General features: G+C 59.8%; 47 protein-coding genes (1 of these 47 cut by a window edge). 12 read left to right on the top strand and 35 right to left on the bottom strand.

The window, feature by feature from the left end; all coding sequences use genetic code 11:
- The 8 genes from QNJ86_RS11705 to QNJ86_RS11740 all read right to left on the bottom strand — a co-directional run.
- Nucleotides 1-1,049, bottom strand: the 5' portion of a protein-coding gene (locus tag QNJ86_RS11705) for a glycosyltransferase family 2 protein (RefSeq protein ID WP_283832810.1). 250 nt of this gene lie to the left of the window's left edge; the window shows 1,049 of its 1,299 coding nt (coding positions 1-1,049); it begins with the start codon at nt 1,047-1,049; its stop codon lies off the left edge, out of view.
- A 190-nt stretch (nt 1,050-1,239) separates the two neighbouring features.
- Complete coding sequence (locus QNJ86_RS11710) at nt 1,240-1,860, bottom strand: QueT transporter family protein (protein WP_283832811.1); 621 nt, start codon at nt 1,858-1,860, stop codon at nt 1,240-1,242.
- 154 nt (nt 1,861-2,014) lie between these two features.
- Nucleotides 2,015-2,713, bottom strand: a complete 699-nt coding sequence (locus QNJ86_RS11715; protein ID WP_283832812.1) for a ferric reductase-like transmembrane domain-containing protein — start codon at nt 2,711-2,713, stop codon at nt 2,015-2,017.
- Nucleotides 2,710-3,384: a TorD/DmsD family molecular chaperone gene (locus tag QNJ86_RS11720; protein ID WP_283832813.1), complete on the bottom strand. Its 675-nt coding sequence runs from the start codon at nt 3,382-3,384 to the stop codon at nt 2,710-2,712. Before QNJ86_RS11720 ends, QNJ86_RS11715 begins: the two co-directional genes overlap by 4 nt.
- Before the next feature lie 159 nt (nt 3,385-3,543).
- Complete coding sequence (locus tag QNJ86_RS11725) at nt 3,544-4,206, bottom strand: 4Fe-4S dicluster domain-containing protein (RefSeq protein WP_283832814.1); 663 nt, start codon at nt 4,204-4,206, stop codon at nt 3,544-3,546.
- Between the two features lie 14 nt (nt 4,207-4,220).
- Entirely contained in the window at nt 4,221-6,701 is a 2,481-nt protein-coding gene (locus tag QNJ86_RS11730; protein ID WP_283832815.1) for a molybdopterin-containing oxidoreductase family protein, read from the bottom strand.
- A 392-nt stretch (nt 6,702-7,093) separates the two neighbouring features.
- On the bottom strand, nt 7,094-7,807 hold the full coding sequence (locus QNJ86_RS11735) for a response regulator transcription factor (RefSeq protein ID WP_283832816.1): 714 nt from the start codon (nt 7,805-7,807) through the stop codon (nt 7,094-7,096).
- Nucleotides 7,808-7,832: 25 nt separating this feature from the next.
- Nucleotides 7,833-9,491: an ATP-binding protein gene (locus tag QNJ86_RS11740; protein ID WP_283832817.1), complete on the bottom strand. Its 1,659-nt coding sequence runs from the start codon at nt 9,489-9,491 to the stop codon at nt 7,833-7,835.
- A 179-nt stretch (nt 9,492-9,670) separates the two neighbouring features.
- On the opposite strand from QNJ86_RS11740, the gene QNJ86_RS11745 reads away from it, so the two are divergent.
- Complete coding sequence (locus QNJ86_RS11745; protein WP_283832818.1) at nt 9,671-9,862, top strand: hypothetical protein; 192 nt, start codon at nt 9,671-9,673, stop codon at nt 9,860-9,862.
- Nucleotides 9,863-10,270: 408 nt separating this feature from the next.
- On the opposite strand, the gene rsgA is transcribed toward QNJ86_RS11745, so the two are convergent.
- From rsgA to QNJ86_RS11765, 4 genes are read right to left on the bottom strand one after another with little or no spacing between them, the layout of a single operon-like run.
- Entirely contained in the window at nt 10,271-11,272 is a 1,002-nt protein-coding gene (rsgA, locus tag QNJ86_RS11750) for a ribosome small subunit-dependent GTPase A (protein ID WP_283832819.1), read from the bottom strand.
- A gap of 16 nt (nt 11,273-11,288) precedes the next feature.
- Nucleotides 11,289-11,924, bottom strand: coding sequence for a hydrolase (locus QNJ86_RS11755; protein WP_283832820.1), 636 nt, complete (start codon nt 11,922-11,924; stop codon nt 11,289-11,291).
- Nucleotides 11,921-13,459, bottom strand: a complete 1,539-nt coding sequence (locus QNJ86_RS11760; protein WP_283832821.1) for a TrkH family potassium uptake protein — start codon at nt 13,457-13,459, stop codon at nt 11,921-11,923. Before QNJ86_RS11760 ends, QNJ86_RS11755 begins: the two co-directional genes overlap by 4 nt.
- A 46-nt stretch (nt 13,460-13,505) precedes the next feature.
- Complete coding sequence (locus QNJ86_RS11765) at nt 13,506-13,643, bottom strand: hypothetical protein (protein WP_283832822.1); 138 nt, start codon at nt 13,641-13,643, stop codon at nt 13,506-13,508.
- Between the two features lie 404 nt (nt 13,644-14,047).
- Between QNJ86_RS11765 and QNJ86_RS11770 the strand changes: the two genes are divergently transcribed.
- The 3 genes from QNJ86_RS11770 (at nt 14,048) to QNJ86_RS11780 (ending at nt 17,375) form a co-directional block, all read left to right on the top strand.
- Nucleotides 14,048-15,427 (top strand): purine-cytosine permease family protein, encoded by a 1,380-nt coding sequence (locus QNJ86_RS11770; RefSeq protein WP_283832823.1) that lies wholly within the window; start codon nt 14,048-14,050, stop codon nt 15,425-15,427.
- Between the two features lie 225 nt (nt 15,428-15,652).
- Nucleotides 15,653-16,849: an AAA family ATPase gene (locus QNJ86_RS11775; protein ID WP_283832824.1), complete on the top strand. Its 1,197-nt coding sequence runs from the start codon at nt 15,653-15,655 to the stop codon at nt 16,847-16,849.
- Nucleotides 16,836-17,375: a hypothetical protein gene (locus tag QNJ86_RS11780; RefSeq protein ID WP_283832825.1), complete on the top strand. Its 540-nt coding sequence runs from the start codon at nt 16,836-16,838 to the stop codon at nt 17,373-17,375. The genes QNJ86_RS11775 and QNJ86_RS11780 overlap by 14 nt, the downstream gene beginning before the upstream one ends.
- A gap of 453 nt (nt 17,376-17,828) precedes the next feature.
- Here QNJ86_RS11780 and QNJ86_RS11785 read toward each other — a convergent pair whose 3' ends face one another.
- Genes QNJ86_RS11785 through QNJ86_RS11795 form a run of 3 tightly spaced genes read right to left on the bottom strand, consistent with a single transcriptional unit; the run spans nt 17,829 to nt 21,368 of the window.
- Nucleotides 17,829-18,653 (bottom strand): nitrilase-related carbon-nitrogen hydrolase, encoded by an 825-nt coding sequence (locus QNJ86_RS11785; RefSeq protein WP_283832826.1) that lies wholly within the window; start codon nt 18,651-18,653, stop codon nt 17,829-17,831.
- Between the two features lie 13 nt (nt 18,654-18,666).
- On the bottom strand, nt 18,667-20,253 hold the full coding sequence (locus QNJ86_RS11790) for a hydantoinase/oxoprolinase family protein (RefSeq protein ID WP_283832827.1): 1,587 nt from the start codon (nt 20,251-20,253) through the stop codon (nt 18,667-18,669).
- Nucleotides 20,253-21,368 (bottom strand): S-methyl thiohydantoin desulfurase family protein, encoded by a 1,116-nt coding sequence (locus QNJ86_RS11795; protein ID WP_283832828.1) that lies wholly within the window; start codon nt 21,366-21,368, stop codon nt 20,253-20,255. The genes QNJ86_RS11790 and QNJ86_RS11795 overlap by 1 nt, the downstream gene beginning before the upstream one ends.
- A gap of 129 nt (nt 21,369-21,497) precedes the next feature.
- Here QNJ86_RS11795 and QNJ86_RS11800 point away from each other — a divergent pair, with 129 nt between their 5' ends.
- Both QNJ86_RS11800 and QNJ86_RS11805 read left to right on the top strand, forming a co-directional pair.
- Entirely contained in the window at nt 21,498-22,478 is a 981-nt protein-coding gene (locus QNJ86_RS11800) for a DUF1177 domain-containing protein (protein ID WP_283832829.1), read from the top strand.
- Nucleotides 22,479-22,523: 45 nt separating this feature from the next.
- A complete protein-coding gene (locus QNJ86_RS11805) occupies nt 22,524-23,477 on the top strand; it encodes an aminopeptidase (protein ID WP_283832830.1) in 954 nt (317 codons plus the stop codon).
- A gap of 95 nt (nt 23,478-23,572) precedes the next feature.
- Here the strand turns inward: QNJ86_RS11805 and clpB are convergent, their stop codons facing one another.
- The 9 genes from clpB to QNJ86_RS11850 all read right to left on the bottom strand — a co-directional run bounded on the left by clpB (nt 23,573) and on the right by QNJ86_RS11850 (nt 33,004).
- Entirely contained in the window at nt 23,573-26,227 is a 2,655-nt protein-coding gene (gene clpB, locus QNJ86_RS11810; protein ID WP_283832831.1) for an ATP-dependent chaperone ClpB, read from the bottom strand.
- A gap of 45 nt (nt 26,228-26,272) precedes the next feature.
- Nucleotides 26,273-26,674, bottom strand: a complete 402-nt coding sequence (locus tag QNJ86_RS11815) for a heat shock protein transcriptional repressor HspR (RefSeq protein ID WP_283832832.1) — start codon at nt 26,672-26,674, stop codon at nt 26,273-26,275.
- Nucleotides 26,674-27,627, bottom strand: a complete 954-nt coding sequence (locus QNJ86_RS11820) for a DnaJ C-terminal domain-containing protein (RefSeq protein WP_283832833.1) — start codon at nt 27,625-27,627, stop codon at nt 26,674-26,676. Before QNJ86_RS11820 ends, QNJ86_RS11815 begins: the two co-directional genes overlap by 1 nt.
- Before the next feature lie 69 nt (nt 27,628-27,696).
- Nucleotides 27,697-28,446 carry a nucleotide exchange factor GrpE gene (locus QNJ86_RS11825; protein WP_283832834.1) on the bottom strand — a complete coding sequence of 250 codons (750 nt, stop codon included), beginning with the start codon at nt 28,444-28,446 and terminating at the stop codon, nt 27,697-27,699.
- A 3-nt stretch (nt 28,447-28,449) separates the two neighbouring features.
- Entirely contained in the window at nt 28,450-30,360 is a 1,911-nt protein-coding gene (gene dnaK, locus QNJ86_RS11830; RefSeq protein ID WP_283832835.1) for a molecular chaperone DnaK, read from the bottom strand.
- A 452-nt stretch (nt 30,361-30,812) separates the two neighbouring features.
- Entirely contained in the window at nt 30,813-31,001 is a 189-nt protein-coding gene (locus QNJ86_RS11835; RefSeq protein ID WP_283832836.1) for an ATP-binding protein, read from the bottom strand.
- 197 nt (nt 31,002-31,198) lie between these two features.
- Nucleotides 31,199-32,221 carry a hydrogenase expression/formation protein HypE gene (hypE, locus tag QNJ86_RS11840; RefSeq protein WP_283832837.1) on the bottom strand — a complete coding sequence of 341 codons (1,023 nt, stop codon included), beginning with the start codon at nt 32,219-32,221 and terminating at the stop codon, nt 31,199-31,201.
- A gap of 96 nt (nt 32,222-32,317) precedes the next feature.
- The gene (gene nikR / locus QNJ86_RS11845; RefSeq protein ID WP_283832838.1) at nt 32,318-32,740 is read right to left on the bottom strand and encodes a nickel-responsive transcriptional regulator NikR; all 423 of its coding nucleotides are present in this window, start codon (nt 32,738-32,740) and stop codon (nt 32,318-32,320) included.
- A gap of 9 nt (nt 32,741-32,749) precedes the next feature.
- Complete coding sequence (locus QNJ86_RS11850) at nt 32,750-33,004, bottom strand: dynein gamma chain protein (RefSeq protein ID WP_283832839.1); 255 nt, start codon at nt 33,002-33,004, stop codon at nt 32,750-32,752.
- Between the two features lie 128 nt (nt 33,005-33,132).
- Here QNJ86_RS11850 and QNJ86_RS11855 point away from each other — a divergent pair, with 128 nt between their 5' ends.
- Nucleotides 33,133-33,615: a hypothetical protein gene (locus tag QNJ86_RS11855; protein ID WP_283832840.1), complete on the top strand. Its 483-nt coding sequence runs from the start codon at nt 33,133-33,135 to the stop codon at nt 33,613-33,615.
- A 745-nt stretch (nt 33,616-34,360) separates the two neighbouring features.
- Here the strand turns inward: QNJ86_RS11855 and QNJ86_RS11860 are convergent.
- Nucleotides 34,361-35,785 carry an InlB B-repeat-containing protein gene (locus QNJ86_RS11860; protein WP_283832841.1) on the bottom strand — a complete coding sequence of 475 codons (1,425 nt, stop codon included), beginning with the start codon at nt 35,783-35,785 and terminating at the stop codon, nt 34,361-34,363.
- Nucleotides 35,786-36,208: 423 nt separating this feature from the next.
- On the bottom strand, nt 36,209-39,160 hold the full coding sequence (locus QNJ86_RS11865) for a leucine-rich repeat protein (RefSeq protein ID WP_283832842.1): 2,952 nt from the start codon (nt 39,158-39,160) through the stop codon (nt 36,209-36,211).
- Nucleotides 39,161-39,936: 776 nt separating this feature from the next.
- Between QNJ86_RS11865 and QNJ86_RS11870 the strand changes: the two genes are divergently transcribed.
- Nucleotides 39,937-40,206, top strand: a complete 270-nt coding sequence (locus QNJ86_RS11870; RefSeq protein ID WP_283832843.1) for a type II toxin-antitoxin system Phd/YefM family antitoxin — start codon at nt 39,937-39,939, stop codon at nt 40,204-40,206.
- The gene (locus tag QNJ86_RS11875; RefSeq protein ID WP_283832844.1) at nt 40,199-40,483 is read left to right on the top strand and encodes a type II toxin-antitoxin system RelE/ParE family toxin; all 285 of its coding nucleotides are present in this window, start codon (nt 40,199-40,201) and stop codon (nt 40,481-40,483) included. The genes QNJ86_RS11870 and QNJ86_RS11875 overlap by 8 nt, the downstream gene beginning before the upstream one ends.
- Before the next feature lie 147 nt (nt 40,484-40,630).
- Here the strand turns inward: QNJ86_RS11875 and QNJ86_RS11880 are convergent, their stop codons facing one another.
- From QNJ86_RS11880 to QNJ86_RS11915, 8 genes are all read right to left on the bottom strand, one after another.
- Nucleotides 40,631-41,311: a PspA/IM30 family protein gene (locus tag QNJ86_RS11880; RefSeq protein WP_283832845.1), complete on the bottom strand. Its 681-nt coding sequence runs from the start codon at nt 41,309-41,311 to the stop codon at nt 40,631-40,633.
- 57 nt (nt 41,312-41,368) lie between these two features.
- Nucleotides 41,369-42,643 (bottom strand): hypothetical protein, encoded by a 1,275-nt coding sequence (locus QNJ86_RS11885; protein ID WP_283832846.1) that lies wholly within the window; start codon nt 42,641-42,643, stop codon nt 41,369-41,371.
- Between the two features lie 209 nt (nt 42,644-42,852).
- Nucleotides 42,853-43,842: a D-alanine--D-alanine ligase family protein gene (locus QNJ86_RS11890; protein ID WP_283832847.1), complete on the bottom strand. Its 990-nt coding sequence runs from the start codon at nt 43,840-43,842 to the stop codon at nt 42,853-42,855.
- 236 nt (nt 43,843-44,078) lie between these two features.
- Nucleotides 44,079-45,344, bottom strand: coding sequence for an aminotransferase-like domain-containing protein (locus QNJ86_RS11895; RefSeq protein ID WP_283832848.1), 1,266 nt, complete (start codon nt 45,342-45,344; stop codon nt 44,079-44,081).
- Nucleotides 45,341-45,751, bottom strand: coding sequence for a cyanophycin synthetase family protein (locus tag QNJ86_RS11900; protein WP_283832849.1), 411 nt, complete (start codon nt 45,749-45,751; stop codon nt 45,341-45,343). The genes QNJ86_RS11895 and QNJ86_RS11900 overlap by 4 nt, the downstream gene beginning before the upstream one ends.
- A 175-nt stretch (nt 45,752-45,926) precedes the next feature.
- Nucleotides 45,927-46,751, bottom strand: a complete 825-nt coding sequence (locus tag QNJ86_RS11905; protein WP_283832850.1) for a hypothetical protein — start codon at nt 46,749-46,751, stop codon at nt 45,927-45,929.
- A gap of 31 nt (nt 46,752-46,782) precedes the next feature.
- Nucleotides 46,783-48,072, bottom strand: a complete 1,290-nt coding sequence (serS, locus tag QNJ86_RS11910; RefSeq protein ID WP_283832851.1) for a serine--tRNA ligase — start codon at nt 48,070-48,072, stop codon at nt 46,783-46,785.
- Nucleotides 48,073-48,164: 92 nt separating this feature from the next.
- Nucleotides 48,165-50,942 (bottom strand): hybrid sensor histidine kinase/response regulator, encoded by a 2,778-nt coding sequence (locus QNJ86_RS11915; protein WP_283832852.1) that lies wholly within the window; start codon nt 50,940-50,942, stop codon nt 48,165-48,167.
- A 153-nt stretch (nt 50,943-51,095) separates the two neighbouring features.
- Between QNJ86_RS11915 and QNJ86_RS11920 the strand changes: the two genes are divergently transcribed.
- Both QNJ86_RS11920 and QNJ86_RS11925 read left to right on the top strand, forming a co-directional pair.
- Nucleotides 51,096-51,290 carry a DUF6724 family protein gene (locus tag QNJ86_RS11920; RefSeq protein WP_283832853.1) on the top strand — a complete coding sequence of 65 codons (195 nt, stop codon included), beginning with the start codon at nt 51,096-51,098 and terminating at the stop codon, nt 51,288-51,290.
- 141 nt (nt 51,291-51,431) lie between these two features.
- On the top strand, nt 51,432-52,316 hold the full coding sequence (locus tag QNJ86_RS11925; RefSeq protein WP_283832854.1) for a PfkB family carbohydrate kinase: 885 nt from the start codon (nt 51,432-51,434) through the stop codon (nt 52,314-52,316).
- Nucleotides 52,317-52,408: 92 nt separating this feature from the next.
- Here QNJ86_RS11925 and QNJ86_RS11930 read toward each other — a convergent pair whose 3' ends face one another.
- On the bottom strand, nt 52,409-54,559 hold the full coding sequence (locus QNJ86_RS11930; RefSeq protein ID WP_283832855.1) for a serine/threonine-protein kinase: 2,151 nt from the start codon (nt 54,557-54,559) through the stop codon (nt 52,409-52,411).
- A gap of 171 nt (nt 54,560-54,730) precedes the next feature.
- Here QNJ86_RS11930 and QNJ86_RS11935 point away from each other — a divergent pair, with 171 nt between their 5' ends.
- Nucleotides 54,731-55,366 carry an IMPACT family protein gene (locus tag QNJ86_RS11935; protein ID WP_290996512.1) on the top strand — a complete coding sequence of 212 codons (636 nt, stop codon included), beginning with the start codon at nt 54,731-54,733 and terminating at the stop codon, nt 55,364-55,366.
- Nucleotides 55,367-55,515: the final 149 nt, after the last annotated feature.

A 55,515-nucleotide genomic window follows, 5' to 3' on the forward strand; every position in this document is an offset into this window, starting at 1 on the left:
TTCGCCGCCTTGCGATACGCCTTCTTGTCAGGCCGTGCCAAGCTACGCAGAAACGCCGTCAGGCGAATGCGCTTCGTCACGCCCGGCTCCAAAAACGGCCCCGGATACGGCTCAAGCGACGAGGGTTTCACTTGCAAAAGGTCAATCTGCGTGCGGCTGTACTCCATCTTGCGGTACTCGTAGAGCCACCGGAAGATGTCCTGGCGAAAGCGCGTGCCTTCGCTTTCGGTCTCCGGCGGCAGGTGACGCAGGCTCCACTGGTTGTCAAACCAGATGTCGGAGCCGTACATGCGCAGGTCAAGCATGTAATCGAGGTCTTCGCCGCGCGCGATCCACGGGTCGAACGACAGGCGCTTGAACGCCTCTTTGTGCAACGCCAAGCAGCCGCCACACACGTGGTTTGAACGCGACAGACGCGGGCCGCGCATAGCCTTCGTCATCATCTTATTGAAGGCTTTGCCCTGCTGCCAGAAATGGTTGTACCACTTGTCCTGGCTCTTCGACAAAAACGTGCCCTCGGAGTTGAAGTAGTAGCCCGTCTTCGCCAGAATGGGAATGCCCTTCTTTGTGAGTTTCCCCAGGCCATAAACTGCTTTTTGCAGGAAGTCGGCGTCGTCGACAATCTCGTCGTCATCCAGGAATACCACGGCGTCGAAGCCGAGCGTGTTCGCCACCACCAGGCCCAAATTGCGAATGGCACCATACCCGGAAAGGCCAATTTCCTTCGACAGCTTGCCCAGGCCCAGCTGCTCCATGCGCTGCTGCACGAGCGCAAGTTCCGGCGCGCCCACCACGGCAATGTTGAGCGACGGGTACTGCGCGGCTGCGATCTGCACCTTTTCGGCCGCCTGGTTCTCGATGGACGGCTCGCTGGCCACCAGAATCACAATCTGCCCGATGCCGCGCACCTTTTGGAGCGAGTGCAGAAGGCGCGGCAGCTCGCCGGGTTGCGAGATGGGGGTGGTGTGATCGTACGTGGTAAGAAGACTGCCGCCTTCCTTGCGCCGGCGGGCAGAGATGAAAGTCGGTATGATGATAACCGGGTTCATGCGGTTCCTTCAGTCGGAGGCGGCCCCCTCGGCACGCCTGCTTCAGTTAGTCCAACCGTATATTGTAGCCGCTTTGCGCACATACGCCCGCCCCTTCACGTAAACAGCGAAGGGGCGGGCGTATCGCGAACACTAAAACAATGCGAGGGGTGGCGAAGGCGGCGCTTCCAGCGGTAAACCACAACGCCGCCTAGCGGCTTTCAGCCTGCTTCGAGTCCAGCCCGCCTGCCTGCGAGCGCGTCTTTTCCGCCGGACGCTTCACCACATTAAAGCGCTTGAGTGCCGTAAGCAGCGGCAAACCCAGCACATACATGACCAGCGCCTCGCCAATTCCAGTAGCCACCAGGCCGAACAGGTACATGGGAATGTAGGCGCCATCCAGCGCGATGGTGGTGAACGGAATGGTGTAGAAGCCCAACCCCTGCAACAAAAGCGGCAGATAAGCAGGCACGATAACCGCGTTCGCAATCACGGGCCCCAGCAGCGCCAGCTTCGGCCGCTCGCGCATTTTCCAACACCACAGCGCGCCCAAGAAGGTGGCCAGGCTGCCAAACACCACGTCGAGCAGGCCTAACGCACCGGTGCCGTTCACCGCAAGCGCAATGAGGTTCGCCACGATGCAGCCCACCGTGAGCCCCGGCACGGCCGCTGGCGTGAGCACGGCCAGCACGCACACGGCCTCTGAAATGCGGAATTGCACCGGCCCCCATGCAAACCCCTGCAACAGCAGAAGTGCGATAAGCGTGGCTGCAGCATACACGGCCGCAATCATGCCCGCCTGGGCGACGTACGACGATCTTCCCTTGTCCATGGGATTTCTCCTTGTCTCCGCACGGCCTATCGGCCGCGGGCTTTGGGCAACTAATAAGCCGCAAACGCAGGGCCCAACGATGCGAACGCGGAGCAAAGCCAAAGCAGACGTGAGATCCCACCAGGCAAAGCCGGAGCGAAGTATAGCAGAAGAATTAGCAGCAATCAGCGGAAAGCTTATTGCGCGCGGCGCGCCGATCCTTGAGAGCACGGGCGATCCTCAGCACCGCGTAGGCACCAAACAGCACCGTGTACACCACCACGCTCATCAGCGCCGCTTCGCCGCCGCGCAAGGCCGCGGGCAGCAGCATCAGCATCAAGTGCACGTACACCAGGCCGAAGAAGGGGTACGCCCACCATTGTATGCGCTTCCACGTTTCTTTGGGCATACGCTTCTTCACCACGTTAAACGAGGTCACACCCAGCACCAGCAGCAGCACAAACAGCACGAGCGCTATCACCAAAGCAACGGCAACGTTAACCTGCGCGAAGCCTGCGGAAAGCCGCGTTGCGTACGAGGCGAGGTACACCGCCATGTGCCCCAGCGACAACAGCCAGGCCACGATGGACAACTCGGCTCGAATGGGGCGAAACCGCTGCGCCACAAGGCCATCGCGGCTGAACACGCCAATGTACATGACCACAATAAACAGCGCGGTGGCCAGCGTACACTTATGCACCAGCAGGAACAGCACATCGTTAAGGGGGCCTGGCAGCCGCACAAACGACCCCATCACGAACAGCACATCAAGCACAATGGCAAGCGCATAAAACACCACGGGCCAGCGCTTCAACGGCGTGCGCAGCGCATACACCGCCACCACCGTAATCACGAACACCAGAAGGAATGTCATTCGAGTACCCCCATCGTTGCTGCGCCAAAGGAAGCGAGCGCTTCATAAGGTTCACCTGCAGCCAATTCTTGTGTACGGCGCATAAACGAAGGCAACCATACTTGGGCATGTTCAGTTAAAAAATGCTGAACGCGGCTTTCCCAGATAGTAGCCTCATCAGTGTCCTCGCGATTACTTGCATCAGCGAACTTGGCGAAGAGGAATGACAAGAACTCAAACTCATCAAACACACTGTCACACGGTTCCTTGCGCTCATTCTTCGCAGCAACACCCGCCTCATGCATCTGACGCTCAACGTCAAGTGTCACCGGCGTGCGAAATAGCACGGGAATACCCGATAGCCCGTGCTCCACATGAAGAAATGCACTTTCATAAGGGAAGATAGGCGTGTGACCACCAGGTACAAGATAAAGACGCGAGTACGTGGTGCGCATACGTGAGCACAAATCGGCAGCATCAAATCCCTGCCACCTGCGAAGGTCATTGGCAACCTGACGCGCACCTTCGCTCGCCACGCCCGCATCGCGTAGACATGCCTCAGCGTCGTCCGCAAGCGCGCCACTGGAAAGTCCTTCCGCAAGCTGTTCGTTTGGAAATGCGAATGCATAAGCCAAAAGTTCGCAAGCGTCAGCCTTCCCCACACTACTTTTTAACGCTTCCATCCGCTCCATTCGCTCCCCCTTGCACATGAGAGGCCGCCCAAGCACACGCCGACCGAGTTTGCAAGGAAGGGGCTTGATCCTTGTTGCCATTCACCGCTTCTCGCAGCAAAGACAGCCCCTACCCTACAGCCAATCTTCAGCGCGTGCTGTTATAGCCCCACGTGACAGTTATCGCAAGTAGTACACACTGGGCTTCGTGCCGGCTTCCTCGTTGAGGAACAGCGTCTCGCGGCCAGCTATAGCCTTCGACACGTCCGACTCCGGATCGTCGATATCCCCCCAATAACGAGCGCGACCGGGGCACAGTTGCATGCAGGCGGGAACTTCATCACGATCAATAAGATTCTTACAGAACGTGCACTTCTCCACCGTACCTCCCTTGTGCGGCGGCGCGTCATATTCACCTACCACCACATCAAGATAGTATTCCGGCGAAACGATGAGCGTACGTACACCTTCATAGCGGCACGCTTTAATACACGACTCACATCCTATGCACAACTCACTATCCACGAGGACAATGCCAGTTTCTTCGTCTTTAGTAGTAGCTCCCGTGGGGCACACTTCGAGACACGCCGGCTTCTCGCAGTGCTGGCATTGGAAGGGCAAGAAGGAAAGCACGGGGTCATCATGCGTACCACCTGCGCAGTCGTTCGAAAGAGCTCCTCTTGCAACGGCAAGGCCCAGAGTGTCAAAATTTTTATCCGGCTTGGTATATACCACGTTGTAACTAATGTCTTTAGGCAGATTGTTTGCGACTTTACACGCAGCAGCGCATGCCTGGCAGCCGAAGCAACGGTTTAGATCGATTGCCATTCCATAATGGGTCATCTTGCACCACTCTCCTAGATTTTCTCGATCATAACCGCAACGTCGTTAAACGCCTGGTTTGCGATCATAGGGCTGTAGTCTTTCGAAGATAGGTTCGCGAAGTGGCCATCAATAAAATCGTCTTTTTGCCAGCTACGACCCGATGACACCATCTTGCGAGGCAAACCAGCACTGATCGCTGCTTTCATAACTACATAACCATTATCATTGGACAGACGCACGGTATCACCCTCCACAATGCCCAGCTCAGCTGCGTCGTCAGGATTGATGCGCACGATGGGCTCGCGCTCAAACTCGCGCACGTAACCGCATTCCCACCATTGCGTGTGCGTGTGAGTACGCATATGCTCAGACAACACGCTGTATGGGTATTGCTGACGGTATTCGCGGTCCTCGCCGATAAATTGTGGTGTCTCCCAATACAATCCACGTTCTTTCGAAATATCGAAATCGGTTGTCGACACATTGTTAGGAACAGCTGTCTCCTGATACAACTGGATACGGCCTGTTTCGGTAGCAAGAACATCAGCTTTGCCAAGTTTGTCGCCTTCCGGATAGATACGGACGGCACCCTTGGTTTTAATGTTCTCTAACGTACAGCCCAAGGACTTCCAATAATCTGAATTGAGCACTGTTTCGGCATACTCGTCCTCCGTGCACCAGAACTCACCCAATCCGAGACGATCGAGAATCTCGCCGAATATTTGAAAATCGGATTTCGCTTCACCGAGAGGTTCGATGCATTTGTCCTGCCACAACAGATACGGGTGCGACGAGAACAAAAAACCAATGTCTTGCTGTTCGAACCAGTGAGCAGCAGGAAGTACGATGTCTGCATGCTTGCATGTTTCAGTCATGCACATATCCGCAACCACCACGAATTCGAGAGCGTCCATCCAACGCGCCGTATAATCGTTATTGCACATGGTAACCATTGGGTTTGAGCAATGGATATACGCGCTTTTGACCACGTAATCCTTGCCTTTGAACTTACCCGACGTAAACACTTCCTCGAATACTGTGGTGTCCAAGTGACCTGAAACACCAGGGGCTGCCTTTCCGGAAGAGTCAACCGGATAGCATGCCTCCTTAATGTTGGAGAACATCATCTGAGGCAGATACTCTTCACTTTGACCGATAGCGGCGCCGGGCTTTCCAGCATTGCCAGTCAAAAGTCCGACCAAGTACACAGGCCAGCCGGTGTAATGGGCGTTGCGATAGTGATTCAAACCTTGCATGATTTCTGTCGTCACGGGACCATCTTCATAATAGACGCGTGCAAGTTCGCGAATATCGTCTTCGGAAACACCGCACACAGCAGAAGCGGCCACAGGAGTCCAAGCCGAAATGTAGCCCATAGCATTTTCGTATACCGTTTGGACCGCATGGCCTTCGATGGGAGCTACGTTTTTCAATGCCGGCTTTGTCGCCTCGCTGAACGCAACGGCTTTGCCGGTATCTTCATCCCAAACCGCTGGCAGATCGATAATCTTTGGTTTGCCCGTGAGAGGATCCACATCTCCTTCTGTTGGCTTTACACCAAGGTCGCTCATGCGAAGGAACATTCCATCTTCTTTGATGAGCAGGCCGCAGTTTGTCTTAGTGCGCAGCGTTTCTTCGTCTACCCATCCGTTTTCGAGCAGCACATTGATCACACCTAGTGCAAGGGCGCCGTCTGTACCCGGCTTGACGGGTATCCACCAGTCAGCCTTAGCGGTGTTGGGGTTGTATACCGGATCGATGACGATGAAGCGAGTACCCTGCTCTTTAGCCTCTATCATAAAGTGCAGAGTATGAGGAAGCGAAATGGCAGGATTGTTTCCCCAAAGAATTTGGGTTTTCGCATTTTTGCGGTCGGTCAATTCGTTGCCAAGATCGCTGCCTCCATGCGCGCGTGTTGCACCGTAGCCCGTTCCCACGTCAACATCGAGTCCTGCATCTGTGCATCCGAGAATATTTTCAAAGCGCACCACTGCACCAACCGCGTTACAACTTCCGCTAAAAAGAGCGTAATTGCCCGAACCATAGAAGAGCATGATGGACTGAGGACCAAACTCTTCACGATAACCAGTCCATTTTTCTGCAATGGTATTTAACGCCTCGTCCCAACTGATGCGCTCAAAATCAGTCGAACCCCTCTCGCCAACTCGTTTCATGGGATAGAGCACACGATCTGCGCTATAAATACGACCCACCTGCGTCAAACCACGGGCGCAAATGCGATTATATTCCGGATTCGGCATATCGCGTGCCGAGGTACGCACCACTTGATCATCTCTGACGTGCACATTTAGGAAACAGCCACCACCGCAGTTACCACGGCACACTCCCGCAAAGATTTTTGTTTCCGGAGCCTCCTGTGGTTCTTTCGTTTCCTCGAGGTTGTTAGTTTTAGGGCTGCAGCCTGCGAGGGCTCCTGCGGCTGTGAGGGCTGCGGCGCCTTTGATGAAGCTCCTGCGCGAAAAGCCGTGCGGCTTCGCCGTCTTCTCTGTCATGCGGTTCTCCTCTCATCCTTCCACCGGGGCCTTCAAGGGCGCGCGACCGAACACCGGCGCCCTGAAGGCATAGAACCCGACCGCGGGAGAGCGGGGAGGGAGGGATACACCCCCGCGAATCAAGGTTTCGAAAAGCCTTGTCATCCCCTGACTTTTCGTTGCCCTCACTTTACGAAGCATCAAGAGTTATTACGATAAATCGGAAATAATTTTCGGGTTAAGAAAATCTTAGCGAGATATTAATGAGCGACGCGGTGAGCAGAAGAGGCACTGGCAGCCACGCGGTTTTGGGAATCCTCGCACGCAAGCGCTGACCGCCGTAGAACAACAACGCAAACCACACGCCCGCGCAAGCCGCGCCACCGACACGCAAGTTCCCCCCTGTGCGCCCTCTATCCTTCAACCTTATCGGTCATCTTGTACCCCACGCGCTGGACGGTGAGCAGGTACTTTGGCTCGCTGGGGTTCTCTTCAATCTTCTCGCGAATCTTGCGCACGAACACGGTGATGCTGTTCGTCTTTACGTCAGCCTCGCCTTCGCCCCAGATGTACTCCTGAATTTGGCTACGGGTGAACACCTTGCCTGGGTTCGACGCCAGAAACGCCACAATCTCGAACTCCTTAGTGGTGAGCGGCACGGGCTTGCCCTTCACAAACACCTGGTATTCGTCGAAGTGCACTTCCAGCTCGCCGATGCGCGCCACCCCCTCGCGGTTGCAGCAGCGCGCGAACTCCAGCGTGTCCTTATGGCGGCGGATGTTCGCCTCAATTCGCAGCAGGAGTTCCGTAGCGTTAAAAGGCTTGGTCACGTAGTCGTCGCCGCCCGCCTTGAAGCCAATGCTCTTGTCCACAATATCGGTCTTCGCTGATAGGAAGATGATGGGAATGCGCCGCCCCGCCTCGCGAATGCGCCGGCACAAATCGAAGCCGTTGATACCCGGCAGCATCACGTCAAGCAGTAGCAGATCAGGCTTCTCATCAGCCAAAAGCGCCAGCCCCGTCTCGCCGTCCTTCGCGCCGCAGAACGCGTAGCCGCTTTGCACGAGCAGCTTCTCGATGGCCGCGTGCAAATTGTCCTCGTCGTCAATTAGCATTACTTTATACATGCCCTTCGCCTTTCCCTTGGATGCCTCAGCCGACGATGGCGTCAGGCGGAATGTGAATCGTGAAGGTGCTGCCGCAGCCCAGCGCGCTTTCCACCGACACGGAATAGCCCTGCACCGTGGCGTATTCACGCACGAGCGCCAAGCCCAAGCCGCTGCCGTTGTACTTGCGCGTGGACGTGCTGTCCACCTGGAAGAATCGTTCGAAAATGCGCTCCTGGTCTTCGGGCGCAATACCAATGCCGTTGTCGCGCATGCGCAGACGCACGCTGCCATTAGCGCGATTCACGTCCGCCCGCAACTCCACCGTGCCGCCGTCAGGCGTGAACTTGATGGCATTGCTGGCCAGATTCTCCAGCATGCGCTGCGTCTTCTCGAAGTCGCCGTTCACCAGCGGCACGTCGGAGGCCACGCGCGCCGTGAACGACACGCTATACTTCTTGGCGAGTGGCGTCATGGTTTCGCGCACTGCGGCCACGATATCGCCCAGATCCATGGGCTCGCACGAGGTGCGAATGCTGCCCGCATCCGAGCGCGCGATATCCAGCATGTCGTTGATCATGGCAAGCAGAATATGACTGTTCTTCTCAATTTCTTCCCAGGAATGGCGTTCGCTGGCGCGTTCGGGCGGGCAAGCCTCGCGCGAGATCTGCGCAAACGTGATGATTGATGTCAGCGGCGTGCGCAGTTCGTGGTTCACCATGGCCAGCAAGTCAGACTTGAACTGGGTTTCCTTCGCCAGTTCGCTGTTCAAGCGCTCAAGGGTGTCGCGCTGTTGCTCAAGCGTGGCATTCGCGCGCCTCAGGTCGTCGGTGCGGCTTTCCACCTGATCTTCCAGATGCTCGTACACGGCATTCAGCTCTTGGGCCATGCTGTTGAACTGCACAATAACCCGCCCAATTTCCTTCGCCGCGCGACTATCATCAAGCGACACCTTCAGGCTTCCCTGTTCCATCTGCGCGAACGCCAGCTTCATGCGTTCGAGCGGCCGAAACACAAACCAGGTGGTCACGCCATACACCACCCCGCCAATGAGCAGCGTAATCATGAGGAAGTACGCCACGTCGCGCACCACGTTGGCGCGCATGGCCTCTTGCTGCTGGTCAAGCGGTATGACAATACTAATGGCTCCGCCCACCGAGTCCAGCGTCCACCCTTCCTTCGCCTTGCCAGTGATGTCTATTTCGCCGGCCGGCTCGCCGTGGCATTCGAGGCAACTCTTGTCCACCTCAAGCGCCTGCGCGTAGCGGAACCGCTCGGTGCCCTGGAAGTCGGCCACGCCATAATGTTCTCGCACGCGCGCATCGGCGTTGAACGATTCGAGCGCCGCCGCTTCGAACGCGTCCGGCTCGTCCTGAACGTTGCGCGGATTGAAGTTGGTGTAGCGAATGGTGTAGTCGCTGCCCTTTGAGAACAGCGCGCCCACGCTTTTACCCACGCGCGAGCAGTGCAGCCCCTTGAATTCATACACACCGTCTGACGTGGTGTTTATAACGTACTGCGAGTTATCCATGAACTTCCACACGGCATCCATTTCGCGCGCGAACGTGCGCGCTTCTTCCAGCATAGACGCCTCGGTTTGTTCTTGCTGCGAGTGCATATCCAGCAGCACAAACATAAGAAACGAAACAGCGAACACGGCAGAAAGCGCAACCAAATAAATGGTCTTCAAGCTAATGTTTTTCACAATGGCCCCCTAGCGGCCGTGGCGCACAAGCGCCACCCCTCCCCGCTTGGCGGGAGACGTTAACACAAAAGCCTCCTATACGCAAAAACTTAGCGAATGAGTGGAGTGGAATGCCGATTGGTTTCTTCGAGGGTCTTTGAGGGTACTATACTATGTATACAAATGTGAAAGGATAGTTCATGCAGCAGATGGCAGAGCAGGCGAAACGAGAGCGCGGATTGGCAGCTATCAAGCGCGGACATCATCTTTGCGACGAGACGCTTGCTGAGCTCGGTATAAGTAACCCCGATCCAGAAATTCTTGCCATGCCTTATGACCAGCTTAAAGAACGCGCCTTTGCCGAGAAATACGGAATAGAATTTGAAGCATAGCTGGCAAACCAAAGACTAATCTCCGTAACGACGTTATCAGCGACGGCGCGAAGCGCCTAGTCTCTTTAGGGAAGCGTCGTTCGCGCGAAGCGCGAAAACGCAGGTCACGGTTTGGTTCTCCGCCTTCGGCGGAGAGGGCGCTTCGTGAAGCGCCCCTACGAATGTTACCTTTTTAGTTAGGTTTATCGTACATGAACATACCCTCGTCATAGTGGTAGGGAGGTGGCCATATCGTGGCGTAATCGGTAGCGCGATAGCGCGTCACACTTTTGAGCGCCGCGAGGGCGACAAGTACGTTAACCAGAGGAGAACATGCCCTCGTCATGATGATGAGGATGCGCATAGCCTCTTGGCGTATTAGTTAGCACGTAAGCGCGTCACACTTTTGCGGCAAGGGAGGGCGGCGTCTTAGCGTTTGCGGGGGCGGGGTTTGCCTTTGCGCTGGGGCTTGCCGGCGTTGGAGGCTTTTTCGCCGCGCATGCGACGGGCCTCTTCGCGGCGTTCGGCCACTTCGGCGGTTTCTTGGCGAAGTGCCTGGTAGGAGGCGAATCGCTCGGGGCTCAGCTCGCCGGATTCCACGGCGGCGCGTACGGCGCAACCCGGCTCGTCGGCGTGGCGACAGTCGCGGAAGCGGCAGTGTTCGGCCAGCTCTTCCACGTCGGCGAACGCAGCGCCAATACCCGCGTCGGCATCCCACAGCCCGAGGCCACGTACGCCCGGCATATCCACAATGGAGCCGCCGCCCGGCACGGGCACCATCTCGCGGCTCACCGTGGTATGGCGGCCCTTGCCGTCCTCGCGTACCGGTGTGGTGTCCTGCAGCTCGGCTCCCACCAGCATGTTCACCATGCTAGACTTCCCCACGCCGCTCTTCCCAATGAGCACGGCCGTGGTTCCCGGCGGCACTAACGCGCGCACGGCTTCAATGCTGCTGGGGTCGTTTTCGGTCACGACAATAGTTTGCACGTCGGGGCCCACCAACGCGCGCACGCGGTCGCGCACGGCAACCACGTGTTCTTCATCTTCAGCCAGGTCGGCCTTGGTCAGCACCACCGTTACCGCCGCGCCGGTTTCGTACGCCAAAACCAGTTCGCGCTCAAGACGACGCACGTTCACATCTGCCAGAGGTTGCGCCACAAACACGCGGTCGAAGTTGGCGGCCAGCACCTGCGGCACCGCGCGCTCCGTGGGATCCTTGCGCACAAACGCGCGCGAGCGGGGACAAATGCTCTCAATGATGCCTTTATCGTGACCCTCGGGCGCGTTCACCTCCACGAAGTCGCCGATGACGGCGCGCACGTGCTCGCCTTTCACCAGCGCCGTTGCGTGCTCGCAGCGCACGAGGCGCCCGTCTTCGGTCCGCACAAGCGGATACCCGCGATCAAGCTTGACAACCTGGCCTTTCAGCAAACGACCCCTCCTTGCATTAGCGCTGCCGTTCCCGCAAGAAATAGAACACACCCATCAAAGCCAGCCCCACGGCCACCAACACCGCGCCCGGCACCAACTCGTTGGCGTCGAACACGTCCTCGTGGTGACGACCCTTTTCCACCACGCTCACAATATCGGCGTGCAAGTCGGTGAGGCCCTCGTGCTCGGGACACACCAGGTGGAACGTGCCGCGCACCTGCAGTTTTGCGCCCGTGGTGCCATACTTGCCGTACGTGTCAATTTTGGCCGCCTGCTCGGCCGTCATGAACACCGACACCGTGGAAGTTGAATCCTTCTCCACGGCAGCCAGCGTGATCCAGCGGAAGCGCCCGCTCACGCCCGAGCGGATGTTGTCGCCCACCACTTCACCCACCACCTGCACGGTTTGGTTGTCGTAGTATGCGTCGGCCTCACCCAGCGCATCGATGGACGTGTCATAAATGAACGAACTGTCGGGGCGCTGCTGGGGGTTCACGCGGTTTTCGCCCTCATCATCGGCGAAGGCCGTAAGCGGCACCAGCGCACACGTCGCCGCCAGCGCGCACGCCAGCACCAGGCGAGCCACACGCACCGGCCAGCCACCGCGTGCCGCGCAGCCACCACCGCGAACAGAAAGAGGCACGCCCCTCATCGCGCGCCCTCCTTCCCAAACGGCAGTATCCGCCGACGCGGCTTAAACGACACGATAACTTCCACAATCAGCGCCAACAGCGTCACGAATTCCAGACGGCCCGCCCACATCTGCACGATGTAGAACACCTCAAGCGACGCGGGCATGCCCGGCGAAGCCAGCCCCGACGACACGCCGCCGTTCGACGCCATGGCCACCGATTCGAAAATAGCCTGCGTGGCCTCGTAGCCGTGCGCGATGCCCACCAGAGAGCCAATGACGTAGGTGACCGCATACAGCGTGAACACCGTCATGGCCTCCTTCACCACTTCGGGCGATATCATGCGGCGGCCCACGTGGTTGTACGACACCACCACACGCGCGGAGTCGGGCGCCAGCGCCTCTTTAATAGTAGCGATAATGGACTTCATAATAATGCCCACGCGACTGAACTTCACGCCGCCCGACGTGGACCCGCCGCTGCCGCCCACGGCCATGAGAATGGCCACCACCAGAAACGCGCCCGAGGACAACGCGCCAGTCAGCTGGTTCGTCGTGATGTTCTGGAAACCGGTGGTGGAGAACGCGGATATCACCATAAACACACCGCGGCGAAGCATCGCGGGCAGGTCAGAAAAGTTCAGGCTAGCGGACAGCGACGCTGCAAACACGCAGGTCATCACCGCAAGCCACAACACCATCGTGCGAATTTCCAAGTCGCGGAAGAACACCGCGATGTGCCCCTTCCAAATTTCGGAATGCAGCACGAAGTTGATGGAACCGCACAGCATAAGCAGCATGAGCACCAGCTCAAGCGGGAACGAATGATAATACATGACGCTTTGGCTCATAGGAGCGAAGCCGCCCGTGGCGAAACCCGAGATGGATAGCCACAGCGATTGCAGCACCGCACGCAGCGGCTCCATGCCTATGAACAGGCAAATCGCGCTACAAATGCCCGTAGCCACAATGATGAACGCCATACCAATCTTCGCGATGAACTGCGTGGTTTGCACCACGTTCGGCACCACGTGCTCGCTGCGCCCCTCCGACGAGTACAAGCTGGCACCGGCACGCTTGCCGAACAGCCCAAACGACAGCGCCACCACAATAAGGCCGAAGCCGCCCAGCAGGTGCATCATGAAACGCCACATGTTGTCGGCGTACGACAGGTGGTCGAGGTCCTGAATGATGCTGGCGCCCGTGGTGGTGATGCCCGACACGCCATCGAAGAGCGCGTCCAAGTAGCTGGCGAAGTGGCCCGACAAATACAGCGGGATGCTGGCCACAAACGCCAGCACGATCCACGCAAAGCCCGTGACGGCAAGCGCCTGTTGGCGGTTGAGCCTGCCCGGCTCGATGCGCAAAAAGCGCAGCGCCGAGCCCACAATGAGCGCAATGCCTATGGTCACCAGGTAGTTTTTAGCGGGCTGCCATTCCCCGCACACCACGGCCGTAATCAGCGGCACCAGCAGAGCCAGTGTGGAGAACAGCACGAGAACGCCCAGATAATGGCCGATAACGCGCAAATCATAGAGGGAGAATCGCTGCCACATGGCTATCGCCGCACCGCCTCGCGCGTCGTGGGCCGAAGAAGGTTCGTCATCCCAGCACGACCCTCACCACGATGGTCAGCACCCACAACAGTATAAGGAAGCACCCAAGGGACAACAGCATAATGCCGTAGCCGACCAGCGGGGTCGAGAGCGATGGGCGTATGTCCTTCTTCCGTGTGCGCATGCCGGTATTCTAGTACAAAACCCCTTGACGCGATACGTTCGGCTTAGCAACACCGTTGAACCAGCGCAGGGCGCGGGCGACGGGCAGGCGACGGATACGCGGGAGGCGCGTAGCCAGGGGCGCGGGAGTGGGCGTAAGCGGGGGCGCGGGCACTGGCCCGCACGCGTTCGACCACCCGCGCGCAGGCCATGGCCGATCCCCCTTGGCCGCTGGCATTTTCCGCACGTTCAGCCAGCGTAAAATTCACCGGTCGCGCGCTTATTATGTGCTACACACGGTATAATTCCTTGCCAACTTTTTCGTGCGCGGCGTTTCGGCCGCTCGCACGAGGGAGCTCGCATGGCCGCGGCATTGCCTGGACGCGGCACATGCAGGGGAATTACCAGGCGCGAAAGGTTTGAATCATGGCGAACGAAGATATCGATTACTCGCTATCACGCGTTCCTGATGAAGCGAAACAGCCGTTTTGGCGGATTCTTTTCATCAGGATCGGCGCGATCTGCTGCGTCTCACAGCTGATGCTGGGCGCGGCGCTGGGCTACGGCCTGACGTTCTGGGACGCATTCCTGGCAACCATGCTGGGTTCGGTGCTGCTGCAGGTGGTCAGCTGGGCGCTGGGTACGGCGGCCGCACGCGAGGGCCTGTCCACCAGCCTGCTCTCCCGCTGGGCCGGCTTCGGCAAGGTGGGTTCGGCGCTGTTCGGCGGCGTGGTGGCCATCTCTATGGTGGGTTGGTTCGGCGTACAGAACGCGGTGTTTGGCCAGGGTATGGCCGAAATCGTACCATTCACAGACTTCCTGGGCACGCAGGAAATTCTACCTGGCGTCATGGCCGGCATTACGCCCGAGTATATTGTGTGGGCCATCATCACGGGTCTGGCCATCACGCTTCTGGTAGTGTTCGGCATTAAGGCCATCGCGAACTTCGCCACCATTTTTGTGCCGCTATTTGTGATTGTGGTTATTGTGGCTGCGGCCATCATTTTGCAGAACCACTCGCTCACCGAGCTTCTGACCACGGCACCTCCGGGACCGGCGCTCACGCTGGGCGCGGCCACCACCATGGTGGCGGGCGGCTTTATTGCAGGCGCCATCTGTACGCCCGACTACGCGCGCTTCTTAAAGAACGGCACGCAGGTGTTCTGGATGACGCTCATCGGCACGTTCGTGGGCGAGCTGGGCATGAACCTGCTTGCTGTGCTGCTGGCGCACGCCATGGGCACCGAGAACGTAGTTGACATCATGATGGGCACCTCGGGCGTCATTGGCGTCATCATTGTGGTGGCCTCCACGGTGAAGCTGAACGACATCAACCTGTACTCGTCGTCGCTCGGCCTGGCCACGATGATTAACGCCCTGTTCAACAAGAAGCTCAGCCGCAACGCACTGGTGTGGGCACTCGGCATTGTGGGCACCGCACTGTCCGTGATTGGCATCATCAACTACTTCACCGGATTCCTCACGCTGCTGGGCGTAGCCATTCCGCCCGTCGCGGGCATCATGGTGGTGGATTACTTCCTGCTGAAGCGCAGCCGCGGCACCCTTGACACCTCGCGCGCAAAGGGCGAGCTGCCCGAGAAAGTGGAGAAGTGGAACCCCATCGCCATCGTCTGCTGGATCGCCGGCTTCGTGGTGGGCGAAGTCACCAGCATGCTAAACATCGGCATCCCCGGCCTGAACTCCCTGGTGCTGGCTGGCGTACTGTACTGGGTAGTCATGAAGATCTACGCCTCCATGAAAAAGGTAGACACCGTAACCTTCACCGAAACCGACCAGGTGCTGTAGAACGTTTTGCAGAAACGTACTTAATTTGATAAGGCCCCCGCACTGCGGGGGCCTTTTTTTGTATCAAAAAGTACAAAACTTGAAAAGAAAAGTACTACTTTTGAAAATCAAAGTACAAAGTTTTTGTACTTCTGCCCTCAAAATCTACCACCGCCTTGATTTTTTCGTTTTCCTGAAATAAAGTTATAAACAGATTTTATGTTCATAACTGTAAAGAAGGCCCTCATGCGCTTAATTAAATTCAGATTAAACGGCATTGACCTGTTCGAAAACGAAATACTTGCTTTCGACTTTTTCGCCACAGATCGCGTACCTGATTCATCATTGGTTTATGAACTTCTCAAACCAATTTACACCCAGAAAGTCGTTGGCTTGGCAGGCATAAATGCCACCGGCAAATCAACCGCCCTTTCCTTTATTGAGGCAGTTCTTAAATTATTGTCAGGTGAACCCCTTCAGTCGTATAGTCAGGCATTTTATTCCACTGCCTTCCGTAAGAGTTTTCAGCTCGAAGCTCTTTTTTATCAGGATGGTCAGTACTACCTTTTAGATTCCGATATCCACTATGTTGCAGAGACGGAAGAAGATTCCTCCCTTGTTCCCCTCAAATTGGCATTCGCGGACGAAACACTCTGGGTGGCAAAAAGGGATGTGCATTTAAAAAAACAACTTGATTATAAGGAGTTTCGCCGTATTGCTACGCAAATGATACAGCGGAGTACTCTATCGGAAGAAGCTGCGCGCTTTTTACCTGATGATGTGAGTGTTGTTTCTTCGATCCAGAAAAAGGCTAAACCTGTCGTATCCGCTTTATACCATGATGCACCCTTGCAGACTCCTGTCGTAAATCGCATGGGTGGTGCTGTTGCAAACGTATTTGACCCGAGCATCGAATACCTTAAACCGTCTGATAGCGGCGGCAGTCTTTTCCGTCTTAAGTTCAAACGAAGCGCCGAAGAAGAGGAACATTTTGTAAGTGTCATATCTTCAATGCTTTCATCAGGCACGATACGCGGAATCGAACTTGTTGACCAAGCTGTTTTAGTTCTTAAAACGGGTGGGTATCTTCTTGTGGATGAAATCGAAAACCATCTCAATAAGCAGCTGGTTGGTATGATCATGTCGCTTTTCGACTCAGAAGAGACTAACCCGTACGGTGCCCTTCTTATTTTCACAACTCACTATCCTGAAGCGCTTGATTATATGCAACGTAAGGACAACCTTTATTTTCTCGTGCGAAATGACGAGCACCGAACGCAGATTATTAAGTATTCCGATCGGGTCAAACGCATCGAGAACAAAAAGAGTGAGGTCTTCCTATCTAATTACATTAAAGGTACCGCTCCTAAATATAGCGAAGTTGCGGCATTGAAGCGTTCTGTTATCGACCGCTTGAAGGATGAGGTTCATGGACATCAGTGAGTTTCGTTTTGCCCTTTCTTCCTCATATGTTCTGTTTGTTTGTGAAGGAGGTGCCGAGCGCATTGTCATTCGGAAGCTCATTGAGAGCGAGCAGCTTCTCTGTAGGCCCGAAAACATTGTAGAGGTAACTTCCCTGAGAAGCGCCTCGGCTATTGAGCAGAAATTCCTTGGATATGATTACGATAAAGACCTGATTATTGCTCGTGTGCTCGATTCAAAAACGGAACGTTTTACTTTGGGAAATCTCTATCGGGATCGCTTTTCTGTATGTAATATACGTACAAGTCCAGAAATTGAAATGCTTGTCATCATTAACGAGCATCAACTAACTGAGTTCAATAAGGTAAAGAGCCGCATAAAGCCAAGTCAGTTTTGCATCAGGGAACTTGGCTTTACCAACGTCAAAAAACCTGATTTTCTTGAAACGTATTGGAGCAAAGAAACCTTACTCTGTGCGATACGAGAATATAAAAGGATCCATCGAACTCCACCCGGCGAGTTTTGCCTCGCTGATATGCTTCGTTAAGCAGGTCGCATTAGTCTCAAGGGGGCTGCAACAAAAGCCCCTCCCCGCTACTCAAAAGTGTGACGCGCTATCGCGCTGCCTAGTACGCCAATAAGCCTTCCCGCATACCTTACCTTGCGGCGCAGGCTGACTGGCTTGAAAACATTGACTGGTAAGTAGCATACCCTCCGTAGCGGCGTAAGCAGCGACGGCGCAAAGCGCCTAGTCCCTTATAGGATGCGCTGTTCACGCGAAGCGCAAAAACGCAGGTCATAGTTGAGTTCTCCGCCTGCGGCGGAGAGGGCGCTTCATGAAGCGCCCCTACGAAGGTTATCTTTTTAGTTAGGTTTATCGTACATGAACGAGCCCTCGTCATAGTGCTAGGGAAGGCAACCATCTCTTGGCGTATTCGTTAGCGCGAAGCGCGTCACACTTTTGTTCAAGCTCCCTTGTCGTCGCAAACGCAGTAATTATTTACGGCAGCAGTACGTAGTCGTAGAGGTCGGGGCGGCGGTCTCGGAGGTAGGGGCTTTTTTGGCGCCAGTCTTTGATGTCGCTGACGTCAATCTCCACGTGCAGCACGCCTTCGGCTTCTTCCTCAAGTTCGGCTACTACCTGGCCGCGCGGGTTGCACACCTTGGTGTGACCGGGCATGACCAGGTCGTCCTCCACGCCGTAGCGGTTCACGGCGGCCAGAAACACGGTGTTTTCAAGCGCGCGGGCGGGCACGTTGATGTCCCACACGTCCATGTCCTCGGCACACCACGCCGACGGGCACACCAGAATGTCGGCCCCCTGCAGCGCCAGCATGCGCGCGACCTCGGGAAATCCCAGGTCGTAGCAAATGAGCACACCCACGCGTCCAAAGTCGGTGTCGAACACGGGCAAGCCAGCGCCGGAGCGGAAGTAGAAACGCTCGAGCGCCCATAGGTGCTGCTTGTCGTAGGTGCCCATGACCTCGCCCGCGCGGTCGATCACGACGGCGCTGTTGAAGACGACACCCTCCAGCTCGTAGGTGAGCGGCACGCCCGCCACCACGTAGCAACCGGCCGCGCGCGCAGCCTCCTGCAGCGCACGCACGGTGGGGCCATCTACCGGTTCGGCCAGTTCAGGAATGTGCGGACCCACGATATTCAGCTCGTAGCCCGTGGAGAACAACTCGGGCAGCACCACCAAATCGGCGCCCTCGGCCGCCGCTTCCGCAATCATGCGGCACGCCTTCTCGGTGTTGGCCGCGGGGTCGCACAGCACGCTTTCGAACTGTACAAGCGCCAGGTGTGCCGTTTGCTTCGTATTCACTGTCATGCCCCTTCTACAGGTTGAGATCTCCCACAGCCTTCACGCGAATGCACAGCGCATCGCCCAGGTACGCCATGGGAATGTCCTCGACGTCCACCACTTCCACCGTGTCGGGGTTGGCGCCGGCCTCGATGGCCTCGTCGCACGCGCGCTGCTTCGACTCAGCGAGCGCCTGGTCGCGCGGCGTTTCCGCCAGCGAGAACACCTTGGCAATCTGGCCGGACACCTGCGCAATGGCCGAACCCACAGCGTTCGCCACACCGAAGTTCTCCGGGCGCAGCACGTTGTTCGAGCCCTCCAGGTGGTCGGGCGCCAGGATGGAGCCGCCGCCCACCAGGATAACCGTCACGTCGCCAGCCGACGTCTTCATAGCGTCCACCGCGTCCTCGATGATGCGCGTGATCTCGGCATATGCCGCGTCCACAAGCGCTGGATCGAGGTCGGCCACCAGCGCCGGGTCGCCCACGCCCTCGGCCAGGCCCTTCGCCACCACAATGTCGGTAGCCGTCAGGGTGTCGCCGCCGAAGCAGAGCGCCTTCTTCGTCACGAGATACCCCACGCTGTCGGGGCCCACACTCACACGGCCGTCCTCAAGCTGGCGCACCAGCGAGCCGCCGCCCAAACCCACGGACACCAGGTCAGGCATGCGGAAGTTCGTGCGCACGTCGCCAATTTCCACGGCCACCATGCTCTCGCGCGGGAACCCGTGCGCCAGTACGCCCACGTCGGTGGTGGTGCCGCCAATATCCACCACCACGGCGTCCTTCTCCTTCGTAAGGAACGACGCGCCGCGGATGGAGTTGGTGGGCCCGCAGGCAATGGTGAAGATGGGGTTGCGCTTCGCGTAGTCCACGGACATGAGCGTACCGTCGTTTTGCCCCAGGTAAACAGCCATATCGGTGAGGCCTTCGGACGCGAGCGCCGCCTCGAAGCTATCGGCCGTCGTGCGCGCCACATCATAGAGCGCCGCGTTCAGGATGGACGCATTTTCGCGCTCAAGGAAGCCCAGAGAGCCAATTTCACTCGACAGCGTCACGGGGAAGTCTACCCCTAGTTCCTCATGCAGGATGGCCGCCGCACGCTTCTCGTGCGCGTCGGACACCGGCGAGAACACGCTGGTCACCGCCACGGATTCGAAGCCCTCTTCGCGCACCACGCGGGCCACGTCGCGAATTTCTTCCTCGGACAGCGGGCTGATCTCGCGGCCGTCGAACTCGTTGCCGCCGTGCACCAGAAAGTCACGCACGCGCATGGCACTCTTCAACTCGTCGGGCCAGTCGGCCATGCAGCTGATGGCCGTGGTCGCCGGCGCTCCCACGCGCAGCGCCGCCACCTTGTTGAGGCGCTTGCGCTCAACGATAGCGTTCGTGCAGTGCGTAGTGCCCAGCATGGCGAACCCGATGTTCTTCGCCGCCTCGGGGCCAATCTGCGCGATGACCTCGTGCATGGCGGCCTCGATGCCGCTCATCACGTCCTCAGTAGTGGGGCTTTTCGTGGCGGCCACCAGGTTGAGGTCGCCGTCAATCACCACGGCATCGGTGTTCGTGCCACCCACGTCAATGCCCAGACGCCAGATGCGCTTCTGCTCCTGACCAGCCATTACGCCTGCACCTCCCCATCTGCCGCGGCGCGCGCCACCACGCGCTCTTCCACCGGAATGTAGTCCACGTCGTAGCCGAACGCGCGCGGCCCCACCACGGCCAGGCCCTGCGGCTCGCGCCACTGCGGCGCGCACGGCATGCCCACCACCACAACGCGAGCGCCGTACTTCAGGCCCTCGGTGGTCACGGGCGCGCCCGATTCCATGTCAAGCGACATAATAAGGTCGGGAGCCGTGGTCACCGGCTCGCCGTCGCGCAGCGCAATGAGGTTCTCGTTCTGGAATTCGATGATCAGCTCGCTGCCCTTATCCTCGTCGAGGCCGGCCACCACGGCGCGGCCGCGCACGAACATGCCGTCGGTCTTGCGCTCGACATCCAGCACCTTGCCCCGGAACAGGCGGAACCCGTTCGTCACGTCCAGCACGGCATCAATGGGGTCGGTGTGCTGCTCGCGCGCCTCACGCAGCGTGCGGCCAATTTCCTCGCAGAGCGTCGGCGTGCCAGGAATGCAGAAGTCCTTGAGCTGACGCCCCGTGCACGGGTACGACGCCAGAATGGTGTAGCCGCCCATCACCGACGTGGCCTGGCGCGCGATGCGCTCAAGCCAGCGGTCGTCGATGCCGCGCACCGTGACCGTGTTCCCCTTCTCGTCGGCGAGCACCGCGGGCTGGCCCTTCACGCCGTTGATGCCGAGCGTGGTCATTTGCAGCTCGGGGAACGCGCGGCCCATCAGGTCACAGTCCACCACGGGAATGCGGCGCGTGGCCGCCAGGATGAACGGGATGGTGGAGTTCACGCCGCCCGCTTCCACCGCGTAGATGGCATAGGGTTCCTGGCCAAGTTCCTTCACCAGTTCGTCATACGTGGCCATGGGTTCTAAGCCGCTGCAAATTTTCTCTACCATAATAGTGGGCGCGCCCATCATCTGCGAGACGCACACCATGGCGTCATCAGGCACCTCATCAGGCGTGATGAGTTCCACGTCGCCGTATTTCCTGATAGCCTCAATAGCCATGAGCTTGCCGACGTACGGGTCGCCGCCCCCGCCGGCGCCGAGAACGGTCGCGCCAAGCGCCATGTCCTCAATCTCTTTGATGCCGATCATCCTTCTCATTGTGACAGCACGCCTTTCCTCGAAGATTCTGCGAATTGCGTCGAACCGTATTATCATAGAAGCGAACAGAGAATGCGACAGCAATACCGCGAAAACTCGGCGTCTTTCGCGCGCGTGAGGAGACTTTCTATGATTCTCAAACAGCTCATTGAACTGTATGACCTGCTAGATTCGCCCGCTGCGAGCGGCGCGGGCGTGGTGAAGTACCTGCGAAGCATTGATCCTGCGTGCGATGCGGAAACCTATGTACTGGAAGGGCCGAAGGGTTCCACGGACATGGTGCGCGTGCGTATTCCCGGGTCGCGCGGGAGCGCTGCCGGCGGCGACGCGCCCACCATCGGGCTGCTGGGACGCTTGGGAGGTTTGGGCGCGCGGCCGGAGCGCATTGGCTTTGTGTCGGATGGCGACGGCGCGTTGTGTGCGCTGGCGTGCGCAGCGAAGCTGGTGTCGATGCGTGCACGCGGCGACGTATTGCCTGGTGATGTGGTGGTTTCGACGCACGTGTGCCCGCATGCGCCCACGTTTCCGCACGAACCCGTGGCGTTCATGGGCTCGCCGGTGGCAACAGCCGACGTCAACCGCGAGGAAGTGGGCGGCGACGCGGCGCACGGTCCCTGGGCGCTCGACGCCGTGCTGGTGGTGGACACCACGAAGGGCAACCGCATCATGAACGAGCGCGGCTTCATGATTTCGCCCACCGTGAAGGAAGGCTGCATCCTGCGCGTGAGCGAGGACTTAGTGTCGCTCATGGAAATTACGACGGGCCGCCGCGCGCGCACCTATCCGCTGTCGATGGCCGACATCACGCCGTACGGCAACGGCCTCTACCACCTGAACTCCATCCTGCAGCCCTGCACCGCCACCGATGCTCCGGTGGTGGGCGTGGCTATCACCACCGAAACCGCCGTCCCCGGATGCGCCACCGGCGCCACGCACCTGAGTGACGTGGAGGAAGCCGGCGCGTTCATGATTGAAGTAGCAAAAGCCTTCGGCGAAAGGAAATGCGCCTTCTACGACGCCGACGAATTCGAACGCTTCACCACCCGTTACGGCTCCATGAAGCACCTCCAAACTATGGGAACCTTGCCCGCGGAGGATCCTGAGGCCTAGCGTTTTGTGCTCCGGGTGACAAAAGGAATAACGAAAGGCCCCCTCATGAACCTTCACGATCGTGCTCGCTCCATCATCGCCACCAACCTCGCGCTGCAACCTGGCGAAACCCTCCTTGTCGTTACCGACAGTCCCACGCGCGAGGTGGGCGAACTCTTCTACGAGGCCGCGTGCGCTGCCGAGCACAACGCGCTCATACTGCAGATGCCCGAGGGACGCGTTGCGGGCGAGGAACCACCGGCGGCTGTGGCAGCCGCAATGAAGGCGGCTGATGTGGCGCTTTGTCCCACGGCGAAGTCGATCACCCACACGAACGCGCGCATCGCCGCTGCTGCTGCGGGCACGCGCGTGGTAACGATGCCCGGCGTGACCATGGACATGCTGCGCGAAGGTGCCGCCTGCGCCGACTATGCCCAGGTGGAACGCCTCACGCATAAGTTAACGGAACGCCTCACGCGCGCCCAAACCGCGCGCATCGAGAAAGACGGTCACGTGCTGGAACTCTCCCTCGCCGGACGCGACGGCGTGGCAAGCCCTGGCGTGTACCGCGAGCCAGGCGCCAGCGGAAACTTCCCCTCAGGCGAAGCGTATATTGCGCCCCTTGAGGACGCCGCGAATGGCAGCGTCGTCATCGACGGCTCCATGGTGGGCATCGGCACGCTGGCATCTCCGCTGGTGGCAACCATCGAGCACGGCCGCCTCGTGCGCGTGGAAGGCGGCGACGAGAACGGCCCCTACGCCGATCGCCTCGCGATGCTGTTCGAGCGCCCGGAAAACGGCACCATCGCCGAGCTGGGCATCGGCACCAACGAGGCCGCTAAGTTGTGCGGCATCATCCTTGAGGACGAAAAACTCTACGGCACCGTGCACGTGGCCTTCGGCACAAACACCTCATTCGGCGGCACCACCAAAGCCGCCTGCCACCTCGACGGCATCATCCTCCACCCCACCCTCTACTTAGACAACGAACTCGTCATCAAGGAAGGCACGTTCGTCTAAAGCGACAGCAGCGCCCAAGCGCGTCACACTTCGCAGGTAAAGAATGGGAGCCCCGTCGCCAGGGCTCCCACGTCACACACTAGTTCCACTCCACCTTACGCTATCGGCTCCGCATCCAACGTCAGGCTGTCGAAGTCCAGCGGCTCTTCCACTTTGCAGGTGTAGTTGCCGTCGGCGTCGAGGTCGATTAATACGTGGCTGCGGTCGCGCAGTTGGCCTTCTACGACCTTCTGGGCAATCCGGTCCACAATCTCCTTCTGGATCAGGCGCTTCAGTGGACGCGCGCCGAAGATGGGGTCGTAGCCGTCAATGGACAGGTGCTCCATCGCGGCCGGCGTCACATCCAGCGTAATGCGGCGGTCGGCCAGGCGGTCGCGGACCTCTTCCAACTGCAAGTCCACAATGGGCTCGATGTTCGTCATGTTCAGCGCGTTGAATACCACCACGTCGTCAATACGGTTGATGAACTCGGGTCTAAACGTCGCACGCAGCGCACCGTCGATAGCCTGCTTCATGGCCTTCTCGTCGCCGTGCTCGGCGAACTCGCGGATGAACTGCGAGCCCACGTTCGACGTCATAATTATGATGGCGTTCTTGAACGACACCACGCGGCCCTGGCCATCGGTCAAACGACCGTCGTCCAGCACTTGCAGCAGGATGTTGAACACATCCGGGTGCGCCTTCTCAATCTCGTCCAACAGAATCACCGAGTACGGCTTGCGGCGCACGGCCTCGGTCAGCTGGCCACCCTCGTCGTAACCCACATACCCCGGAGGCGCGCCAATCAGGCGCTGCACCGAAAACTTCTCCATGTACTCGGACATGTCGATGCGCACCATGGCCTTCTCACTGTCGAACAGGTACTCGGCCAGCGCCTTCGCCAGCTCGGTCTTGCCTACACCCGTGGGGCCCAGGAACAAGAACGACCCGATGGGGCGGTCGGGGTCGGACAGCCCCGCGCGGTTGCGGCGTATAGCGCCAGCCACGGCCGACACGGCCTCGTCTTGGCCCACCACGCGCTCATGCAGCTTGTCCTCCAAGTCCACCAGCTTCGCCATTTCGCCCTGCATCATCTTCTGCACGGGGATGCCGGTCCACGTGGACACGACCTCGGCAATCTCATCGGCCGACACTTCCTCTTTCAGGATGGCGCCGTCCTGCTGCTTCACGTTGAGCGTTTCCTCAGCCTCATGCAGGCGGCGCTGCAGTTCAGGAATGCGCGCGTAGCGAATTTCGGAGGCCTTTGACAGGTCGCCCTCGCGCGTGGCGCGTTCCTCTTCCAGCTGGGCACCCTCAAGTTCGCTCTTGAGGTTCTGCACGTTCTCGATGACATCCTTCTCGTTTTGCCACTCGGCCTTGCGGCGGTCGAGGTCTTCCTGAGCAGCGGCAATATCGCGACGCAGCATCTCCAAGCGCTCCTGGGACGCCTCGTCGCTCTCCTTCATGAGCGCCTGTTCCTCAATCTGCATTTGCGTGAGTTTGCGCTCGGCCGCGTCCACTTCCTCGGGCATGGAGTCAATCTCAATGCGCAGGCGGCTGGCGGCCTCGTCCATGAGGTCGATGGCCTTATCGGGAAGGAAACGGTCGGAAATGTAGCGGTTCGAAAGCTCGGCCGCGGCCACGATGGCGGCATCGGTGATGCGCACGCCGTGGTGAATCTCGTACTTTTCCTTGAGGCCACGCAGAATGGCGATGGTGTCCTCCACCGACGGCTCCGTGACCAGCACCGGCTGGAAGCGGCGCTCCAGCGCAGCGTCTTTCTCTATGTACTTGCGGTACTCATCCAGCGTGGTGGCACCAATGGCATGCAGCTCGCCGCGCGCCAACGCCGGCTTCAGCATGTTGCCCGCATCCATGGAACTGTCGCCCGTGGAACCCGCGCCTACGATGGTATGCAGCTCGTCGATGAACAGGATGATCTGTCCCTCGCTCTGCTTCACCTCGCGCAGCACGGCTTTCAAGCGGTCCTCGAATTCGCCGCGGTACTTTGCGCCGGCCACCATGGAGGCCAGGTCAAGCGCCACAATGTCGCGATCCTTCAGCGACGAAGGCACGTCGCCGGCTACAATGCGCTGGGCCAGCCCCTCCACGATAGCGGTCTTGCCGGTGCCCGGCTCACCAATGAGCACGGGGTTGTTCTTCGTGCGGCGACTCAGCACCTGGATGGTGCGGCGAATTTCCTCGGCGCGGCCGATGACCGGGTCCAGCTTGCCCTCGCGGGCCTGCTGCGTGAGGTTCTGGCCGTACTGCTCCAGCGCCTCAAACTGCACCTTGTTCTGCGGATCGGTCACGCGCGTATCGCCGCGCAACTCGTCGTAGGCAGCTTCAATAGTCTTGCGCGTAACGCCAGCCACGGTAAGAATCTTGCCCGCCGCGCCCTTGTCCTCGGACAGCGCAATAAGCAAATGCTCGCTTGTGGCGTAGCTGTCGCCCAGCTTTTCGGCAATCTTTACGGCGTTGTCGATGAGGTTCATCAGCGCAGGTCCGGGCGCGCCGGCCATCATCATGCCGCTGCTGCTCACCTTCGGCATGCGCTCAATTTCCGCGTCGGTGTTCGCAAGCAGCTGGAACGGCTCGGCACCGATGCGCTTGATAATGGCCGACAGGTTGTTTTCCTTCGATTCAAGCAGGGCCTTCAGCATGTGAATAGGCTCGGCTTGCGATGCCTCATTTTCGGAGGCAATCACGATAGTTTGTTGTAGCGCCTCTTGGGCGGTGAGGGCCAGTTTGTTCAAATTGCCCATGTTCATAAACGGTTCCTCCTTCGCTTTCGTCGAGGGGCGAAAGCACAGCGGCTACGGCAGGCGGCGCAGGGCCGTCGGCATGTCGGAGATGCGCACGAGCGCGTTCACGCTCTCGCGGGTCTCCAGTTCGTGCACGCGATCGGCCAGGCGGCGCACCCGTTTGTGCAGGTCGTCTAGCTCGGAGTCGCGCTCGTCCAAGCGGCCCTGCAAATCGAGGATGCGAATGACGCCTGCCAGGTTAATGCCCTCGCTCGTTAGCTCGTTAATCAGTTCCAAGCGCTCGATGTCGGCCTGCGAGTACATGCGCGTATTACCACTCGTGCGCTGGGGGGTGACCAGGCCCTTTTGCTCGTACGTGCGCAGCGTCTGCGGGTGAACCCCCGCCAGCTGCGCCGCCACACTAATCATGTAGAGCGGGCGGTTGCGGTCGTTTCGGTCGTTGCGGTCGGCCATCACCAGCTCCTCACGTCATCGGTCGTTGCGGCCAGGAAGTCTTCCATCGCCTTCTTCTGGCCTTCGTTCATCTGCTTTGGTACCTGCACGTCAATCTTCACTTTCAGGTCGCCCGTGCCTTCGCCTTTCACGCGCGGCGCGCCCTTGCCCTTCACGTTGAGGACGGTTTCGTCCTGAGTTCCCGCGGGCACACGCACGCGCACCTTCGTGCCGTCGGGCGCGGGCACCACTACGCTTGCGCCCAGTGCCGCCTCGGCCACGGTAACCGGCACGTCCACTTCCACGTCGGCGCCCTTACGGGTGAAGTACGGGTGGTCTTCAATCTTGGTGGTGATCAGCAAATCACCCGCTTCGCCACCGTTTTCGCCGAGGCCGCCCTTGCCTTTGAAGCGCAGACGCCCGCCATCAACCGCGCCGGCCGGAATTTTCACCGTGAGCGTTTCCTTCTCGGACTTACCGGGAATACGCACGGTCACCAGCTTCTCGGCACCCTTGAAGGCCTCGTCGAACGTCACGTTCAGCGTCACGTTCATGTCCTGGCCCTTGCGGGGTCGGGGCTGGCGCGCCCCGCCACCGAAGCCGGAGAAATCGCCGAAGTCCCAGTCGGTGCCGAAGGCGCCTTCGCCGTGACGGATGCTTTCCAGAATGTCGGCCCAGCTACCGAAGCCGCCCGCACCGCCACCGCCGAAGATGTCGTCGACGTTCACGTTGCCGCCGCCCCAGCCGCGCGGGATATGATTCTCGTTCGCCGTGCCGTACTGGTCGTAGAGGTTGCGCTTCTTGTCGTCGGAGAGCACCTCGTATGCTTCGTTGATCTCCTTGAACTTCGCCTCGTCACCGCCCGTATCGGGGTGGTGCTTGCGGGCCAGCTTACGGTACGCCTTCTTTATCTCGTCGGCCGTGGCCGTGCGTGGAACGCCCAGCGTTTGGTAGTAGTCCGGAGTCGCCGCCATGCGCTCCACCTCCTTATCTTGTTGAATGAAACAGAAGCGGGCCTTGAACGCGCCCGCTTCCGATTGCCGTTATTTCTTGCCGCCGTCTTCCTCATCGGGCGTTTTCTCGCGTTTTGGACCTCCTGTGGTCACCGTGACCATGGCAGGCCTGAGAACTTTCGTTCCCATTTTGTAACCCTTCTGGTACACCTCGGCCACCGTTTCGTCCGGCACACTGGCGTCTTCCACCGTGGCCACCGCCTGCGACTCCAGGGCGTCGAAGGCCTCGCCCTTCGGGTCGATAACCTGCACGCCTCCCTTCGTCAGCACATCGACGAACTTGGTGCGTACGGCGCTCACGCCGTCCAACAGTCCCTGCTCGCCGTTCTTCGTTGCATAGTCGATGGTGCGCTCGAAGTCGTCGATGACCGGAATCAGGCTTTCCACCAACTTCTCGGTCGCGCGCGCCTTCTCGGCTTCGCGCTGCTCGGCCGTGCGGCGACGGTAGGTGTCCCACTCAGCGTGCAGGCGCAGGTACTTGTCCTGCCACTCGGCCGCCTGGGCCTTCGCCTGGGCCACCTGCTCGCTGTCGGCGGGAGCGTCAACCGGCTCGCCTTCCAGCGCCGCCTCGGCTTCGGCAACAATGCGGTCGGCATCGCTGCCTGCGCCGGTAGCGCCGGAGGCCGGGGCGCCGGGCTCGGAGGGGGCGGAGCCGGCGCCCGAAGCGTCATTCGCGGTGGGCCGAGCTGCGCCGGCCGTCTCGCGCGCGTCTTCAATCGGGATGTTCTTGCCCTCGTTTTGCGCCGCGCGCTCCGACGAGGGGTTGCTCGGCTGGGACATGTTTTACTTCCCTTCCTTGCTGTCGTTCTCGTCGACGACCTCGTAGTCGGCCTCAATGGTGTCGTCGGCCGGCACCGTTTCGGCAGCCGCTGCGCCTGCACCAGCAGCCGCGCCCTCGGTGGAGTACACAACCTCGGCCAGCTTGTAGCCCGCCTGCTGCAGCTTCTCGGTTGCGCTCTTGATGGCCTCGATGTCGCTACCCTCAAGTGCGCTGCGAGCCTCGGTGATGGCGCTTTCAGCCTGCGACTTCACGTCGGCCGGAGCCTTGTCGCCCAGCTCCTGCAGCGTCTGCTCGGTAGCGTTCACCAGCGCGTCGGCGTTGTTGCGAACCTCAACCTCTTCCTTGCGCTTGCGGTCTTCCTCAGCGTGCTGCTCGGCATCGCGCACCATGCGCTCGACCTCGTCGTCGTTCAGCGCAGTGGAGCCAGAAATGGTGATCTGCTGCTGCTTACCCGTGCCCAGGTCCTTCGCCGACACGTTCACAATGCCGTTGGCATCAATGTCGAACGTGACCTCAATTTGCGGCACGCCACGACGCGCGGCCGGAATGCCGGTGAGCTGGAACTTGCCGAGCGTCTTGTTGTCGGCAGCCATCTGGCGCTCGCCTTGCAGCACGTGCACCTCAACCGACGTCTGGTTGTCCGACGCGGTAGAGTAGATTTCCGTCTTGCGCGTGGGGATGGTGGTGTTGCGGTCGATCATCTTGGTCATGACGCCGCCCATGGTTTCCACGCCAAGCGACAGCGGGGTCACGTCCAGAAGCAGGATACCCTCAACATCGCCGGACAGCACGCCGCCCTGAACCGCTGCGCCCATGGCCACAACCTCGTCGGGGTTCACGGACATGTTCGGGTCTTTACCGGTGAGCTTCTTCACGATGTCCTGCACGGCGGGCATACGGGTGGAGCCGCCCACGAGGATGACCTCGTCGATGTCGCCGGTCTTGAGGCCCGCGTCCTTGAGTGCCTGTTCAACAGGCTTGCGCACGCGATCCAGCAGGTCCTTCGTGATGCGCTCGAACTCGGCACGCGTCAGCGTGTAGTCCAAGTGCTTCGGGCCGGAGGCGTCGGCCGTGATGAACGGCAGGTTGATGTTAGCCTGCGTGGTGGAAGACAGCTCCATCTTCGCCTTCTCGGCGGCTTCCTTCAAACGCTGCAGGGCCATCTTGTCCTGGCGCAGGTCAATGCCGTTGTCGGCCTGGAACTTGTCGGCCAGCCAGTCGATGATGCGCTGATCCCAGTCGTCGCCGCCCAGGTGGTTGTCGCCTGCGGTGGCCGCAACCTCAAACACTCCGTCGCCCAGCTCCAGGATGGACACGTCGAACGTGCCGCCGCCCAGGTCGAACACGAGAATCTTCTGGTCCTTGTTGGTCTTGTCAAGGCCGTAGGCAAGCGCGGCCGCCGTAGGCTCGTTGATGATACGCAGCACTTCGAGGCCTGCAATCTTGCCGGCGTCCTTCGTGGCCTGACGCTGTGCGTCGTTGAAGTACGCGGGCACCGTGATGACAGCCTGCGTCACCGGGCCACCGAGCTGCTTCTCGGCGTCGTTCTTCAGCTTCTGCAGCACCATGGCGGAAATTTCCTCGGGCGTGTAGTCCTTGCCGTCGATGTCAACCACCGCGCGGCCGTCCTTGCCCTTCTGCACTTTGTAGCTCACCGTCTTGCGCTCTTCCGGCGTCTCGTCAAAGGAGCGGCCGATGAAGCGCTTGACGGACGAAACGGTGTTCTCGGGGTTGGTAACGGCCTGGTTCTTTGCTGCCTTACCGACGACGCGCTCGCCGTCCTTGCGGAAGCCCTCGACGGAAGGCGTGGTGCGGTCGCCTTCGGCGTTTACGAGAATTTCGGGCTCGGAACCCTCCATGACGGCCATAGCGGAGTTCGTGGTGCCCAAGTCAATGCCCAGAATCTTGCCCATTATCGTTCCTCTCTTTCGGAGTTATTACCTTGTTTGGTTCGCTGCGCTCGCGCGCTCGGTTTTCTTGCAAAAGAGGCGCGCTTGAAGGCGCACCCGTTCGCCGTGAGAGAACCGGGCGGCGGTTAAGTGTTGTGCCGCTCAATCTTCTTTCGACTTTTTGCACTATATAATCTAAGTCTTTGGTTGTCAAGTTTTGTTACTGAGTGTTGTTGATGTTTTGTAACATTGCCCACTATACGCAGAAGGCGATGCTGAAGAAGGCGCAGAAAGCGAGCGTTACGCGGCCCGTACGCCCCCGTTTCCCTCACGAAGTTTGAGACCTGCGCTTGTGTGTGCGCTGTGAAGGGGAACGCCCCCATACAAAACATCCCCCGCTGCCGGACGGCAACGGGGGATGCAACCTACTACACTATTACTAGGTATGTCGCGCGAACGAGGTTCGCGGGCGGTGGTTAGTCTTCAACAACCTCCGAGATGGCGCCCATCGGGCACTCTTCTACGCAGTCGCCGCAGGCAATGCAGGAATCCTCGTTCACAACTTCGGCGACGCCGCCAACAACCTCAAGAACCTCTTGCGGGCACGCGTCAACGCAAATTCCGCAGCCGATGCAATCATCGGCTTCAATAACCGGGTGAGACATGGCACTCTCCTTCTCGTCAAAAAGCCCTGTGGGCACAGGGGCTGTTTCCCCAAAAACTTACTGAGCGCAAGATACCATGCTTCCCTGCAAATGCAACAAAAATCGGCGTTTTTTTGAGGTGCGGCCGAAATTCGCTCACGGATGCGAAGGAGGCTGTTACGCGATTGTGACTCCGTGCGCCTTGCGCGCGGCACCGGTTAGCAGATGCGCGGAAGTTGCTCGCCCACAAGCATGTCAAGGATGCGCGTGCCGCCGAACGCCGTGCGCAGAAATACTTTCGGACCGCGCTCGGGCTGGGCGGCGGACACCTCGCCGATGAGCGCCGCGTCGGCGCCGTAGCGGTTCGCGCGCATGGCGGCCAGCGCCGCGTCGGCTTCCTCGGCGGGTACCACGCACACCATCTTGCCTTCGTTCGCCACTTGTAGCACGTCGTAGCCCAGCATGTCGCACGCGCCCTGCACGGCGGGCTTCACGGGAACGGCGTCTTCCTCCACCGTGATGTCGGTGTTCGACTGAGCCGCCAGCTCGTTCAGCGTGGAAGCCAGGCCGCCGCGCGTGGGGTCGCGGAAGCAGCGTGTGTGAGGTGCGGCCGCCAGCACCTCGGCAATGAGGTGGTTGAGGGGCGCAGCGTCGCTTTCCAGATCGGCCGAGAAGCTGAGGCCCTCGCGGCAGCTCATGATGGTGATGCCATGATCGCCCAGCGTGCCTGTGACCAGCACTTTGTCGCCGGGCTGGCACTGCGCGCCGCCCAGGTTCACGCCTGGTGCCAACGTGCCCACGCCCGACGTGTTGATGTACACGCCGTCGCCGTGGCCGCGGTTCACCACCTTGGTGTCGCCCGTGACCAGCGCAACCCCGGCCTCGCGCGCGCATTCCGCCATGGACGCGCAGATGCGCTTGAGGTCATCCAGCGGGTAGCCCTCTTCCAGCACGAAGCCCACGCTGAGGTAGCGAGGGGTGGCACCGCTAGTGGCCACGTCGTTCACCGTGCCGCACACGGCGAGCCGGCCGATGTCGCCGCCCGGGAAGAAGTGCGGCGTCACCACAAAGCTGTCGGTGGAGAAGGCCAGCCGCTCACCCGGAGCCGGCGCCGGCAGCACCGCCGCGTCGTCGCCGCGCAGCAACTCTTCGCCCGCATAGGCAGCGAAAAACACCTCGTCAATGATGCGTTTCATCATCGTCCCGCCACTGCCGTGCCCCAACATAACCGTGGTGTCCATCGAATTCCCTTTCTCTACCTCCGCCGTAGGGCAAGGGCTCTGCCCTTGCCGTCAGCCATGGCCAACCTGCACAACCTGCGAGGCAGAATCAACCTACTATATATATTGTCCCGTGGTGGTCACAACCAGGCGGCCGTTCTTGACGCCTTTTGTGCCCAGGATCAGGTTCGCTATGTCTTGCACGAGGCCGGTTTCGCCGCGCAGCACGATAACCTCGAGGCAATTGTGCTGGTCGAGGTGCACGTGCAGCGACGACACGATGTATTCAAAATACTCGTGCTGGATGGTGTGCAGCTTCTCCTGCAGGTCGCTGGCGTGGTGGTCGAACACGATGGTGAGCGTGCCCATCACTTCCGCGCCGGGCGTGGCGCACTCTTCTTCCACCAGCGCGTCGCGCACGAGGTCGCGCACCACTTCGCTGCGGTTTTTCGCCAAGCCGCGGCGCGCGACCAGCCGGTCGAACCGCACGAGCAGATCCTCGGGCATAGCCACCGAGAATCGCATGAGGTCGTTGCTCATAGGCGCCGCTTACACGAGGTTGACGGTGACGTTGCTTGCCGTCTCGGCGTCGTCTTCGAGGGCGTCCTTCGCCTCGCCGAGCAGCGCGCGCACGTCGTCGAGCAGGGCCTGGGCCGCATGCAGCTTCTCGGACACGGTGGCGAAACCGGCGTCGCCCGCCGTGTGCCCCAGCGTGTGCGCCCAGCGGCGCTCCAGCTTCACGTGGTCGTCTATCTGCTCAATCATCTGCTCTAACTGGCCGGTGTTCACTCCGTTGGTGCACATGATGTTCCTCCGCTTCGTTTTCGCGGCGCGCGGCGCTTTGAAGGTTTGCTCTCGCGCGCTCGCCGCCGTCGTTGGTTCTTGCTATTATGCCGTTATACGAGGAACGCCGAGCGACTGCAAGGGACAGTGTGAAAAAATCCGCAAATGGTAACATGTACGAGGTGACGCTCGCGGAAACGTGGGAATTGTTCGCGCCCTACCTGAGCGGCGCGGCCTCCGGATGCGTGTGCGTGGTGAGCGCTCGCCCGCTGGATGATGCGGCGCGGGGAGCTTTGGAAAGCTCTGCGGCGGCGCTGGGGTACGGGCGCCCGGGTTGCACGTATGCGGTGCTACGCGGTGAGGATGGCGAAGGTGCGGCACTCGATGGCCAAGCGCTGTTCTTGCTGGTGGAAGGCCTGGACCCGCTGGTTGTTATTGCGACAGATGGCGAAAGTGCGGCGGCGTTGGCTGTTGCGTATCGCCAGGAGGTAGCGCTGGACGCGGCGGCGCACCTCTTCGGGCGGCCCGCGGTGGCGTTTGCGTCCTTCGCTGCGATGTTGGAGGACGCGAAGAGTAAACAGGCGGCGTGGGCTTTGCTGAAGAAGTTGCCGAAGTTTGGGGCCTCATCGTAAGTATCAACCTGTCCGGCTGGGGGGTTTGGGAGAGTTCTTGGCGCGCCGCTCCGCTGCTCAAATGCTCTTTCGCGCAACGCGCGGAAGAGCATTTTCGTGCGCTGCGCTCCTTCATGCTTTAGCATGCGCCCTTCGGGCGCGAAGAAGACAGTGTTCAGAAGCGCCAAGAACCCTCCCAACCCCCCCCCCCCCAGCCTACGCTGCTTTACTAGAGTGACGCGTTTACGCGCTACTGATTACGCCAGAAGCATCCCGCACCCCACACATAATGACGCGGGCTGAATAACCAGAAAGCATGACCAATAGACAGGTTGACCGTAGGGGCGTTTCACGAAGCGCCCTTTCGCGCAAAGCGCGAAAACGCAGGTCAGAGCAACCATTTCACCCATCAATAACAACCAGGTACGTCAGCCCCCGTAGGGATGCTCTCCAGAGCATCCGTTCGCGCGGAGCGCGAAAACTCAGGTCATGGTTGTATGCTCCGCCTTCGGCGGAGAGGGCGCTTCGTGAAGCGCCCCTACGTAGATTACCTTTTTAGTTAGATTTATGGTACATGAACAAGCCCTCGTCATAATGGTAGGGAGGGCGGCCATCTTGTGGCCTATTGGCCAGCGCGAAGCGCGTCACTCTTTTTCGCGCGACGGAATACTACAACCACCAAACCACGCAGGCGCGCCGGGGATGGGAAGGCGCGCCTGTGGGTGGTGGCGAGGCGGGTGGTCCTCACCGAGGATGTCGTTGGGTGTTAAGCGACACTCACCGCATAACTCAACTGAACAATGCTGCGGTACTGGTCAGGAAGGTAAGTAAGGCTCATCCCCGAAGGCAACGAGAGGCCAAACTTTAAGGCAAGCTGCCCTTCGGTATTCCCCTCCTTAGCAGGAATAGTGAAGTTGGCAGAAGTCTTGGTGGTTGCCACTGGCACTTCAACCACAGAACCCTGACCTGTGGGAGGCGTAAGCACCACCTTTGCTCCACTGGTATCTGCATTAGCAAAAAGAGAGTCAGCTCCTCCAAGCTTGGTGCTTTCAACCTCAGTAATCGTCAAGGGAACCACCGTACCTGAGCGGAAGGTGTTAGTGCCTCCTGTTGTTACATCGGTCACCTTGCCAGAGGCATCTATCTCCAGCACACCTGCCGTGGGGAACTCACAGGAGATAACCAAGTCCCACTGAGCATAAAGAGTGACCGTAGTTCCAGGATTAACAGTCAGGTCAACACTTTGCTGATTAGTGTAAGTCGTACCTGTACCGTCAGATTCGGTGTTCCAGCTAGTGAATTTATAACCTGTACGAGTAAAGCTATTTACAGTAAGCGCTTTAGCTTCACCACGTACCATAGACATTGGTTGCATTGAGCCCGTACCATCGTTGCTGTTAAAGACAATGGTGTAGGCAGGGTTCCACTTAGCGTAAAGCGTGAAATCAGTGGTCACAGACGTGTTGAAGTTGTAGGGCGTCGTGCAAGAAGTATCCGTGTACCAGCCACCGAAGGCGTAACCTGCTCTTGTGGGATCAGAGGGTTTGGTGACGTTGCCATTGGGAACCACTAGCTGCGAACTAACCGCAGAGCCTTCGTTAGAGTCGAAGGTAACCGTGTAGGCACTGCGACTATAGTGGGCCACGAAGGTGAGATCTTTAGCGGTGTTTGCAGGAATAGTATAGTTTGGCGTGGGGGTGGTGATACTCAGCTCGGCACACGTCCAGCCATCGAACTTATAGTTCGCTGGAGGGGCTGCGTTAGCAAGCTCTTTGGGAAGCTGGGTCACGTCATAGGTTTCAGGGTTTGAGCCAGGTTTTGTGCCACCACCTAGGGAGTATTTAATAGTGAAGGTATTAAGTTTCCAGCGGGCATAATAGGTAGCGGCCTCGACGGTTGACGTCGGCAGGCTAACTGCAGCACCGTTGGGAGTGGTGGACCAACCATCGAGTTCATAGCCCACCCTTTCGGGTTTGGTGGGAGGGGGTAATGTTTGTTCGAAGAGTGCAACATCAACCCCGTAGCTATCAGCCTGTTCCCATTTGCCTTGATTACCCTGGAAGGTCACTCGAACCTTGACAGGTTCGGTGCTGTTGGAGTTAGTTACACGAAGGCCCACTCTGACAGAATCCGGCTGACCATCAGTGCCTGATGACTGATTCTTGGACGAGTTCCATACGTGCAAACCCATGAGCGTGGTTCCGACGTTGGGCTCCTCCGCAAGTGCAGGCACAGACACCAGGGCTGTCAGAACCAGCGCACAAGCGAGAGCACACGCAGCAACCCGTCGAGTGAACCGCGCAGTATGTGATATGTTGTTCCTGCTTGACATGCTTATTGGTATTCCTTCCGATAATCAACCCACGTGGGGCTTGTCGCAAAAGGTTGTACTGCGTATTTATTAAAACTCGCTGCAAGCCACCTCTCACTTGCCCCCCGTAGGGCAAGGGTTCTACCCTTGCCGTCAACCACGGGCAACTTGTCAGGTTTGTTGTTGTCGAGCGGCAAGGGCAGAGCCCTTGCCCTACGGGAAACAAAAAACTTGCAACCTTCAAGCCCTCCCCCGTCGCAACCCCTGCCGGGGACACAGCTCCGGCAGATTCTGGATACGAGATTAGAGGCAGAAGCAGGGGCAAACACCCCGCGAGCCGCTCGCGTTGCCGTCGCCGCTGGGGTAGCCGATCGCGTCCACCATAAGGAAGTCCTCGGAGAAGTTCGGATACACAGAACGCTCCCACCAAGAGGTACTTTTTATAAGGCTAGCATCATCACCAGTACCAGTGTTATTAGTCACCTTGCCATTCCAGTAAGCGTATTGCGTACCCTCTTGAGTTGACCAATGGGTGCTACCCCATTTACTGCCCGAAATTAACTCGGGCCAACTTGCGATGAAGAGTTTGTCATTGGAGGTAGTGATAGTAGAGATGCTGCCGTTATAGGCAGGCTGGTACTTCTTCTTGACAACCTCGATAGAGTTTTGCAGATCGGCGGGGACTTGGTTCCAAATCGCGTCGTCGTCGGAGCTACTGTTACTGTTTGCAATAACATTATCCTGATTCGGAAGGGAGGCGGGATTCATTCTTGCGCGAAGTTGGCTTTGGCCCCAGCCACCAGTACTGATATCCGGCGCAATGTTCATCTGGTAGGTTCCGCTCAGCAGGTTCTTGAACTGGAAGGTAAGGCCCGCTTTGCCACCTGATGCCTTGTCATCATGGAGGACGCCGATGATGCACAGGTCATAGGTTCCGCTCGTCCACGTGGACTTGCATTCGTACTTGGTGTCATCAGTGGCATAAGCCGCGTACATGCTGTAGTAGGGGGAACTTTGACCCTTCCTAGAGATATCTTGGACATGCGCTTTGACATCGGCAAGAGAATAGACTGTCTTTGTTGAAGCGTCTTCCAAGTAAAAAGCATCGCCTTTGTCGCCAGTCCCTGTAAACGTAAGTGCCTCAAACGTGCACTTGACAGTTGCCAGTGAGACGGTAACTGGCTCGGTACCAGCACCTGCAGCCGTTTCCTTTACTTCGGCATTTGCGAGAGTAGTATCGTTTGTCAGATTCAAGCGGAAGGTATAGGGAGTTGAATAGCCAGCTGCAATGCCGAAGGCTGCTTTGTCGGTGGGTACGGCTGTATTATTTACTTTATCTAAATAACCGAAGTTCACAGCCGCACCTTCGTTGCCTTGTGGGTAGAGGCTAAAGAGATTTTGAGTATTGAGCTTTCTTGAGCTATCGAGTGTTTGAATGTGGTTGTCCACGCCAACGCTTGATGTACAGCTAACACTGGCAAGCTGCACAGACTGACCCGTAGAGTTGTTTTTGAAGAAAACAGTACCTGTGGCACACTCTGGCTTTGTTGCTACGTCGTAGCCGTTTCCATCTCCGAGGAATACTTGCGTAGGAGCGGTGACGCTGATTTGGGTGTTACGCGCTTCGGCGAGATAGGCGGCAGGCAAGGACGAATTGATGCTCGTGAGAGCGATGTCGGATCCGGCGTTGGGATTCGGAGAGACTTCGACTGTCCTGCTGGCGCGAGTGAGTTCTACGTCATCCAAAGTGAGCACCGCGGTGACATCAGAGGTACCTGCTTTTTTGGCACTTACTTGGCCTGCATCTACTGATAAGGGTGCGGCAGCGTAGGAGTAGGAGGCTTCAACAGGCTCGGGAACTTGGAGGTTGCCGCCTTCTAGGAGATTGGCCTCCTGGCCTGCTTCGATGGTGAGGGGTTCTTCGGCAAGAGACACACCGTAAGGCATGAGGTGGTTGTTGTCGGAGGGAAGGCCGGGGTTCCAGGAGTTTTCGGAGCCAGAGGGGAAGTAGATCGAAACGTTAGTGCAACCTGCGAGAGCGTCGGTAGCGACTTCGGGAGTGCCGAGGGCTACTACGCGTTCGAGAGTTGAGCAGGAGGCAAAGGCTCGAGAGCCGATGGAGTTGATGCTGGCGGGGAGCCAGATGTCCTTGAGGGAGGTGGCTTCGAAGACGCGCTCGCCGATGGTGCGCAGGGTGTTGGGGAACTCGATGGTTGAAAGGTTGGCGCAGCCAGCGAAGGCTCCATTGTTGATAGTGGTGATGGTCGTCGGAAGCTTTACGCTAGTGAGAGAGCCGCGGTTTGCGAAGGCGTTCTCGGCTATGGTGCTTACACGGTAGGGAACGCCATTAATCTCGGCAGACGATGGGATTTCGAGGTTGGCCTCGGGGTCGTCTTTGCCTTGCCAGGAGACTGCGAGGGTGTAGTCGTCGAGCAGGGTGTAGGTGAGGCCGGAGGCTTCGTTGGTGTTTGGGTTTGTGGTTGCGCCCGGCTTTGCGGGTTCGGCAAAGTTCTTGAAGCCTGCGTTCTCCCAGGTTGCCTTGCGAATCTCGTAGTCTTGGCCTGCGGGGAGGGCTACCACCGCTGTTGCTTTTGTTTCGTCGGAGAAGGCAGTGGGGTCGATCTTTTGAATGTTGCCTAGTGCGGTGATGGATGCGAGGTCTTTGCAACCTGAGAGGGCATCCTTGTCGATGGATTCTGTTTCAGCAGGAATCACGATGGAGGCTCCGATGCCCGCAGGACAAGCTACCAGGGTCTTCATGTCCTTGGAGTAGAGTGCTCCGTCATAGGAAGTAAACATGGCGCTGTCCCCGACCAGGATTTGAGAAAGCACACTGCACCGGGAAAATGCAGTGGCAGAGACAAGGGTGGACTGGTCGGGGAGAGAAGCAGCGCCCTCCTTGCCCTCGGGAATGAGCAGGAGTTTCGAGTAGTCTTTGGTAAAGATCATGTCGTCAAACGACGAAAAGCCCTCGTTTCGGGGGCTTACTTGGACGTGCTTGAGCGACGAGACTCCTTTGAGCGCCTCGTCGTCGATTGTTTGAATTGTTTCAGGTAGGGAGAGTGATTCTACAGAATACTCAGTGAATGCCCCCCCCCCCCCCGCGAGGTTTTTGAGGGTCGTGACAGCATAGGTGTCAGAACCGCTAGCTACCTGGGTGGGGACGGAGATGGTTTTGAGATCGGTGGCATGGATGCCAACAAGAGCGACGGTGGTGCCATCTTCGTTAACTTCGAAAACAAGGCCTTCGGACACAAAGGTTCCGAGAGTTGCTTTGGGAGTTCCTTGTACGAGTGGGAGTGATCCGGTTGTTTGAGATTCAAGAAGGGCGACCGTAGTCGCAAGAGATTCAGTACTTGTGGTAGTTCCTGGAGTTTCGCCTTGGACGGCTAGAGGCTCAGAAAGCCCCCCCCCCCCGGAGATTTTCAGATTCTGCAGTGTCTGCGAAGGCAGTAAGTGGGCTTGTGGCAAGTGTGAGTGTAAGAGTTGCTGCACACGCTACTTTGCCAAGCCTTAATGCTCGACGATTGTTCATTTCCATTGTCCCTTTACTCAAAAGCTGAGTGCATTTCCCGATGCACGTACCCCGCAAGTGCGGGATATGCTCGGCATGGTAGCACGCAAGGCGAGTTTGTGAAGAGAGGGCTCATCTGCCGATTTCGAGTAAAACCACATGCAACCAAGTACTTATAACCGCAGGTAGAACATATCCCTCACTATACAGAAACCTATGTAACCTAAGGGTACATGTCTTCACACTTTCTCCATATAATGTGACACCCTTGCGCCAGCTTTTCTGCAATATGTGACGCGCTTACGCGCTACCTAGTAAGCCAAAGCATCCCCGCCTACCCTCGCCTTATGACGCGGACCAACTGAATGAAAGGCATTGCGTTCAGCCAACGATACTGGTGTTGACGCGTGCCTTAGTGACGCTGGTCGATAATTTTTGATCGCAGTGTGACGCTACAATTGTGGCGCTTTTTGTGTCGCTTTTGGTGTTATACTCGCTTTATTGAAAGGAGTTCAATATGACCACTATGACAGCAAGCGTGCGGGATGCGCGTAACCATTTCTCGAAAATAGCAAACGAAGTTAACCTTACGGGACAGCCTGTTACCGTTTTTCGCAATTCCAAGCCATGGGTTGTGATCAGCCCTGCAGCACATGATGTGCCAAATGCTGCCACATTGCGCGCGATGGCAGAAGCCGAGGAAATGGCTTCTGATCCTAACCATCACCCCTACGACACGTTTGAGGACATGATGAACGCCCTGAACAAGGCATGCGAAGATGCTTAAGCCAGATTTCACACCTTCGTTTGTACGAGACAAAAAACGTTGCATCAAAAAGCACTGGGACACTGCAAAACTCGATGAAGCGATGTTTGCCGTTGTTCGATCCGATGAATGCCCCATACCTGACTCGTATAACAATCACGCGCTAAAAGGCGGTTGGCAAGGTTACCTAGAGTTGCACGTAGATGGGCGTAAGAGCGATTGGTTGCTCGTGTATAAACTCACCGAGACAACAGCAACTTTCGTACGAACAGGGTCTCATGACGACTTGTTCAAGTAGTGCCTCTCGGTGTTCTTGCCCTCGTCATAATGATAGGAAAGCATATTATCTTTTGGCGTAATAGATAGCGCGTAAGCGCGTCAGTTTTTTTCAGGCGGGATGCGGCGGCGCACCGCACTCTTGGCGGGGCGCTGCCGCTTGAGGTTCTTACAGGCCCATCTCGGATTTTAGTTTGGCTAGTTCTTCGTCTACGGCGGCGGTGGTGCCAGTAGAGGCGTATTTGGCTTCTAGGGCGGCAGCGGTGTCCACGGGCTTGGCGTCGAGTTCGGCGGCAGCGTTGGCGCGGTCGAGCATGCCGTCGGCCTTGGCCTCCATGCGGTCAAACGCGCTCATGGCACCGGCGGCTTTGTCGGCGGCGGACGCGAACTCGTTCACCTTGGCCTGCGTTTTCGCCACGGCAACCTTGGCCTTCACGGCCTCGCGGCGACCATTCAGTTCCTCAATATCGCTCACCAGTTTGTCGTACATCTGGCGCATCTTGGCCGCGTTCTCGCTCGCGGCGGCGTACGACTCTTGCAGGCTGACTGCCTTGGCTTCCAACTGCTGCTTCTTGGCCAAGAACGTGCGCGCGTCGTCTTCGTTGCCGGCGGCCAGCGCGGTGCGGGCCAGGCCTTCATACTTGGCAATTTCGGCGGCATTGTCATCCACCAGGCGCTTCGTACGCGTTTCCTCGGCCATGACGCCGGCCGTCTCTTCCTTGACCTCGGCCAAATCCTCGGTGAGGTCGCGCAGATACTGGTCGATCATCTTCGCGGGGTCTTCGCACTTATCCAGCAGTTCGTTGATGTTTGCCTTGATGATGTCGGTGAATCGGTCGAGCATTCCCATGGTGGCTCCTTTGTAGCAGTGGTTATTGGTGCCCCGCAGGCGCGGGGGTAGTCCCGATTAGGTGACACTCGGCGGCGAGGCGCTGGGCGTGTCAGCGGCTGTTTCCTTTGCGGAAGCTTTCACCGCTGACCCTTCCGCAGCCGCAGCCTCGTACTTGCGGGCAAGTTCTTCCACCTCTTTGTCGCCGAATTTTTCCAGCGGGCGCGACAGCAGTTCTTCCTGCTTGCGGTGCCTGCGCTCGTCTTCTTCGAGCTTCTTCTGCACGAGGTTCGCCACCACGCACACAACCAGAATGACCACGCCAGCGCCCAGCAGCAGAAGGCCGCTTGGACCGCCCGCGTCTTTCGCCATGATGGTGGTGGCCGTATCGGCAAACGCGTGCGAGAAAATCTCTTCCTCGGACAGCGAGTAGTTGTTGTAATACGCATCCAGCTTGTCGCCCAGCACGCCTATGGCCTGCGCGTCCATGACAGCGGCCGCCTGCGTGCCCACGGCGTATCCGCAGTTGAACCCGCCGTAGCCGTCGTCGCAGAACACCAACAGGAAGTGTCCCTCGCCCTTGAACAGCTGGTCGTAGAACGACTCGGCCTGCTGTTGCAGCACCTGTGTGGACGAGGTGGTGCCGTTCGGCAGAATATAGAGGTAGGGCTGCACACCCGTCTGGTGGTAGAACGACCGCATGCCGTCCTCCAGCTTGCCGGGCGCGTGAATCCAGCCGCCGTCCGCGTCGGTGTAGTAAGCGGTTTCGGTGGTGGCGGACGCGGGCAGGGCCGTGCGTTCCACCGACTGCTCGCCGAAGCCGGAGAACAGGAAGGTGACCAGGCCCGCAACAATGAGAATGGCAGCGATAATCAGGGCGATGGTGCGCCAGCCGCAACCGCTTTTGGTGGCGGCTGATGCTGGGGTGGTGTTGGGCTGGGTGGACGGCGTTGCCTGCGTTGGCGCGCCGCCGGGTTGGGAGGTGCCGGGTTGCTGCGAAGCGAAGGGCTGCTGGTAGGAATTTTGCTGCGTGGTGTGGGCATACGGGTTGCCGTACGCGTCGCCTGCGCCATACGGACGCTCGTAGCGCGGCTCGTCGCGGCGACTGCTGCGGCCGATGAGGAACGGAATGAGGGGACCGATGTTGAACCCGCCCCCGCCCGAACCGCTGCCGAAGCCGCCAAACCCGGAGCCTGAGCCAAACCCGCCGGACCCGCTCATGCGTCCGCCGCCCGAGCGACCGCCCGAACCGCGCGAGCCACCGGAGAACCCACCCGACGACCGTCCGCCGCCGGAGAATCCGCCGCCACTGCGTCCGCCTGAACTTCCTCCCGAGCCGCCAGATCTACCCATGACCTTCTCCCCTCGCGCCGCTTCGCGTCAACGTGCCCAGCGCGGACATAAGGTCTGACATCGCTCAAGAATTCCCCTGCGCCCTTGCCTTTTCCCGCGTTCACCTCGCGCTCGTGAAAAGAGTGTAGCAAGAGCAACCCCCGCCGTCAGGGGGCCTCAACAAACGATGTAACATGGGGGTGGCATATAAGGGGGCGGAGCGGCGGCGCCTACGCGTACTGGCTCACCAGTTCGTTCAACACGCCGGACAGCGACAGGCCAGCGGCCTTGCACGCGGCGGGGAACAGGGAGTTTTCCGTCATGCCGGGCGACACGTTCACCTCGAACACGCGCGCCTGCGCGCCGTCCCAAATGAGGTCGATGCGGGCGAGGTCACGCACGTTGTAGGCGCGGTACACCTCAAGCGCGGCGCGCTCGATCTCGGCGCGGATAGCCTGCGCGTCGCCCTCTTCGGGCGCGAGCGAGGCGTTGCGCACGGGCGCGAAATATTCCACGGCACCAGGGGTTATGCGTGCCTCGGTGTCGTAGAGGCCCGACTTCGGCACAATTTCCACGGGCGGCAGCGCGTAAGCGTCCCAGCCGGTGCCCAGCACAGACACAGCCATTTCCACGCCGTCGATCCACTGCTCAATGACCACCGCGTCGTCGAACGACAGCGCGTCAAGGATGGCTTCGCCCAGCTGGTCGATGCTATCCACGCGGTGCACGCCCATGGCCGACCCGCCGTGCGCGGGCTTCACCGCCACGGGGTAGCCACCAATCACGCGCTCTTCCACCAGGTCAAGCGCCGTGGCCGCGCCCATGTCCTTGAACGCGTCGCGCGCAATGTAGAGGCCCTGGGGCCAGGATGCGATGGGAGCCTCGCCGGTGATGGCGCGGTAGGCGGCCATCTCGGAGTGCATGGAGTCTTTGTTCCACGCGCGCTGGCACACGCTCGACGGTGAGCCGATGAAGGGAATGCCCACGAATTCCAACAGGCTTTGGATGGTGCCGTCCTCGCCGTGCTTGCCGTGCAGGGCGCTGTAGCACACGTCCGGGCGCTCGCTGCGCAGCGTGGGAACGAGGTCGCTCGTGGTGTCCAGCGGCACCACTTTGTGGCCGGCCTCTTCCAGCGCCGCGCACACGTTCTTGCCGCTGGCCAGGGAAAACTCGCGCTCGAACGACGCGCCGCCCATCAACACTGCAACTTTGAGGCCCATAGTGTTCCTTCCAACCTGCTCATCCGGCGGCGCGTTTGGCTGACGCCACACGGGATCCTTCGACTACGCTCACTCCGTTCGCTCCGCTCAGGATGACAGCGGAGGTTGCTTACTTCATTCGCTCCGCCGGGTGAAGCGGAGGTTGCTCTTTGTTCACTCCGCCTTGAGAGGGCGGAGGTTGCTCTTTGCTCGCTCCGGTCAGAGACGCGGAGGTTATTCTTCGTTCGCCCGGCGGGTTAATCAACCTTAATGGCACCTGCATCTAAGAAGACGCGGTACAGTTCGAGGCGTTCGTTGATTACTTTGGCGAGGCGTTTTATGGCTTCGTTCAGCTTTTCGGGTGGGGCGAAGCTGAAGTTGATGCGCATGGAGTTCTTCCCGGTTTTGCCGTCGGGGAAGAAACTGTCGCCCGGGACGTACGTGACGCCCGCCTCAAGCGCCTCGCTCAGCATAGACGCGGTGTCGAAATACTCGGGCAGGGTGACCCACACGAAGAAACCGCCGTCGGGGCGCGTCCATGAGGCCTCGGCCGGAAAATACTCGTCGAGCGCGGCCAGCATAGCGTCGCGCCGCTCGTGATAGGTGCTCACAAATTTCTGCAACGTTTTCTGCCAGGGGGTGTCGGTGAAGTAGTGCTCCACCACCACCTGATCAAACGAGCTACCGCACAAGTCGGTGCCCTGCTTCACCAGGTTCACCTTCGACAGTACGTGTTTCGGCGCTACAATCCAGCCCGTGCGCAGGCCCGGCGCGAACACCTTAGAAATAGTGCCCAGGTAAATAACGTCGTCGGACAGCGCTTTGAGCGGCACCATGTGGCCGCCGTCGTAGCGCAGCCGCCCGTAGGGGTCGTCCTCAAGCACCATGAAATCGTATTCAGCCGCCAACTCCAACAGCCGCTTGCGGCGCGCGGATGACATGGTCACGCCGCCGGGGTTCTGGAAGTTCGGGATGGTGTAGAGGAATTTCAGGCGCGGATTGCCTTTGCCAATGCGCGCGAGCTCTTCCTCCAGCAAGTCCATGCGCATGCCCTCGTCGTCGAAGGGGATGCAGTGAATGTCCGGCTCATAGGCGGAAAATGCCTGCAACGCGCCGAGGTACGTAGGCCCTTCTGCCAGAATGATGTCGCCCGGATTGATGAACGCCTTCGACAGAAGGTCGAGCGCTTCCTGGGCGCCGGAGGTGATAAGCACGTTTTCGGGCTTGGTGCGCACGCCGATGTCGCGCATGAGGTCGCAAAATACCTGCTTCGTTTGCACGCGGCCGTCGGTGGAGCCGTACTGCAGCGCCACGGCACGCTCATCTTCGCACACGGCGCGAACCGCTTTCTTGATGGCACTTTGCGGGAGCAGCGAGACGTCGGGCATGCCGCCCGAGAGCGAGATTACGTCGGGGCGTGACGCGGCGGCGAACAGATCGCGCACAGCGGAAGATCGCATCTTCACGACGCGCTCGGCGATTTTTTCGCCCGTCTGGTCGAATGTGAGGTGAGCTGAAGTCATGACGCGTAGCGTACCACCGCCTCGTTCAGAAAGTGTGCCGCATCGCGAAAAGCCCGCAAAGCGACCAAATCGTCGGTGAAACTCACCTCCACGCGGGCGCGGCGGGCGAATTCGTCAAGCCATTCGGTGGTGCCCACGTACACGGCGTCCGGGTGCGGGTCGGCACGCGTTTGCAGGTCGATTACCAGGTGTTCCAGCACGTGCGGCAGCGTGGTGTGGGTTATGACAGCCCCGAAAGTGTCGCCTTCGTCGTTCACGCAAGCGTGGCGCGGAAGGTTGGGGAAGGCGTGCGTTATGCGGGCGGCCAGCGCGGGCGTGGTGAGGCGCGGGGCCGTGGGCGCGAGGGTGACCTCGCAGATCACGCGGTCGTTTTGCACGACGAGGCGGTCGATAGTGAGGGGGGTCATGCGGGCGCACCTGCGAGGGTTATGCCGATTGCGTTTTCGCGCGTTGCGCGAAAGGGCGATTCGTGAGTCGCCCCAACGGGACCTGCAGGGATTACCTCAATTGTATTTTCGCGCGTTGCGCGAACGGATGCTCTGGAGAGCATCCCTACGGGGATACACGTTGTAGGGAGGCTACTCATGCAGCTACGTCGTTGACGTCGAAAATTTCACCGGGAGTGGCGGGGACGCCAGGATCGGCGCTCTTTGTGTCGTCGGGGGTTGACTGAGGGGCCTCGTCCTTTGCAGCGTCTTTCCCCTGATCATCGGGCGTGGCCGAGGGGGCGGGGGCGGGCGCGGGGGCAACCAGCGAGGGGTCGGTGCGCGGCACAGCGGCGCCGTCATGGGACACGCGCACCAGCGATGTCACGCCTTCACCGTCGGCATATTCCAGCGGCGGTTCACCCTGGAGGGCGCGCACGAGGTTCTGCGCCGTCCAGCCGATATCCTCAAACAGCGTTGACGTGCCCGAATAGTCCGGGCCTTCCACAATGAACAGGCGCGTACGGTCGGGCGAGAAGCGGTAGCGGCCGTGCCCGCCCTTGTTGCCAAACGTCAGCTCCAGCGTTTTTGCGCCCGTGTCCAGCGTGTAGCCGTAGACCACGTCCTCGGTGAGTTTGACGGATTCCTTGTCTATCACAATGACGGTAGAAGTGCCTTTGACCTGCCACTCCCCCACAAATTCCAGGCTGTCGTCGTAGCGCATCCAGCGGTCCCACGAAAACAGGCCCGCCACCGCTACCACTAAGGCGAACAGCACCAGCACTACTATATAAGGCCAGCGGCGACGCTTCTTCGCCACGCGCTTGCGCGAGCGGGAAGACCCCTCGGTCTCTTCCCCGCCGCGGCCCGAATTCGTGCGCGCGGACGTGCGCACCGAAGAGCGCTGCTCAGAGGCCGACGCGCCCCGACGTGAAGTCGAGGCGCTCGTCGCCTGTTCTGTCTTCTTGCGTTTCCGGGTCACGCACTCACCTGCGCTGATTCGCCTTGCCGCGCTACTCCGGCGCGATAACCTCGACGCCGCCCATGTAGGGCACCAGCACGTCCGGCACCTTGATGGAGCCGTCGGCCTGCTGATAGTTCTCGATGACTGCGGCCATCGTGCGGCCCACGGCCAGGCCCGACCCGTTCAGCGTGTGCACGTAACGCGAGCCCTTGAAGTTCTCGGGGTCGCGATAGCGAATATTCGCGCGGCGCGCCTGGAAATCGGTGCAGTTGGAGCACGACGAAATCTCCTTGTAGCCGTTGTACGACGGCAGCCACACTTCCAGGTCATACGTCTTCGCGGCGGAGAACCCAATGTCGCCGGTGCAGAGCGATATCACGCGATACGGCAGGCCCAGCAGCTGCAGGATGTTCTCGGCGTCGGCCACCATGGCCTCAAGGTCGTCGAAGCTTTCCTCGGGCTTGGCGTACTTCACCATTTCCACCTTGTCGAACTGGTGCACGCGAATGAGCCCGCGTGTGTCGCGGCCCGCGCTGCCGGCCTCTTCGCGGAAGCACGGCGTGAACGCACAGTACTTCAGCGGCAGCTGGCTGGCGTCCAGCGTCTCGCCGGCGTGGATGTTCGTGAGCTGCACCTCGGCCGTCGGAATGAGGTAGAGGCCTTCGGTGGTATGGAACAGGTCTTCCTCGAACTTCGGCAGCTGGCCCGTGCCCGTGAGCGTTTCGGCGTTGGCCATGGCCGGGCACCACCACTCTTTGTAGCCGCGGGAGGTGTGCGTGTCGGTCATGAAGTTGATGAGCGCGCGCTCCAGACGAGCGCCCAGGCCGCCCAGCAAAATGAAGCGGCTCGCGGCCAGCTTCACGGCGCGCTCGAAGTCGATAATACCCAGTTCAGGCCCCAAGTCCCAGTGGGGCTTCATCTCAAAGCCCTCGGCCGCGAAGTCGCGCGGGGTGCCCCAGCGACGCACCTCGGGGTTGTCGTCTTCGTCGTCGCCCACCGGCGTGGAGTCGGCCGGCATGTTCGGCGTGGCCAGCAGCAAATCGCGCAGGGCGGCATCGGCCGCTTCGCGCACAGCCCCGATGGAAGCCAGCTCGTCGTTGATGGCGCGCACGCGCTCCTTCGCGGCCTCCGCTTCGTCCTTCTTGCCTTCGGCCATCATGGCACCGATGGACTTCGACGCAGCATTGCGCTCGGCCTGCAGCGCTTCCTCCTGCGTGATGGCGGCGCGGCGCTCTTCGTCTAGCTGGGAGAAGCGCGCAGCATCCCAGGAAGCGTGGCGGTTCTTCATCGCTTCGGTGACGGCCTCAAGATTCTCGCGGACGTATCGGATGTCTAGCATGGTCGCGCTCCTTCTTGCTTGCGATTGTCGCGGTTTATTTGTCGCGGTTTTTCGATGAGTACAGTATAGCGCACGGGTGCGCGCGGCCCGCATTACTCCACGGCCTCGGCATCCCCGCCGGTCGCGCCCCTACCGCCCGCTTGACGGCGGCGCACCTCGCGGGCCAGGCACGATATAACCTTCCCCACGTTAATGGGTTTTGACAGGTGCGCGTTCATGCCGCTTTCCGCCGAGGCGCGCTCGTCTTCGGCAAACGCGTTGGCGGACATGGCCACAATGGGTACAGAGGTGGCGTCGGGCCGAGGCAACGCGCGGATGCTGCGCGTGGCTTCGTAGCCGTTGAGCAGGGGCATTTGCACGTCCATGAGCACGGCATCGTAGTAATCGATGGGCGAGCGGTCGAACATATCGCACGCTTCCTGCCCATTCTGCGCGCGCTCCAACAGCAGGCCACGTGCGCCCAACAGCTCGCACGCTATTTCGGCGTTGAGGTCGTTGTCCTCGGCCAGAAGAATGCGCGCGCCGCACAGGAGTTCCTCGTCGGCGTTGGCAGCGGAGGAGCCCGTGCCGGCTGAGCCAACTCCTAGCCCGCGACCAGGCACTCTGCGGGACGCCACGCGGCGCACCTCATCGGACAGCGCGCTTGACGGAAGCGCGGGGGTACCCACACCAGCCGCCCCGCCTTCGTCTTCGCCAGATGCGGCATCTTTCCCTCGCGCGGCCGCTTCCTCTTCTGCCTTCACGCGTTCGGCCTGCTCAAACTCCAGTCGCTCCGAGTCCAGCGCCACGCGCAGATTCACGGCAATGGTGAACGTGGTGCCCTGACCCATGGCCGTGTCCACGTGAATGTAGCCGCCCATCATGGCCACGATGTTCTTCACAATGGGCATGCCCAGGCCCGTGCCCTGCGCGTTCGAGCGGCCTTCCATCATGAACGGCTCGAACAGGTGCTCCTTGAACTCGTCACTCATACCTATGCCCGTGTCGGCCACCACAAACGTGACGCAGCGATACAGCGCCGTGGACACCGGGCGCACCGACACCGTCATGCGAATGCTGCCGCCCTCGTCGGTGTACTTCACCGAGTTCGTCAGCAGGTTAATAAGCAGCTGACACAGGCGCTTGAAATCGCCGACAAACACCTCTTCATCCTGCGCGCCCTTTACTTCGAAGGTCTGGCCCTTCTGTTCGCACTGCGGGCCAATAACCGCAATAGCGTGCTCCTCCAAGCTTGAGAGGCGGAATGGCTCACTCGAAAGCGTCATTTTGCCGCTTTCAATTTTCGCGATGTCCAACACATCATTAATAAGGTTAAGCAACTGATCGGAGGCCAACCCTATTTTGTACAGGCTTGCATCCACCTTTTCGACGTCGCCGGGATGCATGCGCATCACCTGTTGCATGCCGAAAATGGCGTTGAGCGGCGTACGCATTTCGTGGCTCATACGCGACAGGAATTCGGATTTCGCGTGGTTAGCCGCTTCCGCCGCCATCATGGCGTCTTTCATGGACTCTTCGAGTTCCTTCTCGGTGGTCACATCTTGCAGCGCCACGAGCACCTGGAATTTGCCGTCATAGCACAAAGGCGCGGTGGCGTAGGAGGTCCAGCGCGGCTCGCCGGTGCCTTGGAAGGTGAACGAGAACGTACCGTGCGCAATTTCGTTCTGCTGACCTGCTCGTAGACGCTCAAGCAACGTGCGACCCTCGTCGGACAGACGAAGGTTGTCAGGAACGCTGGGGTCGCTGATGAGCTCGGGCATGGAGTAGCCCGTGATGCGCGCAGCCTTCGCCACAATGGGTGTGACCGTGCCGTCGTCGGGACAATACAGGTTCACGGCCATATCCAAGCTATCGGACAAGGCTTTGTACAGGCGCGCTTTCATGGACACTGTGCGCTCGGTCATGCTTTTGCGATACGCGTTCAGCGTGATGACCAGCACGCCGGCGAAGCACAGCACCACCATGAGGAATATCGCCTGGAACGCCGTGAGTACCGACGAGGCCTCGGCGCGCACGTTCGCCACCGGCACGATGTTGCACACCGACCAACTACCGCGGCCCACCGGCGCCACGCACACATAACTTTGCTTGCCGTCGATGAGGCTCACGCCCAGGCCCGTCTGCCCGGACGCCACCGCAGTGCGCAGGGCTTCAAGACCGCCACCCGCCGGCATGCCCTCAAAATCGGTGGGTTGGGAAGATTTCTCCAGGAAACCGTAGATGGTTTCACCATCTTCCACCGGCACGTCCGTGCGGTCGGTGGGCTTCACCAGAATCTCGCCAGAAGCGCTGTCGAACAGCAAGAAGTAGCCGCGGCCGTCGAACATGTCCAGGTCAACAGGCATGGAAAACAGCGAGAGCGGAATTTGCACGAACAGGGCGCCCACCTGCTGCTCGTCGATGTACAGCGGGCGCTGCGCCATGCGCACGTGGCGGCCGTCTTTCAGTTGGAAGGTGTTAGAGAACGATTCTTCGGCGCGCGACAGCGCGGTTTCTGGCTGCGTGAGCTGGGAGACGGAGAAGGGCTCGCCCTTTTCGTCGAGGCCTTCGCCGTTCATATCCGTGAACGCGGCGCCGGCCAGCCCGAAGCTTTTCGTCATGCCCGCAAGTGCCGGCACCACCGCCGCGGGATCGGTGGATTGCACCTCGAACGCGCCGATGGCCTGCTGCACGATGTAGGCCCGGTCGGCCACGTTGCCGGCCGTTTGCTCGGTGAACGTGATGGCTTGTTGTTCGGCGCTTTGCTTGAGCTTGTGATCGATAGAACCAATCAGCCCGATAGCCACGCCCAACACAACCACGACGATGAAAACAGCAAGGAGGTAGATGGCAACCTGTCTGCCGTGCTCCGGCTGATTTCCCGCACGCATGCACCCACAACCTTTTCATTCTTCCGTATCTTGAAGGATTCTCTTGCGAAGGTATCCTGAAATTGCAATGGCATAGTATACTCTACCCACAAAATGAAGTTACGAGGGGTCGGCCCGGTGGTTGGCCCTACCGATAGGATGAAGAGGCAGCTCATGGATTTTGGGGAACTCTACAATTTCCTGTTTAACACGTTTGAGGGCGTTGGGTGCCTCATTGGCATTGGCCTAGTGTTGAGCCTGATCGCATGCGTGATTATGGAACGCCGCACGCGCAAGCGCTTCGCGAACCGCGAGGCGAGCGAGGACGATTGGTCGTTCTTCGACGATGATGAGGACAACAGCAAGTAGCCTGCGCGCCGCGCCGGCTGTTTCAACCAGACGACGACGGGCGCTTGCGGGCGCCCGTTTTCAACTCGGCAACGCTTCGCGTGCGTGCGCGCGGCGGCCGTACCATTCTTTCAGCAACCCCTACCGAAGAAGGAGAACCTCATGAGCGAACCCGCTTTGCACCTCTACCAGCGCGAAGGCGCCTACATTCCGCGCGTGGCCGCCGTGCACGATTTGTGTGGCTACGGGAAGTGCTCGCTGGGCGTGGCCATTCCGGTGCTGTCGGCCGCGGGCTGCGACGTGTGCCCCGTGCCCACCGGGCTGTTCTCGTCGCACACGGCGTTTCCCGGCTGGTACATGCACGACACCACCGCCATGCTGGCCGACTATTTGGCGGCATGGAAGAACATTGGCGTGGAAATTGACGCGGTGTACTCGGGCTTTTTGGGCGCACCTGAGCAGGTGGAACGGATTCGCGACCTGTACGCGATGTACCCGAGCGCGCTGCGCGTGGTTGACCCAGTGATGGCCGACCACGGGAAGGTGTACCCCACGTACACGCCGGAGCTGTGCGACGCGATGGCCGAGTTGGCCTGCGGGGCCGACATTTTGACGCCAAACTTGACGGAGGCTGCCATCATTTTGGGCGAGCCTATCGGCGAGGACTGGGGCGGCACCGATATTTCTGACGCTGAGGCACACCGCCTGGTGGATGCCCTGGTGGCGAAGGGTGCGAAGCACGTGGTGCTGAAGGGCATCCAGCGCGAGGGCGAGACGTGCATCCGCAACTTCGTGGGCGGTACGGATATGGAAACGGTGGAAGTGCACAACGAGTATCTGCCCTACATGCTGCACGGCACAGGCGATTTGTACGCGTCGTGCCTGTTGGCGGCCGTAATGGCGGGCCGCACGCTGGAAGAAGCCGTGCGCTTCGCCGGCGACTTCGTGCACGACGCCATGATTGTGAGCGCCCAGCAACCCGAGTTCGAAGCCCGCGGCGTAAGTTTCGAGCCCCTGCTGGGGAACGTGTGCGAACTGCTGGGGTAGGAGCGGTTGGCGGATTGGCCGTAGGGGCTGCAACAACAGTCCCTCGGTCGCCGCAAAAGTGTGAATGACTTGCTTGATGGCCTGCGAGGATGCTAGTCCTCGTAGGCCGTTTCTTCGTCTGGGTAGTCTGCGTAGTCTGCGTAGTTGTCCCATGCTTGTTCGCGTGGTGTTGGTGGGGTGAGCCAGGTGGCTATGATCAGGGCGAGTATAGCTAGAATGGTGGAGATGAGGGCTGGGGTGGACGGGACCCAGGTGTGGCCGCTTGATGCGAACCAGGCGGCGGCGCAGATGCCGGCTGCTAGCAGAGCGGCTGCCAACAGCACGCCGAGAGCGGCGAGCACGCGCGACGGACGAAGACGACAGGCGGCAAGTGCGGGAGCCGCGGCCAGCCAGCTGACCGCGATGCACCAGGTGGCAGGCTGCGTGAGCAGCGTAGCGAGGTTCGCCTGCACATCGACGCCTGCGAAGAACCCGTGAGTGAAGGCGCCCCAGCCGAGCAGCGTTCCTTCACCAAATGACCCCAAGATCACGGCAACTACCAGGGAGAATACCGTCGTACCAAACGCGCGCGCCGGCGTGAGGAATAACCCTGCCGCCAGCGGTGCCAGCTGGTTGCCTCCCACTGCCCCCGCAAGCGGCACCGCAAAGGTTGCGTTTGCCGCAGCGTTCCCTGCGCGGCCGGCGAAGTACCACCATGTACCTGTTGCCGCCAAAAACACGCAACCGGCAGCAGGGGCGTTCTGCGCAACCAGCACAATACCCAGCGCGCAGTACGCCAGAAGCGCGCCCAGGTGCGACTTGAGCGCGCCCGCCAGCGTGATGAGCGCGAACAGTCCCCAGAACAAAAGCGTCTGCGGGCCTGCGGCTCCGAGGATTCCGTCGAGGCCTCCCACCTGGGGCAAGTTCGCCAGCGCCACAAAGGCTACGGCGGCACTTCCCAGCGCGCCTATGAGGTGCGCAGCCACTTTCGCGTGGAACGGCGTGAGGCGTTCGCGCAGCGGGGGGCGCGGCGGACGGGGCGCGGGCGCGATGTCTTCCTCTTCTTCGTCTTCGCCCTCACCTTGGGCGTCGCCCACCAGCACGGTCAGTTCGCGGCGGCCGCGCTTGGCATCACCCAGGAACTTCTCCATTTCTTCGGCGAAGTCGGTCACGTTGTCGTAGCGCTGCTCGCGGTCGGGGTCCAACGCGTAGAAGATCACATCGTCGGCCGCTGGGTCTAGCTCATCCCAGCACAGCGACGGCAGCACGAGTTCCGCGTCTTCGATGGCCGTTTCGGCGCGGTCGAGGTCGGGGGCGATAAAAGGGTTCTGACCAGCCAACATCTCGTAGGTGACCGAGGCGAGCGCCCACTCGTCGCAGCGCGCGTCCAAACTTTCGCTGCGCATTTGCTCCAGCGGCATGTAGCCAATGGTGCCGCCGCCCGCCGCGCCGAACCCGCCCGCGTCGGCCAGCGTGGCCAGGCCGAAGTCGGTAACCTTCACCTGACCCTGGCGGTTGATGAGCACGTTGTCAGGCTTAATGTCCAGGTGAAGCACCTGGTTTTCGTGCGCCACCTCCAGCGCGTGGGCCACCGACGTGAACACGGCCGCCACCATGTCCAGCGTGAGGTAGTCGCTGTAGTCGCGCAACAGGCGCGTGAGCGTGACGCCTTCGACGAACTCCATAATAAGGTAGGCGGTGCGATCCCCCACCTCGAAGTCGTACACCGTGACGATGTTCGGGTCGGTGAGCATGGCCGCCGTGCGCGCCTCGTCGAGGCCCGGGATGTGCGCCATCGAACGCACGGGCGCGAGGCCGTAGGGGTCGAAGGGGTCGAAGGGGTCGTCGTCGGCCGGCGTGGGCGTGCGGTCGGAGGTGAGATTGGGGATGGGTGGGAGTGCGAACGCGCCGGGTTCATCCCAAGGGGGCGCGTCGCTGGGCGCGGCGGGTTCGTCCCAGGGGGGCGCTTCGTCCAAGTCTACTTCTTCGAAACGCGGCAGCTCATGGGTGCTTTGAACAGGCGATTCGCCCGCCGCAGCAACACCTTCCGCACGTTCATGCGCGTGGGTACCCGCCGGATGTCGAACCGCGTTCGCCCCGGGCAGCGCCGCGCGAGCCGCGTCCACTTCGTTCAGTTCAATAATTTTGATGGCCACTTTGCGCTGGATGCGCGTGTCCCACGCCTGAACGACCGTGCCAAAACCTCCGGCGCCGGCCTCTTCGATGGGGCGATAACGATCCAATATGAGCGTGTTGCGTGCCATGCGCCTTCCATGCTGTCGTTTCGGTTCGGTTCAGAAAGCGGCGGGCGGCATTTCTCGCCCGCATCGAACATGATAGCGCATCCGCCGCGGTTGGTCATAATGCATACGCCAGGGGGCAGGGTTAGGTTGATGGAGGGCATCGACCGCACTGGTGCGTGGTACACTTTCCGCATGACTTCCTATACCACCATCGCAGGGCGCGCGTTCGCCGAGATCGAAGAGAAGAAGAGCCGGTTCATCGCCGGCTTGGCGCACGTAGAGACCGAGGACGAGGCGCTGGCCTTTTTGGACGAGGTGCGCGCGGCGAACCGGATGGCGCGCCACAACGTGTACGCCTACGTGCTGCGCGAGGGCGGCGCGGGCGCGTCGGGCCGCGTGCGGTATTCCGACGACGGCGAGCCCCAGAAAACGGCCGGCCTACCCACGCTGGAAACCCTGCAGCACGCGGGGCTCACGGATGTGATTGCCGTGGTCACGCGCTATTTCGGCGGCACCCTACTGGGCACCGGCGGCCTCGTGCGCGCCTACACCCAAGCAACGCAAGCCGCTATCGAGGCGGCCGAGTTAGTGGTGGTATCGCGCTGCGTGGATATCGAAGTGCGGCTGGCGTACGCCAAGTACGACCAGTTCACCCGCATGGCCGCCGACTGCGGCGCCAAAGTCCTCGACACCGCCTTCGACGACGAAGTCACTCTACGCCTCCGCATGCTAGACGGCACCCAAGACCCCCTGCTGCTGAAACTGACGGAGTTGGAACGCGGCCAAGAACGAGTAGACGTGAGCGAACCTGTAGACGCCCCGTTTTAGAGCGCGCAAAACAAGTATGCCGAAACCAGCTCTGCACGTGATGAGGTCCGGATTGGCAGAGATCGCCCCTTAGGGCGTGCGGCAGGATTCTTGGACTTACTCAGGCTACCAGCCCGAGTCTTCTACGGCGGCCTGCGATGGTTTCGCAG

The organism is Gordonibacter faecis (genome assembly GCF_030077735.1).
Classification (GTDB): domain Bacteria; phylum Actinomycetota; class Coriobacteriia; order Coriobacteriales; family Eggerthellaceae; genus Gordonibacter; species Gordonibacter faecis.

Excerpts from the sequence above, each read along its gene's own strand:
- QNJ86_RS11745 (WP_283832818.1), top strand. The coding sequence starts at position 9,671 with ATGCAGCAGATGGCAGAGCAGGCGAAACGAGAGCGCGGATTGGCAGCT.
- QNJ86_RS11805 (WP_283832830.1), top strand. The coding sequence starts at position 22,524 with ATGAACCTTCACGATCGTGCTCGCTCCATCATCGCCACCAACCTCGCG.
- QNJ86_RS11780 (WP_283832825.1), top strand. The coding sequence starts at position 16,836 with ATGGACATCAGTGAGTTTCGTTTTGCCCTTTCTTCCTCATATGTTCTG.
- QNJ86_RS11895 (WP_283832848.1), bottom strand. The coding sequence starts at position 45,344 with ATGACTTCAGCTCACCTCACATTCGACCAGACGGGCGAAAAAATCGCC.
- QNJ86_RS11800 (WP_283832829.1), top strand. The coding sequence starts at position 21,498 with ATGATTCTCAAACAGCTCATTGAACTGTATGACCTGCTAGATTCGCCC.
- serS (WP_283832851.1), bottom strand. The coding sequence starts at position 48,072 with ATGCTAGACATCCGATACGTCCGCGAGAATCTTGAGGCCGTCACCGAA.
- QNJ86_RS11760 (WP_283832821.1), bottom strand. The coding sequence starts at position 13,459 with ATGTGGCAGCGATTCTCCCTCTATGATTTGCGCGTTATCGGCCATTAT.
- QNJ86_RS11770 (WP_283832823.1), top strand. The coding sequence starts at position 14,048 with ATGGCGAACGAAGATATCGATTACTCGCTATCACGCGTTCCTGATGAA.
- dnaK (WP_283832835.1), bottom strand. The coding sequence starts at position 30,360 with ATGGGCAAGATTCTGGGCATTGACTTGGGCACCACGAACTCCGCTATG.
- QNJ86_RS11795 (WP_283832828.1), bottom strand. The coding sequence starts at position 21,368 with ATGAGAAGGATGATCGGCATCAAAGAGATTGAGGACATGGCGCTTGGC.
- nikR (WP_283832838.1), bottom strand. The coding sequence starts at position 32,740 with ATGAGCAACGACCTCATGCGATTCTCGGTGGCTATGCCCGAGGATCTG.
- QNJ86_RS11930 (WP_283832855.1), bottom strand. The coding sequence starts at position 54,559 with ATGGCACGCAACACGCTCATATTGGATCGTTATCGCCCCATCGAAGAG.
- QNJ86_RS11875 (WP_283832844.1), top strand. The coding sequence starts at position 40,199 with ATGCTTAAGCCAGATTTCACACCTTCGTTTGTACGAGACAAAAAACGT.
- QNJ86_RS11765 (WP_283832822.1), bottom strand. The coding sequence starts at position 13,643 with ATGCGCACACGGAAGAAGGACATACGCCCATCGCTCTCGACCCCGCTG.
- QNJ86_RS11920 (WP_283832853.1), top strand. The coding sequence starts at position 51,096 with ATGGATTTTGGGGAACTCTACAATTTCCTGTTTAACACGTTTGAGGGC.
- QNJ86_RS11870 (WP_283832843.1), top strand. The coding sequence starts at position 39,937 with ATGACCACTATGACAGCAAGCGTGCGGGATGCGCGTAACCATTTCTCG.
- hypE (WP_283832837.1), bottom strand. The coding sequence starts at position 32,221 with ATGGACACCACGGTTATGTTGGGGCACGGCAGTGGCGGGACGATGATG.
- QNJ86_RS11730 (WP_283832815.1), bottom strand. The coding sequence starts at position 6,701 with ATGACAGAGAAGACGGCGAAGCCGCACGGCTTTTCGCGCAGGAGCTTC.
- QNJ86_RS11775 (WP_283832824.1), top strand. The coding sequence starts at position 15,653 with ATGCGCTTAATTAAATTCAGATTAAACGGCATTGACCTGTTCGAAAAC.
- QNJ86_RS11755 (WP_283832820.1), bottom strand. The coding sequence starts at position 11,924 with ATGAGGGGCGTGCCTCTTTCTGTTCGCGGTGGTGGCTGCGCGGCACGC.
- QNJ86_RS11820 (WP_283832833.1), bottom strand. The coding sequence starts at position 27,627 with ATGGCGGCGACTCCGGACTACTACCAAACGCTGGGCGTTCCACGCACG.
- QNJ86_RS11890 (WP_283832847.1), bottom strand. The coding sequence starts at position 43,842 with ATGGGCCTCAAAGTTGCAGTGTTGATGGGCGGCGCGTCGTTCGAGCGC.
- QNJ86_RS11915 (WP_283832852.1), bottom strand. The coding sequence starts at position 50,942 with ATGCGTGCGGGAAATCAGCCGGAGCACGGCAGACAGGTTGCCATCTAC.
- QNJ86_RS11835 (WP_283832836.1), bottom strand. The coding sequence starts at position 31,001 with ATGTCTCACCCGGTTATTGAAGCCGATGATTGCATCGGCTGCGGAATT.
- QNJ86_RS11815 (WP_283832832.1), bottom strand. The coding sequence starts at position 26,674 with ATGGCCGACCGCAACGACCGAAACGACCGCAACCGCCCGCTCTACATG.
- QNJ86_RS11790 (WP_283832827.1), bottom strand. The coding sequence starts at position 20,253 with ATGGCTGGTCAGGAGCAGAAGCGCATCTGGCGTCTGGGCATTGACGTG.
- QNJ86_RS11900 (WP_283832849.1), bottom strand. The coding sequence starts at position 45,751 with ATGACCCCCCTCACTATCGACCGCCTCGTCGTGCAAAACGACCGCGTG.
- QNJ86_RS11885 (WP_283832846.1), bottom strand. The coding sequence starts at position 42,643 with ATGGGTAGATCTGGCGGCTCGGGAGGAAGTTCAGGCGGACGCAGTGGC.
- QNJ86_RS11825 (WP_283832834.1), bottom strand. The coding sequence starts at position 28,446 with ATGTCCCAGCCGAGCAACCCCTCGTCGGAGCGCGCGGCGCAAAACGAG.
- QNJ86_RS11710 (WP_283832811.1), bottom strand. The coding sequence starts at position 1,860 with ATGGACAAGGGAAGATCGTCGTACGTCGCCCAGGCGGGCATGATTGCG.
- QNJ86_RS11735 (WP_283832816.1), bottom strand. The coding sequence starts at position 7,807 with ATGTATAAAGTAATGCTAATTGACGACGAGGACAATTTGCACGCGGCC.
- QNJ86_RS11925 (WP_283832854.1), top strand. The coding sequence starts at position 51,432 with ATGAGCGAACCCGCTTTGCACCTCTACCAGCGCGAAGGCGCCTACATT.
- QNJ86_RS11860 (WP_283832841.1), bottom strand. The coding sequence starts at position 35,785 with ATGGGTTTGCACGTATGGAACTCGTCCAAGAATCAGTCATCAGGCACT.
- clpB (WP_283832831.1), bottom strand. The coding sequence starts at position 26,227 with ATGAACATGGGCAATTTGAACAAACTGGCCCTCACCGCCCAAGAGGCG.
- QNJ86_RS11850 (WP_283832839.1), bottom strand. The coding sequence starts at position 33,004 with ATGTGCACCAACGGAGTGAACACCGGCCAGTTAGAGCAGATGATTGAG.
- QNJ86_RS11720 (WP_283832813.1), bottom strand. The coding sequence starts at position 3,384 with ATGGAGCGGATGGAAGCGTTAAAAAGTAGTGTGGGGAAGGCTGACGCT.
- QNJ86_RS11715 (WP_283832812.1), bottom strand. The coding sequence starts at position 2,713 with ATGACATTCCTTCTGGTGTTCGTGATTACGGTGGTGGCGGTGTATGCG.
- QNJ86_RS11880 (WP_283832845.1), bottom strand. The coding sequence starts at position 41,311 with ATGGGAATGCTCGACCGATTCACCGACATCATCAAGGCAAACATCAAC.
- QNJ86_RS11935 (WP_290996512.1), top strand. The coding sequence starts at position 54,731 with ATGACTTCCTATACCACCATCGCAGGGCGCGCGTTCGCCGAGATCGAA.
- QNJ86_RS11725 (WP_283832814.1), bottom strand. The coding sequence starts at position 4,206 with ATGACCCATTATGGAATGGCAATCGATCTAAACCGTTGCTTCGGCTGC.